General features: G+C 58.8%; 38 protein-coding genes and 1 pseudogene. 24 read left to right on the plus strand and 15 right to left on the minus strand.

Annotated features, from left to right (window positions below; translation table 11 throughout):
- Positions 1-141 precede the first annotated feature (141 nt).
- Positions 142-447, minus strand: coding sequence for a hypothetical protein (locus tag V3W49_RS17465; protein ID WP_500147199.1), 306 nt, complete (start codon positions 445-447; stop codon positions 142-144).
- A 33-nt stretch (positions 448-480) separates the two neighbouring features.
- On the opposite strand from V3W49_RS17465, the gene V3W49_RS17470 reads away from it, so the two are divergent.
- Positions 481-576 (plus strand): hypothetical protein, encoded by a 96-nt coding sequence (locus V3W49_RS17470; RefSeq protein ID WP_500147248.1) that lies wholly within the window; start codon positions 481-483, stop codon positions 574-576.
- A 78-nt stretch (positions 577-654) separates the two neighbouring features.
- On the opposite strand, the gene V3W49_RS17475 is transcribed toward V3W49_RS17470, so the two are convergent.
- From V3W49_RS17475 to hypA, 7 genes are all read right to left on the minus strand, one after another.
- Positions 655-1,263 (minus strand): class I SAM-dependent DNA methyltransferase, encoded by a 609-nt coding sequence (locus V3W49_RS17475; RefSeq protein ID WP_500147200.1) that lies wholly within the window; start codon positions 1,261-1,263, stop codon positions 655-657.
- 95 nt (positions 1,264-1,358) lie between these two features.
- A complete protein-coding gene (gene flhA, locus V3W49_RS17480; protein WP_500147201.1) occupies positions 1,359-3,452 on the minus strand; it encodes a formate hydrogenlyase transcriptional activator FlhA in 2,094 nt (697 codons plus the stop codon).
- Between the two features lie 219 nt (positions 3,453-3,671).
- Positions 3,672-4,682, minus strand: a complete 1,011-nt coding sequence (hypE, locus tag V3W49_RS17485; protein WP_500147203.1) for a hydrogenase expression/formation protein HypE — start codon at positions 4,680-4,682, stop codon at positions 3,672-3,674.
- On the minus strand, positions 4,679-5,800 hold the full coding sequence (gene hypD / locus V3W49_RS17490; RefSeq protein ID WP_500147204.1) for a hydrogenase formation protein HypD: 1,122 nt from the start codon (positions 5,798-5,800) through the stop codon (positions 4,679-4,681). Before hypD ends, hypE begins: the two co-directional genes overlap by 4 nt.
- Positions 5,800-6,078: a HypC/HybG/HupF family hydrogenase formation chaperone gene (locus V3W49_RS17495; protein ID WP_500147206.1), complete on the minus strand. Its 279-nt coding sequence runs from the start codon at positions 6,076-6,078 to the stop codon at positions 5,800-5,802. Before V3W49_RS17495 ends, hypD begins: the two co-directional genes overlap by 1 nt.
- Positions 6,069-6,929 (minus strand): hydrogenase nickel incorporation protein HypB, encoded by an 861-nt coding sequence (gene hypB / locus V3W49_RS17500; protein ID WP_500147208.1) that lies wholly within the window; start codon positions 6,927-6,929, stop codon positions 6,069-6,071. The genes V3W49_RS17495 and hypB overlap by 10 nt, the downstream gene beginning before the upstream one ends.
- A 9-nt stretch (positions 6,930-6,938) precedes the next feature.
- A complete protein-coding gene (gene hypA, locus V3W49_RS17505; protein ID WP_500147209.1) occupies positions 6,939-7,283 on the minus strand; it encodes a hydrogenase maturation nickel metallochaperone HypA in 345 nt (114 codons plus the stop codon).
- Between the two features lie 227 nt (positions 7,284-7,510).
- Here hypA and V3W49_RS17510 point away from each other — a divergent pair, with 227 nt between their 5' ends.
- From V3W49_RS17510 to fdhF (V3W49_RS17575), 14 genes are all read left to right on the plus strand, one after another.
- Positions 7,511-7,978: a formate hydrogenlyase regulator HycA gene (locus V3W49_RS17510; RefSeq protein ID WP_500147210.1), complete on the plus strand. Its 468-nt coding sequence runs from the start codon at positions 7,511-7,513 to the stop codon at positions 7,976-7,978.
- Positions 7,979-8,058: 80 nt separating this feature from the next.
- A complete protein-coding gene (locus tag V3W49_RS17515; protein WP_500147211.1) occupies positions 8,059-8,667 on the plus strand; it encodes a 4Fe-4S dicluster domain-containing protein in 609 nt (202 codons plus the stop codon).
- A complete protein-coding gene (gene hycC, locus V3W49_RS17520) occupies positions 8,664-10,487 on the plus strand; it encodes a formate hydrogenlyase subunit 3 (protein WP_500147212.1) in 1,824 nt (607 codons plus the stop codon). Before V3W49_RS17515 ends, hycC begins: the two co-directional genes overlap by 4 nt.
- 1 nt (position 10,488) lies before the next feature.
- Complete coding sequence (locus V3W49_RS17525) at positions 10,489-11,415, plus strand: respiratory chain complex I subunit 1 family protein (protein WP_500147213.1); 927 nt, start codon at positions 10,489-10,491, stop codon at positions 11,413-11,415.
- Positions 11,416-11,433: 18 nt separating this feature from the next.
- Complete coding sequence (locus V3W49_RS17530) at positions 11,434-13,143, plus strand: hydrogenase large subunit (RefSeq protein ID WP_500147215.1); 1,710 nt, start codon at positions 11,434-11,436, stop codon at positions 13,141-13,143.
- 38 nt (positions 13,144-13,181) lie between these two features.
- Positions 13,182-13,724 carry a formate hydrogenlyase complex iron-sulfur subunit gene (locus V3W49_RS17535; RefSeq protein ID WP_500147216.1) on the plus strand — a complete coding sequence of 181 codons (543 nt, stop codon included), beginning with the start codon at positions 13,182-13,184 and terminating at the stop codon, positions 13,722-13,724.
- Entirely contained in the window at positions 13,724-14,491 is a 768-nt protein-coding gene (locus tag V3W49_RS17540) for an NADH-quinone oxidoreductase subunit B family protein (protein WP_500147218.1), read from the plus strand. The genes V3W49_RS17535 and V3W49_RS17540 overlap by 1 nt, the downstream gene beginning before the upstream one ends.
- Positions 14,488-14,895 (plus strand): formate hydrogenlyase maturation HycH family protein, encoded by a 408-nt coding sequence (locus V3W49_RS17545; RefSeq protein ID WP_500147219.1) that lies wholly within the window; start codon positions 14,488-14,490, stop codon positions 14,893-14,895. The genes V3W49_RS17540 and V3W49_RS17545 overlap by 4 nt, the downstream gene beginning before the upstream one ends.
- Positions 14,888-15,343: a hydrogenase maturation peptidase HycI gene (gene hycI, locus V3W49_RS17550; RefSeq protein ID WP_500147220.1), complete on the plus strand. Its 456-nt coding sequence runs from the start codon at positions 14,888-14,890 to the stop codon at positions 15,341-15,343. Before V3W49_RS17545 ends, hycI begins: the two co-directional genes overlap by 8 nt.
- A 347-nt stretch (positions 15,344-15,690) precedes the next feature.
- The gene (hydN, locus tag V3W49_RS17555) at positions 15,691-16,236 is read left to right on the plus strand and encodes an electron transport protein HydN (RefSeq protein ID WP_500147222.1); all 546 of its coding nucleotides are present in this window, start codon (positions 15,691-15,693) and stop codon (positions 16,234-16,236) included.
- Positions 16,237-16,273: 37 nt separating this feature from the next.
- Positions 16,274-18,436: a formate dehydrogenase subunit alpha gene (fdhF, locus tag V3W49_RS17560; protein ID WP_500147224.1), complete on the plus strand. Its 2,163-nt coding sequence runs from the start codon at positions 16,274-16,276 to the stop codon at positions 18,434-18,436.
- Between the two features lie 13 nt (positions 18,437-18,449).
- Positions 18,450-20,690 (plus strand): carbamoyltransferase HypF, encoded by a 2,241-nt coding sequence (hypF, locus tag V3W49_RS17565; RefSeq protein WP_500147225.1) that lies wholly within the window; start codon positions 18,450-18,452, stop codon positions 20,688-20,690.
- On the plus strand, positions 20,690-21,712 hold the full coding sequence (locus V3W49_RS17570; protein ID WP_500147250.1) for a HoxN/HupN/NixA family nickel/cobalt transporter: 1,023 nt from the start codon (positions 20,690-20,692) through the stop codon (positions 21,710-21,712). Before hypF ends, V3W49_RS17570 begins: the two co-directional genes overlap by 1 nt.
- A 195-nt stretch (positions 21,713-21,907) precedes the next feature.
- Positions 21,908-24,055 carry a formate dehydrogenase subunit alpha gene (gene fdhF, locus V3W49_RS17575; RefSeq protein ID WP_500147227.1) on the plus strand — a complete coding sequence of 716 codons (2,148 nt, stop codon included), beginning with the start codon at positions 21,908-21,910 and terminating at the stop codon, positions 24,053-24,055.
- A gap of 43 nt (positions 24,056-24,098) precedes the next feature.
- On the opposite strand, the gene V3W49_RS17580 is transcribed toward fdhF (V3W49_RS17575), so the two are convergent.
- Positions 24,099-25,424 carry an NAD(P)/FAD-dependent oxidoreductase gene (locus V3W49_RS17580; protein WP_500147228.1) on the minus strand — a complete coding sequence of 442 codons (1,326 nt, stop codon included), beginning with the start codon at positions 25,422-25,424 and terminating at the stop codon, positions 24,099-24,101.
- A 350-nt stretch (positions 25,425-25,774) separates the two neighbouring features.
- Here V3W49_RS17580 and V3W49_RS17585 point away from each other — a divergent pair, with 350 nt between their 5' ends.
- The 5 genes from V3W49_RS17585 to V3W49_RS17605 all read left to right on the plus strand — a co-directional run bounded on the left by V3W49_RS17585 (position 25,775) and on the right by V3W49_RS17605 (position 33,525).
- Complete coding sequence (locus V3W49_RS17585) at positions 25,775-26,620, plus strand: sulfite exporter TauE/SafE family protein (RefSeq protein ID WP_500147229.1); 846 nt, start codon at positions 25,775-25,777, stop codon at positions 26,618-26,620.
- A complete protein-coding gene (locus V3W49_RS17590) occupies positions 26,617-26,901 on the plus strand; it encodes a DUF1634 domain-containing protein (protein ID WP_500147231.1) in 285 nt (94 codons plus the stop codon). The genes V3W49_RS17585 and V3W49_RS17590 overlap by 4 nt, the downstream gene beginning before the upstream one ends.
- A 544-nt stretch (positions 26,902-27,445) precedes the next feature.
- Positions 27,446-29,674: a cyclic di-3',5'-guanylate-activated glycosyltransferase NfrB gene (gene nfrB, locus V3W49_RS17595; RefSeq protein ID WP_500147232.1), complete on the plus strand. Its 2,229-nt coding sequence runs from the start codon at positions 27,446-27,448 to the stop codon at positions 29,672-29,674.
- Positions 29,671-32,625: an NfrA family protein gene (locus V3W49_RS17600; RefSeq protein WP_500147233.1), complete on the plus strand. Its 2,955-nt coding sequence runs from the start codon at positions 29,671-29,673 to the stop codon at positions 32,623-32,625. The genes nfrB and V3W49_RS17600 overlap by 4 nt, the downstream gene beginning before the upstream one ends.
- On the plus strand, positions 32,626-33,525 hold the full coding sequence (locus tag V3W49_RS17605) for a DUF4434 domain-containing protein (protein WP_500147234.1): 900 nt from the start codon (positions 32,626-32,628) through the stop codon (positions 33,523-33,525). It abuts the gene before it with no gap.
- A 572-nt stretch (positions 33,526-34,097) separates the two neighbouring features.
- Here V3W49_RS17605 and malQ read toward each other — a convergent pair.
- Together malQ and malP are read right to left on the minus strand one after the other, a co-directional pair.
- On the minus strand, positions 34,098-36,221 hold the full coding sequence (malQ, locus tag V3W49_RS17610) for a 4-alpha-glucanotransferase (RefSeq protein ID WP_500147236.1): 2,124 nt from the start codon (positions 36,219-36,221) through the stop codon (positions 34,098-34,100).
- Positions 36,222-36,241: 20 nt separating this feature from the next.
- Entirely contained in the window at positions 36,242-38,641 is a 2,400-nt protein-coding gene (gene malP, locus V3W49_RS17615; RefSeq protein WP_500147237.1) for a maltodextrin phosphorylase, read from the minus strand.
- Positions 38,642-39,302: 661 nt separating this feature from the next.
- Between malP and malT the strand changes: the two genes are divergently transcribed.
- Entirely contained in the window at positions 39,303-42,011 is a 2,709-nt protein-coding gene (malT, locus tag V3W49_RS17620; protein ID WP_500147252.1) for an HTH-type transcriptional regulator MalT, read from the plus strand.
- Positions 42,012-42,062: 51 nt separating this feature from the next.
- Here malT and V3W49_RS17625 read toward each other — a convergent pair.
- From V3W49_RS17625 to malK, 4 genes and pseudogenes are all read right to left on the minus strand, one after another.
- Positions 42,063-42,988 (minus strand): annotated as a pseudogene (locus V3W49_RS17625) (Rpn family recombination-promoting nuclease/putative transposase).
- 172 nt (positions 42,989-43,160) lie between these two features.
- Positions 43,161-44,099 carry a maltose operon protein MalM gene (gene malM, locus V3W49_RS17630; protein ID WP_500147238.1) on the minus strand — a complete coding sequence of 313 codons (939 nt, stop codon included), beginning with the start codon at positions 44,097-44,099 and terminating at the stop codon, positions 43,161-43,163.
- Positions 44,100-44,205: 106 nt separating this feature from the next.
- On the minus strand, positions 44,206-45,504 hold the full coding sequence (locus V3W49_RS17635; protein ID WP_500147240.1) for a maltoporin: 1,299 nt from the start codon (positions 45,502-45,504) through the stop codon (positions 44,206-44,208).
- 42 nt (positions 45,505-45,546) lie between these two features.
- Positions 45,547-46,656, minus strand: coding sequence for a maltose/maltodextrin ABC transporter ATP-binding protein MalK (gene malK, locus V3W49_RS17640; RefSeq protein ID WP_500147241.1), 1,110 nt, complete (start codon positions 46,654-46,656; stop codon positions 45,547-45,549).
- 351 nt (positions 46,657-47,007) lie between these two features.
- On the opposite strand from malK, the gene malE reads away from it, so the two are divergent.
- From malE to malG, 3 genes are all read left to right on the plus strand, one after another.
- Entirely contained in the window at positions 47,008-48,198 is a 1,191-nt protein-coding gene (gene malE, locus V3W49_RS17645; protein ID WP_500147243.1) for a maltose/maltodextrin ABC transporter substrate-binding protein MalE, read from the plus strand.
- Between the two features lie 65 nt (positions 48,199-48,263).
- Positions 48,264-49,799 (plus strand): maltose ABC transporter permease MalF, encoded by a 1,536-nt coding sequence (gene malF, locus V3W49_RS17650; protein ID WP_500147245.1) that lies wholly within the window; start codon positions 48,264-48,266, stop codon positions 49,797-49,799.
- A gap of 153 nt (positions 49,800-49,952) precedes the next feature.
- Positions 49,953-50,843, plus strand: coding sequence for a maltose ABC transporter permease MalG (malG, locus tag V3W49_RS17655; protein ID WP_500147247.1), 891 nt, complete (start codon positions 49,953-49,955; stop codon positions 50,841-50,843).
- The last annotated feature ends 648 nt before the right edge of the window (positions 50,844-51,491 follow it).

Raw genomic sequence — 51,491 nt, forward strand, 5'->3', positions numbered from 1 at the left:
GGCTGAGGGCGTGCGGCACAGGGAGGTGACGTCACGCCCGACCCGTCCGGCGGACGGGAAAAGCGGAGGGGCCCGCGTCAGCGGCGATTTTCACGCCGGAAAGCGGGGTTGTCAGGGGCGGCATTTGAGCCCCTGACCCGTTCACCGGTTCCGCAACCGGCATATAAAAATACCCTTAAGGTGAACGGAACCTTCGCCAACGTAACATATTTCTCCAGAACACGGCTCTGGCGCAAAAATAGCGCAACCGGCATGACCACGTACTACAACCGCCGCCCCGGGCTTCATCTGAAAAGCAACCGGGCAGAATATGATGATGCGGTGGGCTGTTCCGTTCACTTCAGGCAACTGCTTCTCTGTTAATCCACCGCGGGTGAACGGAACCTTCGCCAGCGCGGCATATTCTTTCAGAACACGGCACCGTCGCAAAAACAGAGCAACCGACATAACCACATCCTACAACCGCCCCCCGGCCTGCATCTGAAAGGCCACCGGCTGGGCGAAGCCGGATTTCAGACCGGCTGTTCCGTCAGAGTGATAATTAACCCGGGCAAAAGAGCGATCTATCCGGGGTAAACGCAATAGCCGAATTCAGGAGCGGTAAAACCTGAAAAAGGCGGTCAACAGGCAGCCCCGCTCCTGCACAATAAAAATTCAATCGCCATAACGTGCCAGCCAGACGGTTCGCCCGCCGCAATCGACGTCGCTAATCACAAAATCCACCAGCGTAAAGCCATTCTGGCTTAACAACGTCTGATACTCATAAGCCGACAGGCTGGCGTGATACAGCGGATCGCCCAGGAAGTCCCCGACAACCTCGCCCTCTTCCGGGCCAGAATTAAAAATCAACATCGCACCCGGCAGGGCATGCGCCTTAAAGCGAGGAAACATTTCACGCTGCTCCCGGGGCGTCAGGTGGAAAAAACTGTCCCAGGCGATAATGCCGTGAAAACGCCTGTCCAGCGCCAGTTCGCGCATATCGGCCAGTTGCCAGTTGTGATCGCGATAGTGAGCTCGGCACAGTCGCAGCAGCGGCTCAGAAGTGTCGATACCGGTTATCCGATAGCCGCGTTTGATAAAATAGCCACCCAGCGGACTGCCGGAGCCACAGCCCAGATCCAGCAGTTCGCCACCCGGAGAAAGCGCCCCGGAAAACCGTTCAAGCCAGCCACGCTCCGGAAACTGACGCTGCCGGATCCGATCCCACTCAATGGCATGACGCCGGTAAAATTCAATAACGGATTCTGCCGCCGGATGATGCATATGTGCCTCCTGATTCAGAACAACAAAAAGCCGATGCATTTTTTATAAAATCGTCCCACCCAAAACACAATGAGGAAACATGCTATCGACCGGCATTACCCCGCCAGCACCTTCTCTTTATCGATACCAAGCCGCTTCATACGTGAAATCAGCGTAGTGCGCTTCAGCCCCAGGCGCTGAGCCGCTCCTCTGGGCCCGGCGATAACGCCGTTAGTCTCGTTTAGCACCCGGACAATACGCTGATATTCATCCTCGCCTTCGCGCAGCGGTTCTTCTTCTGGCAGCGCCTCATGACGCCCCTGGAACGGCAGCATCATCTCCGGCAGCGAAAGTTGTAGCACATTGCCCCGGGTCAGCAGTACCGCCCGCTCAATCACGTTTTCCAGTTCGCGCACGTTACCCGGCCACTCCATCCTGCTTAACGTACGCAGGGTCTCCGCCGGAATACTGTCGATAGTGCGCTCCAGCCGCCGGGCTATTTTAAAGGTGAACGCCTTCACCAGCAGAGGGATATCCTGGGGACGTTCACGCAGCGGCGGCAAATGAATGGGGAAGACATTCAGCCGGTAATAGAGATCGCTACGAAATTCCCGGTCGGCCACCATCTGCTGCAAATCGCGATTGGTGGCGGCGATCAGCCGTACATCGGTGCAGATCACCTTATTACTGCCCAACCGCTCGAACTCCTGCTCCTGCAGCACCCGCAGCAGTTTGGGCTGTAGCTCCAGCGGCATATCGCCGACTTCATCCAGAAACAGCGAACTTTTATCCGCCAGCTCGAAGCGCCCGATATGCTGGGCGCTGGCGCCGGTAAAAGCACCGCGCTCATGGCCGAACAGATCGCTTTCCAGCAGACCGGCCGGCATGGCGGCGCAGTTTAGCTTCACCATCCGCCGCCCGTTGCGTGCGCTCTGATTATGAATGGCCCTTGCTATTAGCTCCTTGCCGGTACCGGTTTCCCCCAGAATCAGCACGGTGCTGTTGCTCTGAGCCACCATTTCTACCTGACGCATCACGTCGCGCATTACCTGGCTTTGACCGATGATTTCGCCAAAGTCGGCGGCGACGTTGTTGATCTGCTCGGTCAGCGCCAGGTTTTCATCGATTAACCGCTCTTTCAGGCGGCGGATCTCCTGATAAGCCAGCGCGTTATCCACCGCAATGGCGATACGCTCGGCAATCTGATGCAGCAGCTTCAGATTGCCGGTAGTGAAAATATGCTCCTGGCACTGGGCCAGCTTCAGCACGCCAAGGATATTGTCGCCAGACATCAGCGGCAGCAGGCACAGGGTCTGAATTTGATTGCCCCACATATCAAACAGCATACGTTCATAGGGAGCCAGGCTGTCGCGCTGATGCAAATTCAGCAGCAGCATCTTTTTGCTGTTGAACACCCGTTCCGACAGCGTACCCTGCTCATTCACCTCGCTCTGGTCGTGAACCGGGGCATCGCGATCGATATAGTGGGTGGAGTAAACCGTCAGCCGATGACGCTGGTTGGCGCGCAGCACAATGCTGATGGAATCGATACCAAAATTATTGTGAATTTCATGGGCGATTTCGCTAATCAACTCATCGAGATCCAGCTTCGACAGTACGGCGTTGGTAATGGCCACCAGCAGGCGAAAGTCATTACGTTCCCGGCACAGCAATTCATGATGCTGATTATCGCTCAAGCGGCTCTGGATCTGCTCCACCGCCAGCGCCACCACCTGAGCCAGCGATCGCAGCCGCGAACGCTCTTTTTCGCTCCAGGGGCGATCATCAGGTCGTAATATCTCGCAGCCGCCGACAATTTTTCCGCTTAAAGCCAGCGGCAACATGCCATAATAGCCAAAATCCGGATACAGGCCGCTGGCGGCCAGGGTCGGCCAGACGTCGTGAAACTCTGCGGCCGCGCAGTGTAACATTTCGGGGCGCGCCTGAATGTGGCTGACAGGGCCGCCTGCCAGCGCCAGCTCATCCACTTTAATCACGGACTCGCCGTTATCATCCACGCTGAAATAGCGCACCTGAGGGTGTTGCTCATCGGCCGCCAGAACAATGGCGGCATGGCAGGCCAGATCGGTCTGCCGCAAATGCAACATCAGCGCCTGAACGAGCGCGCAGAGATCCGGCTGCTGCAACAGCGTGCGCGTCAGATTAAAAAGCTGCTGCTCCTGGGGGTCGCCCATTGATGTAAGAGACATTGCGTTATCCAGACCTTATTGAGTGCAAAGAGCCACAGGATCCTCTATACCCTAAATCATTCGCGTTGCAGGACATATCTGCCGCAGACAGATATGAACGCGCTTTAGCTCGCCCCGAAGGGACGACGGAATATCCCCGGGAGCTATCGCCGTATTATATGAGCGAGGTGCACAAGTACCACCAACGCACATGCCGCTTGAAGTATGACGGGTATAAGTCTAACAAATTCGGGGTAGGGGTTCGGAATGCGGTAGATCAAGCGTACGCTGAACACCGTAAAATCCGGATAATCTGACCCCCCGCCGCGCCACGACCTCGCCGACAATCGCGGCGTCGCGCCCCAGCGGATGCGCCCGCAGCCGTTCCAGCAGCCTCTGCGCCTGATTGGCCGCCACGCCAATGACCAGCTTGCCTTCATTGGCAAAATTCAGCGCATCCAGCCCCAGCAATTCGCAAACGCCGCGCACTGCCGGTTTCAGGGGCAGCGCCCGTTCTTCCAGCTCAATGCCGCAGCCGCTGGCGGCGGCAAATTCGTGGGCCACGGCGTTCACGCCGCCCCGGGTGGCATCGCGCATGGCCCTGATGCCCGGCATGTCGCGCAGCGAGGAAATCAGCGGCGCCAGCAGCGCACAGTCGCTGACCAGTTCCCCTTCCAGGCCCAGTTGCTCGCGCAGATTCAAAATGGTGGCGCCGTGATCGCCCAGCGTACCGCTAACCAACAACCGGTCTCCGGGCTGGAGTCGGGCGGCGCCCCACTCCAGTCCTGCCGGAATCACGCCGATGCCGGCGGTATTGATAAACAGCTTATCGGCGGCTCCGCGGGGCACCACTTTGGTGTCACCAGTGACGATGGCAATGCCCGCCTCCCGGGCGGTGGCGGCCATGCTGCGCACCACCGACTCCAGCGTCGCCATCTCCAGCCCCTCTTCCAGAATAAAGCCGCACGAAAGCCAGCGCGGGGTGGCGCCCCCCACGGCGATATCGTTGGCCGTGCCGCACACCGCCAGTTTGCCGATATCGCCTCCCGGAAAGCTCAGCGGATCAATCACATAACTGTCGGTGGAAAAGGCCAGTCGATCACCACTTTCGTTCAGCAAATGCAGCGGAATCCGCGCCTGATCTTCCTGGGTCGCCAGCAGCGGATTATCGAAAGCCGCCATAAACAGCGTAGCGATAAGCTTCTGCATCGCCCGGCCGCCGCTACCCTGGGCCAGAGTCACTGTACTCATGCTTCCTCCTCCTGAAAGCGATACTGATACCAGGCGCTACAGGCGCCTTCCGAAGAAACCATCAGCGCGCCGAAGGCGTTATTGGGATTGCAGCGCCGTCCCAGCAGCGGACAGTCTGCGGGCTTGCAGCGCCCAGTCAGTACATCGCCGCAGCGCGCTTCGGGGGAATCGCACACCCGGCGCCTGCGCGGCTGAAAATGACGTTCGGCATCGAAGGCCTGATAGGGCGCAGTGAGATGCACTCCGGAGTCGGCGATAGTGCCCAGCCCACGCCATTCGCTTTCGCCGTTGATGGCGAACACCTCCGCCATCGCCTGGCGGGCCAGGGAATTACCGGCATCCGGTACCACCCGCCGGTACTGATTTTCCACCCGGCTGGCGCCTGCGCCGACCTGTTCCACCAGCATCATCACGCCCTGCAACAGATCGAGCGGCTCAAAGCCCGCCACCACCAGCGGTCGCCGGTACGTTTCGGCAATGAAATCATAGGCGCCGGTGCCGATAACCATGCTGACGTGCCCCGGCGCCAGGAAAGCGTCAATGCCGTTTTCCGGCCGATCCAGCAGGCTTTTTAGGGTGGGTAACAGCGTGATGTGCTGGCAGAACATAAAGAAGTTATTCACTCCCTGAAGCCGCGCCTGGCGTAGAGTGACCGCGGTGGCGGGCATAGTGGTTTCGAACCCCAGACCGAAAAACACCACCTCGCGCTGCGGATTGTCCCGGGCAAGCGCAAGGGCGTCCATCGGCGAATAGACCACCCGCACGTCGGCGCCGCGAGCTTTGGCGTCCAGCAGCGATCCCTCTTTCCCCGGCACCCGCATCGCGTCACCGAAGGTGCAAAAAATAACGCCGTCACGGCTGGCGATTTCAATGCAGGCATCAATGCGCCCCATCGGCAGCACGCAGACCGGACAGCCAGGCCCGTGGATAAATTCAATGTTGTCCGGCAGCAGCCTGTCCAGCCCAAACTTGAAGATGGCGTGAGTATGGCCGCCGCACACCTCCATAATGCGCAGTGGCCGCCGGGCGTCATGCGGCAGATGCCGGGCACGCGCGTTAAGCTGCTCAATCAGTTGCATCACCCGCTCCGGGGCGCGATATTCATCGACAAAACGCATCAGCGCACCTCCTCGCCATACAGCAACGGGCCGACATCCGGCTCCACCTCAAACATATTTTGTAGCGCTTCCAGAGTGTCGAGCGCCTCACGTTCGTCAATGACGCTCATGGCGAACCCGACGTGCACCAGTACCCACTGCCCTACCCGGGACTGGCCCGCTTCGTCCTGCGCCCCCACCAAAGTTAGATCCACCTGGCGCTGAATGCCGCAGACCTCGACCAGTGCGCCCTGGGGCGACGGAATAGCGCGAATTTGCCCCGGAACCCCTATGCACATCGCTGCGCCTCCAGCCAGGCGAGCCAGGCATCCATTCCTTCGCCGGTGGTAGCCGAGATCGGCAGAATCTCGATCTCCGGATTCACCTGACGAGCGCTGGCGATACAGGCCGCCATATCGAAGTTGAGCCAGGGCAGCAGATCGACCTTATTCAGCAGCATCAGCGAAGCGGCGGCAAACATATGCGGATATTTAAGCGGTTTGTCTTCCCCTTCAGTCACTGACAGCACCGCTACCTTATGGCGCTCGCCCAGATCAAAACTGGCGGGGCAGACCAGATTACCCACATTCTCAATAAACAGAATGCCGCCAGACAGAAGGGGCAGACGGCGACTGGCGGTCTGAATCATCTGCGCATCCAGATGGCACCCCTTACCGGTATTGACCTGAATTGCCGGAGTGCCCGTAGCGCGAATGCGTTCAGCGTCATTCAGGGTCTGCTGATCGCCTTCAATCACAGCGCAGGGAACCTGGCCCTTCAGGCGTTTAAGGGTTTCGCTAAGCAGCGTGGTTTTACCGGAGCCAGGGCTGGAAACCAGATTCAGCGCCAGCAGGCCGCTGGCGGCAAAGGCGGCGCGGTTTTCCCGGGCCAGCCGGTTGTTTTTATCCAGCACATCGAGCTCCAGCTCCAGCATACGGCGCTGCCCCATGCCCGGCGCGTGGGCACCCGCTTCACCGCAGCCATAATGCAGGTCGCCATTTTGCGCCTGGTAAGGCTGAAACGACGTCGAAGTGACGCCCGTTATTCGCATTTCCTGGCGCGGCGTCGCCGCAAAGGGCGCACGGGAATGGTGATGGCTATCGCCTTCAATATGGAGATTGCCTTCTCCACAGCCACAGGTGGTACACATAGTTAACTCCTACTCTATTTCCAGGCGCTTAATCTGCAGGCCGTCATCCGCCACGATGCGTAATTCATCGCTCAGGCAGTCAGGACAGCGCCTTACCCGGCTACTTAGCAGGGTGACGTAACGCTGGCAGCGTTGACACCAGCATTCCGCTTCCTGCTGCTCAATATTGAGCCGGCAGCCTTCGGCCAGGGTTTGGCGGCAGACCAGTTCAAAGCAGAACTCCAGCGCGCTGCGTTCCACACAGGAAAAAGCCCCAATCGACAGCCAGACGCCGGTCACCCGACGGGCACCATGGCTGCGGGCCTGCTGTTCAATCAGCTCAAGCGCGCGCTGACAAAGCGTGATTTCGTGCATAGTGCGCCTCCGGATTCGTCACTCTATCGCGTGACAAACCAGTTAATGCAACAACCATGCCACCAGGAGATCCAGACCGAATCTCCGGTGACGAAAGCTGTCGAAATGACATGTCACCAGACGGCATCAACGCGGAAAAATAAAATAAAATCATTATTTTTCAAAGTGATAAAAACTGGCACAAAAAGTGCTAATGGAAAGATATCCGTATCAGCAGGAAATCATCCATGACCCTTTCTGAATTAAGTCATAAGGCGGCGTTTATTGCCGAGCGTAACCGCCAGCTCCATAAGCAGTGGCACACCTACTGCAATACCCTGATTCAGGCCATCACCACTACCCGGCAGACGCTGCATCTGGAAATTCAGAGTTCCCCCGATGAGGGGCTGAATTTCTCGCTTTTCAACCACTTTATTCTGCAGGTGACGCGCGATACCGGCTTTAACGATCGCGAAATCCGTTACCTCCTGAGCACCCGCGACGGCGAGCATCATATCCCGCTCGCCAGCAGCCACCTGGACTGCAACGGCCTGCTCGACGGCCAGGTTCGCAACACCGATCGCCAGGCGGTGCTGGAACACTATCTGAGTCGGATTAGCTGCATTTACGACCATCTGTATCGGGCCATGCAGCAAGACGTTCCGCTGACGGTAGAGGCGCTGGCCCCGGCCCTGTCACGTCCGTCTCAGGCCTGAATCACGTCGTGTCGATGAGTGTCGAAAAATGACGCCCGCGACACCCTTTCGTCAAAAATGACTACTTCGAGGATGCTCGGGTGAACCGTTTTGTTATCGCCGATCCCAAACTCTGCATTGGCTGCCATACCTGTGAGGCCGCCTGTTCAGAGAATCATCGCCATCAGGGGCTGCAATCTATGCCGCGCCTGAAGGTAATGCTGAACCAAAAAGAGTCCGCTCCCCAACTGTGCCATCAGTGTGAGGATGCCCCCTGCGCCCAGGTGTGTCCGGTTAACGCCATCAACCGGGAGAACGGCGCAGTACAACTTAATGAAAGCCTGTGCGTAAGCTGCAAGCTGTGCGGTATCGCCTGTCCGTTCGGCGCTATTGAGTTTTCCGGCAGCCGCCCGCTGGATATACCGGCCAACGCTAACAGCCCCAAAGCGCCTCCGGCGCCGCCTATGCCCCCCAAAGTCAGTTCATTTCTGGACTGGGTGCCCGGCATTCGTGCCATCGCCGTGAAGTGCGATCTCTGCGACTTCGACCAACAGGGGCCCGCCTGTATCCGTACCTGTCCGACCAAAGCGCTGCGCATCGTCAGCAACGACGACATCGCCGACGCCAGCCGCCGTAAGCGCGAGCGGGCTATCAGCATGGATTTCGGCGCGCTGTCGGCTTTTTCCAGCCATGGGAGAAACACACAATGACGCTGGTGACTCTGATGAATAACGCGCTGCTGCTGTCCGGAGCCGGCGCCATTCTTTCCACCGCGCTGGCTTTTCATCGCACCCTGAGCGGCCTGGTCGCGGGCATCGCCGGCGCGCTGGCCTGCCTTTGCGCGCTGATCGGCGGTGTGCTCACACTGACCGGTCTGCCGCTAACGGTCGCCCTGCTTCACGGCCGCCATACGCTGATGCTGACGCCGCTAAACGCGGTCTGGCTTATCACCATCGGCCTGTGCGGCCTGTTTATCTGCCTGTATCACATTAGCTGGCAGCGCCATCCCACTACCCGTGTCACCGGGCCGCTGCTGCTTCTGGTGCTGGCGGGTGCTCTGCTGGCGGTAACGGCGGACAACCTTGTCACCCTGGTGGTCGGCGCGGAGATCGCAGCCCTTAGTGCCGTCTTCCTGACCGGTAATGCGCAGCAGGGAAAGCCGTGGTTCGTTCTGGGACGCCTGGGTACGCTACTGCTGGTACTCTGCTGCCTGCTGCTGTGGCGGCAATACGGCACGCTGAATCTGGCCGCGCTGCACCGCCTGGCGACGCTCGACGCGCCCGGTGTCTTTTCACTGCTGACAGGACTGGCAGGTTTCGGTCTGCTGGCGGGGATTATTCCTCTGCACGGCTGGGTTCCTCAGGCCCACGCCAGCGCATCCGCACCTGCCGCCGCGCTGTTTTCCGCCGTGGTGCTAAAAATCGGTATCTGGGGCGTGCTGACCCTGGCTCTGCTTGGCCCGGTTCCGCCGCTGTGGTACGCCATTGCGGTAATGGTGCTGGGGATGATCACCGCCTTTATCGGCGGACTTTACGCGCTGATGGAACACAATATTAACCGCCTGCTGGCTTACCACTCGCTGGAAAACATCGGCATTATTCTGCTGGGGCTGGGGGCAGGTCTGACCGGCTACGCCCTGCAGGCGCCCGCGCTGGCGGCGCTGGGCATCGTGGGCGGGCTCTACCACCTGTTCAACCACAGTCTGTTTAAAACCACCCTGTTTCTGGGAGCGGGCGCCATCTGGTTTCGCACCGGACACCGGGACATTGAAAAGCTGGGCGGCATCGGTAAACGAATGCCGGCTATTTCGCTGGCCATGCTGACAGGGCTGATGGCAATGGCCGCCCTGCCACCGCTAAACGGCTTTGCCGGTGAATGGGTAATCTACCAGTCCTTCTTCCGGCTCGGGGAACAGTCGCTGTGGCTGGCGCGTCTGCTCGGCCCGCTGCTGGCAGTAGGGCTGGCGATCACCGGCGCGCTGGCGGTGATGTGTATGGCGAAGGTCTACGGCGTGACCTTTCTGGGCGCGCCGCGCACCCCAGAGGCGGAACGGGCCGTCCCGGCTCCCTGGCTGATAACGCTGTGCGTCGTCACGCTGGCGCTGTGCTGCGTAGCGAGCGGCGTAGCGGCTCCCTGGCTGCTGCCGCTGCTGGGTTCCGTCATCGCCATTCCAGGCAGTGCCGCCAGCAGCGTGGTTTCCCAGCCGCTGATCGCCCTGTTGCTTATCGCCGCCCCCCTGCTGCCGTTTATCATCATGTTGCTGCTGCGGGGCGATCGCCTGCCCGCACGGCGCCGCGGCAGTGCCTGGGTATGTGGCTACGATCACGAACCCGCCATGGTGATTACCGCCCACGGCTTCGCGGCGCCGCTGAAAAGCGTCTTTGGGCCAGTCTTCGCCCTGCGCCGTACGCTCAACCCGGCCCCTCTGCTACCGCTCTGGCAACACCAGGCGCTGCCGGGTCTGTTCCGACGCCTGGCGGTGATTGAGCTGGGCATTCTGCTGGCCGTTGTGATTACCCGGAGTCTGTAACATGAATACCCTGATTTTTGCCCTGATTCAGGCGCTGGCGCTGTTCGCGCTGGCGCCGCTGTTCGCCGGGCTGAGCCGCGTTGCCCGCGCACGTCTGCACTGCCGCCGCGGCCCTGGCCTGCTCCAGGAATACCGGGATCTGTTCAAACTACTGGGGCGCCAGAGCGTGGCACCTGCCGACTCGGGCTGGGTCTTTCGCCTGACCCCCTTTGTGCTGACCGGCGTAATGCTGGCTATCGCCGCGACTCTGCCGCTGATTACGCCATACGCGCCGCTGGCCGGGACGGGGGATCTGATAACCCTGATCTACCTGTTCGCCATCGCCCGCTTCTTCTTCGCCATCGCCGGGCTGGATACCGGCAGCCCTTTCACCGGCATCGGCGCCAGCCGTGAAGCCCTGCTGGGCGTACTGGTGGAGCCCATTCTGCTGCTTGGGCTGTGGGTGGTGGCGCAGGTCGCCGGCTCCACCCATATCGACGCACTGGTCGCCACCGTGCACGCCTGGCCCGTAGCTCACAGCCTGACGTTGATGCTGGCGTGGCTTGCCTGCGCCTTCGCCACCTTTATCGAAATGGGCAAACTGCCCTTCGACCTGGCCGAAGCGGAACAGGAGCTTCAGGAAGGGCCGCTCTCGGAATACAGCGGTAGCGGCTTCGCGGTGCTGAAATGGGGCATCAGCCTGAAGCAACTGGTGGTGCTGCAAATGTTTATCAGCGTGTTTATTCCCTGGGGTCAGATGACCCATTTTACGGCTGGCGCACTCGCCGTCGCCGTTGTGCTGGCGCTCGTAAAACTGGCTCTTGGCATTCTGGTCATCGCGCTGTTTGAAAACAGCATGGCGCGCCTGCGTTTTCTGGCGACCTCCCGCATTACCTGGACCGGCTTCGGCCTGGCATTTTTAGCATTCGTCACCCTGCTGGCGGCGTGACAGAAAGAGAGCATCAATATGTCTGAACAAAAATTAGGCCAGCACTATCTGGCCGCGCTGCGCCAGGCTATGCCCGGCGCCGTACTGGACGAAGCCTGGCAGACCCGGGACCAGCTTACCCTTACCGTGCGGCTCGACCGCCTGCCCGACGTTGTGGAGTATCTCTATTATCAGCAGGGCGGCTGGCTGTCGGTGCTGTTCGGTAACGATGAACGCAAGCTGTGCGGCAATTACGCCATCTACTATGTGCTGTCGATGGAAAAAGGCGTTCGCTGCTGGATAACAGTGCGCGCCGAAGTGGACGCAAACAACCCCGAATTCCCTTCCGTCACCCCAAAAGTGCCCGCAGCGGTCTGGGGTGAGCGCGAGGTGCGCGATATGTATGGCCTGCGCCCGGTGGGGCTACCGGATGAACGCCGCCTGGTATTACCGGATGACTGGCCGGATGAACTATGGCCAATGCGCAAAGACAGCATGGACTACCGTCAGCGCCCTGCCCCTACCAGCGACCGGGAAACCTATGAGTTCATTAATGAACTGGGGGATAACAGTAATAACGTAGTGCCGATCGGCCCGCTGCACGTCACCTCCGACGAACCGGGCCACTTCCGGCTGTTCGTCGACGGCGAAACTATTATCGACGCCGACTACCGTCTGTTTTACGTCCATCGCGGCATGGAAAAGCTGGCGGAAACCCGTATGGGCTATAACGAAGTCACCTTTCTTTCCGACCGGGTCTGCGGTATCTGCGGCTTCGCCCACAGCACGGCCTATACCACCTCGGTGGAGAACGCGATGGGCATTGTGGTACCGGAACGGGCCCAGATGATCCGCGCCATTCTGCTGGAGGTGGAGCGCCTGCACAGCCACCTGCTGAATCTGGGACTGGCCTGCCACTTCGTTGGCTTCGATTCCGGCTTTATGCAGTTTTTCCGGGTGCGCGAACAGTCCATGAAAATGGCGGAGATCCTGACCGGCGCCCGTAAAACCTACGGCCTGAACCTGATAGGCGGCATCCGCCGCGACATGCTGAAGGACGATATGATCCAGACCCGCCAGTTGGCGCAGCAGATGCGGCGCGAGGTTCAGGATCTGGTGGATATCCTGCTCAGTACCCCCAATATCGAGCAGCGCACCGTTGGCATTGGTCGTCTCGACCCTCAGATAGCTCGCGACTACAGCAACGTCGGCCCGATGGTGCGCGCCAGCGGACACACCCGCGACACCCGCGCCGACCATCCATTTGTCGGCTACGGTCTGCTGCCGCTCGAAGTGTTCAGTGAACAGGACTGCGACGTGATCTCACGCCTGAAGGTGCGCATCAACGAGGTGTTCTGTTCCCTCAACATGATCGATTACGGACTGGATAACCTGCCCGCCGGGCCGCTGATGACCGAAGGCTTCACCTATATTCCCGGTCGTTTCGCCCTGGGCTTCTCTGAGGCGCCGCGCGGCGACGATATCCACTGGAGCATGACCGGCGACAACCAGAAGCTCTACCGCTGGCGCTGCCGCGCCGCCACCTACGCCAACTGGCCGACGCTGCGCTATATGCTGCGCGGCAATACGGTTTCCGATGCGCCGCTGATTATCGGCAGCCTCGATCCCTGCTACTCCTGTACTGACCGCATGACGGTGGTGGATGTCCGCAAGCGTAAGAGCCAGGTCGTGCCCTATAAGGAGATTGAGCGCTACGCCATCGAGCGTAAGAACTCGCCGCTGAAATAACACCGCGGCCCCGCCGTCGCGGGGCCTCTGGAGCAACCATGATTCCGTTTATTAAAAAAGTTCTGAAAACCGGCACCGCCACCACGCCTTATCCGCTGCAACCGGTAGAGGTGGATAAAAATTTCCGCGGCAAACCGCAGCACAATCCGGCCCAGTGCATCGGCTGCGCCGCCTGCGTAAACGCCTGTCCGTCCAACGCCCTGAGCGTGAACCTTAACGACGCTCAAAGCCAGCTCGACTGGCAGTTCAATCTTGGGCGCTGCATCTTCTGCGGCCGCTGCGAAGAGGTCTGCCCCACCGCCGCCATCGCGCTGACCACCGAATACGAGCTGGCGGTCTGGCGCAAAGCGGATTTTCTGCAACAGGCCAGCTTTGAGGTTTGCCGCTGCCGCAGCTGCCAGCGCCCCTGGGCGGTACAGAAGGAGATCGACTACGCCATCGCGCTGCTGAAACAGGGCGGCGACCAGCGCGCCGAACGGCATCGCGAAAGCTTCGAAACCTGCCCTGAATGCAAGCGCCAGCAGGGGCTTGCCCCTTGCGCGCTTATCGATTTAACCCGTGAAATGAAGGAGGCTATCTGATGAGCCAGCTCCTGGGCCCGCGTTCGGCTTCTGGTCAGCCACTCCCCATGACGGTGGACGAATCTATTGCCCGCATGAAGCAGTCGCTGCTAAAGAAAATTAAGCGTTCGGCTTATGTCTACCGGGTGGACTGCGGCGGCTGTAACGGCTGTGAAATTGAAATTTTCGCCACCCTTTCGCCGGTGTTCGATGCCGAACGTTTCGGCATTAAGGTGGTGCCGTCACCGCGCCATGCCGATATTCTGCTGTTTACCGGCGCCGTGACCCGCGCGATGCGCTCCCCGGCCCTGCGCGCGTGGGAATCGGCACCAGACCCAAAAATCTGCATCTCCTATGGCGCCTGCGGCAATAGCGGCGGCATCTTCCACGATCTCTACTGCGTATGGGGCGGCACCGATCAGATCGTACCGGTCGACGTCTATATTCCTGGCTGCCCGCCATCGCCCGCCGCCACGCTCTATGGTTTTGCCATGGCGTTAGGACTGCTGGAACAAAAAATCCACGCCCGGGAACCGGGCGAGTGCGACAATCAACCAGCCAGCTTGCTGCACCCGGAAATGGTACAGCCGCTGCGGGTGCGTATCGACCGGGCCGCGCGGCGCATGGCGGGCTACCGCTACGGCCGCCAGATAGCTAACGACTATATGCAGCGTCTGGCGGAGGGTGACGGCGCGCTGGCGGGCTGGCTGAATGAACAACAGGATCCGCGCCTTAATGAGATAGTCGCTGCGCTGAACGAGGTGGTCGAACGGGAGCGTATCCGATGAGCGGACGCGTTATCTTCAGCCAGCTAAATCGCAAATTCGTCGATGAAAGCGAAAATACGCCAGACCAGGCCCAGCAGGTTATCTACTACAGCCTGGCTATCGGCCATCATCTGGGCATTATCGACTGCCTGCAGGCGGCACTGACCTGCCCGCTGGAAGCGTATCCGGCATGGGTAGCCACGCTGCCCGCAGGCGAAGCACAGCGAAAAATGGCGGGCGTGACGCGCTTCGGTGAAATCGTTATCGACCAGAGCCACGTCGCGCTGCTGGCGCCCGCCTTCGACGCAGCGCTGGCCCGGCAAACCCCACAGCAGCAGGAATGGAGCCGCTCACTGCTGCGTCTGCTTAAGGCTATTCAACAGGAACCAGCGGTCTATCTGATGGTGAGGAGACAAAATGACTGATGTACTGCTGTGCGTGGGCAACTGCATGATGGGCGACGACGGCGCCGGCCCGCTGCTGGCGGAAATGTGCCAGACCAGCCCGCGCGGCGAATGGGTGGTCATTGACGGCGGCAGCGCACCGGAAAACGACATCGTCGCCATTCGTGAACTGCACCCGGAGCGGCTGCTGATAGTCGATGCCACCGATATGGGTCTGAATCCCGGCGAGATGCGCATTATCGACCCTGAGGATATCGCCGAGCTGTTTCTGATGACCACCCACAATATGCCGCTCAACTACCTGGTAGAGCAGCTACAGGGCGATGTGAAACAGGTTATCTTCGTGGGTATCCAGCCTGATATTGTGGGCTTCTGCTACCCGATGACCGAGCCGGTGCGCCACGCCGTGGAAGAGCTGCACCGCCGCCTGGAAAACTGGCAGGAACTGGGGGGCATCGCGCAACTTTAACCCGCAAGGCTACTCGCTTACGCTTTACTGGTATCACTGTTTTGCCGCCGCTGACTGCACGGCGGCCATTTCATTCAGCATGAAAATGGAGGCAATGATGCCCCGCGCCCCATTCCCACTCAATGACCCGCTCGCCGATACCATTAAGCCAGTCTGATATCGGCGTTATCTATCCGCCCTCCTGACGACTTGCCTCCCGTGACGATATCTCTTCGTCAAAAGTGTCAATGCCGCTCTCCCCTCAACAGCGGAATCAATAAAAAACCTTTAAATTCATGAAATTAAATAAATGGCACGCTTTATGCTTAAACAGGCCACGCATTGAGAAACCAGAGCCGGAGAATAAGATGAACCGCTTCATCATTGCCGATTCAGGCAAGTGTATTGGCTGCCACACCTGCGAGGTCGCCTGCGTGGTCGCTCACCAGCAGGATCAGGACTGCGCCGCCCTGACGCCGCAAACCTTCCTGCCCCGCATTCACGTAATCAAAGGGGTCAATATCTCTACGGCGACCCTGTGCCGCCAGTGTGAAGACGCCCCCTGCGCCCGGGTATGCCCCAACGGCGCCATCAGTCGGGACAACGATTTTGTCCACGTCCATCAGGAACGCTGCATTGGCTGCAAAACCTGCGTCGTGGCCTGCCCCTACGGCGCTATGGAAGTGGTGGTTCGCCCGGTGGTACGCAACAGCGGCAGCGGCCTGAATATTATGGCGGACAAGGCCGAGGCCAATAAGTGCGACCTGTGCCACCATCGTGCTGAAGGCCCCGCCTGTCTTGAAGCCTGTCCGACCAACGCCATTGTCTGTATCGATCGCAATCGCCTTGAGCAGCTTAATCTGGAAAAACGCCGCCGTGCGGCACTTGACGATATCAGCGCGCTGACGCGCTGATATTCCCTGCTTTCAACTCTTAACAGGTCTGTTATTGATGAAAAAAATCACCAGCGTTTGTCCGTACTGCGGTGCGGGCTGCAAACTGAAACTGGTTGTGGAAAACAACCGCATCACCCGCGTTGAATCGGCCAATGGCGTCACCAATCAGAATGAACTCTGTCTGAAGGGCTATTACGGCTGGGACTTCCTTAACGATACCCGGTTGCTGACCCCGCGCCTGAAACAGCCGATGATCCGCTACCGTAAAGGGGGGCCGCTGGAGCCGGTCACCTGGGACGAAGCCATCCGCTATACCGCAGAGCGCCTGAGCGACATTAAGGCGCGCTACGGCGGTCGGGCCATTATGACCACTGGATCGTCCCGGGGAACCGGCAACGAAACCAACTACGTGATGCAAAAGTTTGCCCGCGCGGTGCTTAACACCAATAACGTCGATTGCTGCGCCAGAGTTTGCCACGGCCCCTCGGTAGCCGGTCTTCAGCAGACCCTGGGCAACGGAGCGATGAGCAACGCCATCGCCGATATCGAAAATTCCCGATGCCTGCTGATTTTCGGCTATAACTGCGCCGACTCTCACCCCATCGTGGCGCGTCGGGTGCTGAAAGCTAAACAGCGCGGCGCCCGGATTATCGTCTGCGATCCACGCAAAATTGAAACGGCACGTATTGCCGATCTGCACCTGCAGCTCAACAACGGCAGCAATATGGCGCTGGTTAACGCCTTTATCCACGTACTGCTGGAAGAGGAGCTTTATGACAGCGCATGGGTGGCGCGCCATACCGAAGGGCTGGAGGCGCTGCGCGAAACGGTGAAAAACTACGCGCCGGAATCGGTGGAAGGGATTACCGGCGTGCCCGCTACGGCGATACGCCAGGCGATGCGCCTCTATTCCGCAGTCCCTTCCGCCACCGTAATGTGGGGGATGGGCGTCACCCAGTTCGCTCAGGCGGTGGATGTGGTCAAAGGGCTTTCCAGCCTGGCGCTGCTCACCGGCAACCTCGGCCGCGAACACGTGGGCGTTGGCCCGGTGCGTGGCCAGAACAACGTTCAGGGCGCCTGCGATATGGGCGTTTTGCCAGACAACTTCCCGGGTTATCAGCGGGTGGACAATCCCCGGGTACGAGAAAAATTCGCCGCCGCATGGGGAATCGATCCGGCCGTGATGGATGACAAAATCGGGGTACGTATTACCGAGGTTCCTCACCTGGCGCTGGAAGGAAAAATTAAGGCGTACTACATCATGGGGGAAGATCCGCTCCAGACCGAAGCCGATCTGGGCCTGGTGCGACGCGGCATCGAGGCCCTGGACCTGCTAATCGTGCAGGATATCTTTATGACCAAAACCGCCGAAAAAGCCGATGTGCTGCTACCCGCGACTTCCTGGGGCGAGCACGGCGGTATCTTTACCTGTGCCGATAGGGGCTTCCAGCGCTTTGAACAGGCGATAACCCCGCGCGACAACGTCCGCCGCGACTGGCAGATCATCAGCCAGATAGCCAGCGCTATGGGCTACCCGATGCGCTACGACAGTAATCAGCAGATCTGGGATGAAATGCGCGAACTCTGCCCGCTGTTCTACGGCGCCACCTGGGAGAAAATCGGCGAAATGGGGCATCTGCAGTGGCCCTGCCCGACCATGGAGCATCCCGGGACTCCGTGGCTGTACCAGGGCGGACGCTTCGATACCCCCAGCGGTAAAGGACAGCTTTATGCTGCGCCATGGCGGCCGCCCGCAGAGCAGCCCGATGCCGACTATCCGCTGGTGCTCTGTACCGTACGGGAGGTAGGGCACTACTCCTGTCGCTCCATGACCGGAAACTGCGCGGCTCTACAAGCCCTGGCGGACGAACCCGGCTTTGTCGCGATCCATCCTCAGGATGCCGCCCCACTGGGCATTAAAGATGGCCATCTGGTGCGGGTCGCATCAAGGCGTGGCGTAGTCTTTTCCCGGGCCCGTCTGAGCGAACGCGTCAACGTCGGCGCGGTATATATGACTTATCAGTGGTGGATAGGCGCCTGCAACGAGCTGACCCAGGACAAGCTGGATCCGGTCTCCTGTACCCCAGAAACCAAATACTGCGCCGTCAGGCTTTTGCCCATCGCCGACCAGGCGCAGGCGGAAAGCGACGTGCTTACCGCCTGGAGCGAAATGAAAGCGCGACTGCGCGCGGCGGCGGAACCGGCGACGCAGCCATAACAGACGCAAGGTTATGACTCTGACAGGAACGGAAATCCGCATACGCGGAAAAGTACAGGGGGTGGGTTTCCGCCCCTTCGTCTGGCAACTGGCCCGCCAGCTTGGCCTGCGCGGCAACGTCTGCAATGACGGCGCCGGCGTCGCTATTCGCCTGGCGGATAATCCGGCGCTGCTGCTGGCTCGTCTGCGCTGCAACTGTCCGCCGCTGGCCCGTATCGACAGCGTGGAAAGCCGCCCCTACCGCTGGCGACGGCTTCCCGGCGACTTTCAAATCATTGAGAGCGACGACGGCGCCATGACCACCCATATCGCCCCGGATGCCGCCACCTGTCCCGACTGTTTGCGCGAAATGAACGATCCCGCCGATCGCCGCTATCGCTACCCCTTCATTAACTGCACCCACTGCGGCCCGCGGCTGACCATTATCCAGGCCATGCCCTACGACCGCGCCGCCACGGCGATGGCCGGTTTTCCCCTGTGTCCCGACTGCGCCCGCGAATATCGGGATCCCGCTGACAGGCGCTTTCACGCTCAGCCGGTGGCCTGCCCCCATTGCGGCCCGCAAATACGCTGGCGCGGCGCCGACGGCAGTCATGCCGGGCGAGAAGCGGCGCTCCAGGCGGCGCTTCGCGCGCTACGAGCCGGGCTTATCGTAGCGATTAAGGGGCTGGGGGGCTTTCATCTGGCCTGCGACGCCACCAGCGAGGCGGCGGTACAGCGCCTGCGTCTGCGCAAAGGTCGCCCGGCCAAACCCCTTGCCGTGATGCTGCCCGACGCCCTGTCCGTTAGCGAACCGGTCGCAGCCCTGCTCGCCACCCCAGTAGCGCCCATCGTTCTGGAAGAAAAGCGCTTGCTGCCGACGCTGTGCGACGGCATCGCGCCCGGCCTGAATCAGGTGGGCGTCATGTTGCCCCCCACGCCGCTGCATCATCTGCTGATGCAGGAGATAAAGCGCCCGCTGGTGATGACCTCCGGTAACGCCAGTGGCCGACCGCCCGCGCTGGACAATGACCAGGCGTTAGCCGAACTGGCCGATATCGCCGACGGCTGGCTGCTGCACGACCGCGCCGTACTGCTGCGCATGGATGATTCGCTACTCCAGCGCGACGGACGAATAGTTCGCCGGGCCAGAGGCTTTGTACCGGACGCTATCGAACTGCCGCCGGGTTTCTCTGATGCGCCCCCCACCCTGTGCGTCGGCGCCGATCAAAAGAACACCCTGTGCCTGCTGCGCGATCGCCAGGCGGTACTCAGTCAGCATCTTGGCGATCTCAATGACGATACGGCGCTGTCGCAGTGGCGCCAGGCCCGGGATCGACTGTGTCAGCTTTACGACTTTACGCCTGGCTACGTGGCGGCGGACGCCCATCCTGACTATCTTAGCGTCCGGCTGGCGCAGGAGAGCGAACTGCCGCTGCTGCGGGTGGGGCATCACCATGCCCATGTCGCCGCCTGCCTGGCGGAACACCGCTGGCCGCTGGAAAGCGGCCCGGTTATCGCGCTGGCGCTGGATGGCACCGGCTGGGGCGATGGCCGCCTGTGGGGCGGCGAATGCCTGAAGGTGGATTACCGCCGCTGCCAGCATCTGGGCGGTCTGCCCGCGGTGGCGCTGCCCGGCGGCGAGCTGGCATCACGCCAGCCGTGGCGTAACCTGCTGGCGCAACTCCAGAACTGGATACCTGACTGGCAGCATCTACCAGAGGCGCGCGCGCTACTCTCTCAGCCCTGGCAACCGCTGTTGCGGGCCTGCGAACGCGGCATTAACGCGCCGCTGGCGTCGTCCGCCGGTCGGCTGTTCGATGCCGTCGCCGCCGCGCTGGGATGCGCCCCTGAACGGCTGAGTTACGAAAGCGAAGCCGCCTGCCTGCTCCAGGCGCTGGCGGAACGTCACGGCCCGGTGGCGCATCCGATCACCCTGCCCCATCGCGGTAACCAACTGGATCTGGCGACTTTCTGGCGGCAGTGGCTGAACTGGCGTGCCGCCCCCGGCGCCCGGGCCTGGGCTTTCCACGACGCGCTGGCTCGCGGACTGGCGATGCTTGCGCGCCATCACGCCCATCAGGCAGGCCTCGACACCGTGGTCTGCGTCGGTGGCGTCATCCATAACGCGCTTCTGCGCACGCGCCTGGCTTACTGGCTGGGCAGTCTGCGCTGCCTGTTTCCGGCGCAATTGCCTGCTGGCGATGGCGCCATTGCTTTTGGCCAGGCGGTAATTGCCGCCGCTCATTTTTCTTTACCACAGGATAAATCATGATGTTGACCCGACTACTGCGTCTTCCCCTTCGCGCCCGTCTGCTGCTGACGGTATTAGTGACGGCGAATCTGGCCGCCTGGGCCTGGGCTATCCAGGCCTTTCACCACAACGGCGCGCTGATGGCGGCCAGCCTGCTGGCCTGGTGTTACGGGTTACGCCACGCGGTAGACGCCGACCATATCGCCGCTATCGATAGCGCCACCCGTAAGATGATGCAGCAGGGCAGTCAGCCATGGGGCACCGGTGCCTGGTTCTCGCTGGGGCACTCCAGTATCGTGGTGCTGGCGACCCTGGCTATCGCGATTACCGCCACGGCCTTCCAGCACAATATGGTCTGGCTCCATGAGGTGGGCGGCACCATCGGCACCGCCGTGTCAGCGCTATTTTTGCTGGCCATGGCGCTGGTTAACCTGGTGATTCTGCGCAGCGTGTGGCGCGACTTCCGACGCCTGAAACGCGGCGAGTCGCTGGCCGCGAAAGGCGAAACTGACCTGCACGGCGGCGCCATGCACTGGCTGTTCCGCCCGGCCTTCCGCCTGGTGAACAAAAGCTGGCATATGTATCTGGTGGGCTTCCTGTTTGGGCTGGGCTTTGATACCGCGACGGAAATCGGCGTGCTGGGCATCTCCGCCGCTGGCGCCTCTGGCGGCATGTCCGTATGGTCAATCCTGGTCTTCCCGGCGCTGTTCACCAGCGGTATGGCCCTGGTGGATACCCTGGACAACATGATTATGGTGGGCGCCTACGGCTGGGCCTTCCATAAGCCCCAGCGCAAGCTTTACTACAACATGACCATCACCGGCAGCTCCGTGGCCGTGGCGCTGTTTATCGGCGGTCTGGAAGCGCTGGGACTGCTGATGGATAAACTGTCGCTGAGCGGCGGCGTCTGGGATCTGGTGGCAGCGCTCAACGAGCGTCTCGCCAATGCCGGATTCGTGGTCGTAGGGCTGTTCATCGTCTGGTGGCTGGTATCGGTGCTGAACTACCGCCGTAAGGGCTACGACGCCCTGATCGCACATTAATTTTCCTTGCGGCGCGCGCCCGCGCGCCGTTTTTGCTCGTCACTTCCCCCCTTTTCCGACATGTCATTTTTGTCGACGGCGGACAAAACCCCAATTTACTCATTAAATATCAATAAGTTAAAAAATGGCACAGCTTATGCATTACGAGGGGGAGACGGTGTCTGCGACACCAGGACTGTTGACCGGAGCAAAACGATGAAAAAAGTCATCACGGTTTGCCCCTACTGCGCATCGGGTTGCAAAATCAACCTGTGCGTCGATAAGGGCAAAGTCGTTAAAGCCGAGGCCGCCATGGGAGTAACCAACCAGGGCGATCTCTGTCTGAAAGGCTATTACGGCTGGGATTTTATTAACGATACCCAGATCCTGACCCCGCGCCTGAAAAGCCCAATGATTCGCCGCAGCCGCGGCGGCAAGCTGGAGGCGGTAAGCTGGGAAGAGGCACTGGACTACGTGGCGGATAAGCTCAGCGCCATTAAAGCCAAATATGGCCCGGACGCGATTATGACCACGGGCTCATCGCGCGGTACCGGCAACGAAACCAACTATGTCATGCAGAAGTTCGCGCGGGCCGTTATCGGCACCAATAACGTGGACTGCTGCGCTCGCGTCTGACACGGCCCTTCGGTTGCAGGTCTGCACCAGTCGGTCGGTAACGGCGCTATGAGCAACTCCATTGTTGGTATCGAAAATGCCAGTCTGATCTTCGTTTTCGGCTATAACCCGGCGGATTCCCACCCTATCGTGGCGAACCGCGTGATTAAAGCGAAGCAGAAAGGGGCTAAAATTATCGTCTGTGATCCGCGCAAGATCGAAACGGCGCGTATTGCCGATCTCCATCTTCAGCTGCATAACGGATCTAATATCGCGCTGCTGAACGCTATCGGCCATGTGATCCTGGAAGAGGATCTCTATGACCATGCCTTTGTGGCGTCCAGGACGGAGGGACTTGAGGAATACCGTAAGATCGTCGAGGGCTATACCCCCGAATCGGTCGAACAAATCACCGGCGTATCGGCTGCCGATATCCGTAAAGCGGCACGCATGTACGCCGCCGCAGAAAACGCCGCCATTTTGTGGGGGATGGGCGTTACCCAGTTCTACCAGGGGGTGGAAACTGTGCGTTCGCTCACAAGCCTGGCGCTGCTGACCGGCAACCTCGGCAAACCCAGCGCTGGCGTGAACCCGGTTCGTGGTCAGAATAATGTGCAGGGCGCCTGCGATATGGGGGCGCTGCCCGACACCTATCCAGGCTATCAGTACATTAACGATCCGGCCAATCGCGAGAAGTTCGCCAGGGCCTGGGGCGTGGATTCCCTGCCCGCTCATACCGGCTACCGCATCAGCGAGTTGCCGCACCGGGTCGCCCACGGCGAAGTTCGCGCCGCTTACATTATGGGGGAAGATCCGCTCCAGACCGATGCCGAGCTGTCGGCGGTACGTCAGGCGTTCGATGATCTGGAGCTGGTGATAGTTCAGGACATCTTTATGACCAAGACCGCCTCCCGGGCCGACGTGATCCTGCCGTCCACCTCCTGGGGCGAACATGAGGGGGTCTACACCGCGGCGGATCGCGGCTTCCAGCGCTTCTTTAAGGCCGTGGAGCCTAAGTGGGACCTGAAAACCGACTGGCAGATCATCAGTGAAATCGCGACCCGAATGGGTTACCCGATGCACTATGAAAACACCAGGGCTATCTGGGATGAACTGCGTCACCTGTGCCCGGATTTCTACGGCGCCACCTACGAAAAAATGGGCGAGCTGGGCTTTATTCAGTGGCCATGCGTGGATGAGTCCGAAACCGACCAGGGCACCGACTTCCTGTTTGAGGAACGTTTCAGTACTCCGAACGGCCTGGGACAGTTCTTCACCTGCGACTGGGTGCCGCCCATCGACCGTCTGACCGACGAGTACCCGATGGTACTGTCGACGGTGCGCGAAGTGGGTCACTACTCCTGTCGCTCGATGACCGGCAACTGCGCCGCGCTGGCGGCGCTGGCCGACGAGCCAGGCTATGCCCAAATCAACGCCGACGATGCCGCACGTCTTGGCATCCGCGACGAAGATCTGATCTGGGTCTGTTCACGCAAAGGCAAGGTCATCACCCGGGCCCAGGTCAGCGAACGTCCCAATAAGGGCGCGGTCTATATGACCTACCAGTGGTGGATCGGCGCCTGTAACGAACTGGTCAGCGAAAATCTGAGCCCGGTAACCAAAACGCCGGAATTCAAATACTGCGCCGTACGCGTGGAGCCCATCGCCGATCAGCGCAGCGCCGAACAGTACGTAATTGAGGAGTACAACAAGCTAAAAGCCCATCTGCGGGAATCCGCACTGGGTTAATCCCTCCTGCCGCGGTCTGCTTCTGCCAGACCGCGGTTCTTCCCTAAAACGAATTCATTTTCTGCGGATGGAGCGCGCTGAGCGCGCTGCTCAGAGCGATGCCGCCCCCCGCCAGCCAGCTATCGGGCAGAAACGAGAGCGGGAAGCGACTGTGGCGAAAGCGCATCAGACGCGCGAAGTCATGATTACGCGCCAGAAGATCGTCGCAGATAGCCTTGCCTATCCGAACGCTCTGCCCTACGCCATGTCCGTTCCATCCATGTACCGCATACAGGGGAATGGAGCCGGAGGTTCGGCTGCAAACCGGCATCCCCGAACGGGTGATATCAAACCTGCCGCTCCAGCACAGCGCGGCCCGTAGTTGCGGACTCTGGGGAAACACCGCAGTCAGGCGTCGACGAATCCGCTCAGCGGCAGCGTCGCTCCTCAACCTCCGCCCGGTTCCCAGCCCGCCAAACAGCAGGCGATCGCTACCATATGATCGGTAATAATCAATCTGCGTCCGGGTATCGTATACCGCCAGGCCACCGGGCAGCAGCGCGTGGGAGCCTTCCGGAATCGGCGTGGTTAGGGCCAGATAGGTATAGAGTGGCAGCGTGACGGCCCGGTGGGCCGGCAGTAGCGTTGGGGTGTCGGCATGAACCGCCAGTACTACCGCCCGCCGGGCCAGCAGCCGTCCGGAAGGGGTGGTGATGATATAGCCGCGCCTTTCAGGCTCAATCGACAGCGCCGGCGTATGCTCATAGGTTCTGCCACCCTGCGCCTGATAGCCCTGCCATAGCCCGTACAGCAGCTTCAGCGGCTGAATCTGTCCGCCCAGGGTATCCAGCAACGCGCCATGATAGCCATGGCCATTGATATAGCGCCTACACTCCCGGGCGTCGATTAACCGCGTGGAATCATCCCCCAGAGCGGCGCGTGCCGCGCTTTCCTGACCAAGCGCCCGCATATGACCCGGATGCACCGCCGCAGTCAGGTGCCCCGGGCGGTATTCGGCATCAATGCGATATTGTTCCATGAGCGACGCCAGCAGCCCCATGGTTTCCATGGCGGCAAAGGACCACAGCCAGCGCGCTTCATCGGCAGGAAAGGTCTGCCGAATATCCTTTGCCTTCCAGCGCGCCAGCCCCGGCACCAGTTGGCCGCCGTTGCGCCCGGATGCGCCCGCCCCCAGGGTCGCTTTTTCCAGCAGCGCGCAGTCGACACCAGACTGCGCCAGATGCAGGGCGGTGGATACGCCCAGCAGGCCTCCCCCAATAATCGCCACTTCCGTTTCTGTCTCTTCCTCCAGCGGCGCATTGCCGCAACCGGGCAGCAGATCGCAGGCGTAAACGCTGAAATCTGGCGCTGACGGCGGACGGTACGGCATTAATCCCCCTTAATCCGGAAATCATCAGGAATACTGATAAAAAAATACTAACTGACGGGCACCTGAACGGTAATGAATGGATTAAGAATAGTAAAAATGCCGGTTCGCTGCTGGAAAGCCACCAATAACCGGCACCGAGAATGATAAATAATATTGATTTATTCAAAGCCTGCCAGGTTTCAGAACGTTACGGCGCGGGTCGTTGCCAGCGCCCGGTAGCCTGGTTGGCGCTGACCGTTTCCTGTATAATAGATAGCTTGCTAACGAGCCTGATAACGAGGTGATATGCCCCTGAATAATCCCGTTTATTCTGCAACAACCCGCCCCTGTTTTTATCCCGGAAAACGCTGATGGAAATCCTCTGGCTTTTCGGCGCGGCCTTTATCGCCAGCGCCCTTGGCGGCGTTCTGGGTATGGCCAGCGGAATCTTTATCGTACCTATTCTGACGCTCTTCTTTCATACCAGCATTCATGCGGCAATTGGTGCCAGCATTGTGTCGGTCATCGCCTGCTCATGCGCCAGCGCCGCCCCCTTTATCCGCAGCCGACTGACCAATATTCGGCTCGCCATTCTGCTGGAAACCGCCACCACCCTTGGCGCCCTGAGTGGCGTCTTTCTGGCAGGTCTGATTTCCACCCGCTTTCTTTACGGCCTGTTTACCGCAGTGCTGCTCATTTCCGCCCGCCAGATGCTGGCCCGGCGTAAAGAGGCCGTTGTGGATACAGAACTTTCTTCGGGCAGTCTGGCCAGTCGACTGCGGCTGCATGCCAGCTATCCAGATAGTGCGGGCGCGGAGCACCGGTATCAGGTGGGCAACGTGCCGCTGGGAATGTCGCTGATGTACGGCGCCGGGCTGATTTCCGCACTGCTCGGTATTGGTTCCGGGGTACTGAAAATTCCCGCGATGGATACGGCGCTCCGGCTGCCGATTAAGGTATCGTCCGCCACCTCGAACTTTATGATTGGCGTCACGGCGGCGGCCAGCGCGGTCGCCTGGTACAGCCGCGGCGAAATAGAAGTCAATCTGGCGGGCCCGGTGGCGCTGGGATCGGTGGTTGGCGCGCTACTCGGCGCCCGGTTGTTGATGTGGCTGCCCGCTGAAAAACTGCGGCTGTTCTTTGTGGCGGTGCTGATACTGCTTGCCTTCCAGATGCTGATGAGCACCTTCGGGATTCACTTTCCGGGAGATTTATGATGAAACATGCCGAAAATCACCGGGCGATAGCGCTGTTGCTCTCCTGGGGCAGCACCCTCTCTATGCTACTGATTGCCGCAGGAATAGCGCTTACGCTCTGGCCACTACCGCCCTTTAGCGGCAGCGATATCGTCAGAGCGGGCATTCTGGTATTGATCCTGCTGCCGGTAGCCCGGGTAATGCTGATGCTGGCAGGATTTATCGGTCAGCGCGACAGGCTGTATGCATTGATTGCAGTGCTGGTTCTGATGATTATCGCGACTGGAGCGTGGCTGGGATAACGAGACAGCCTGAATACGCAGCGACAATATTGAGGCTGTTTTTACTGCGATGCCCGGCGCTGGTACCGGAAACATCGGATATCGGCGCTGAAAATGAAAAAAAACCACCAGGGTAATTCACAAGATACCAATTAAAGAAGACAAAACCAGAAATGAAAAAGCATTCATAAAAAAGACATAAAAATTCGCCAGAAATATAACCAAAAAATCTTGCGAGAAAAAAACCAACGATAAGAAAAAGCCATAAAAACATTAAAAAACAGGCTTTATCTGTAATAAACGAGGCTAAAACCACCAGCAGAAATAAAAATATGATTTAATATACATAAAGTTAGATTCAATGCTAACATATCAAGGGCAGCATTTTTTCACTGTAAAAAACAAAAATCACCTCCACAAAACCCAGAAAAACCATAAAGATAATAATATTCATATTGGTTCTTACATCCATCGGATGATTCAACCGACTGAACATCGATGATGTACGATCTCATGTAACATAAAACAGGATAGCAATACCTGTACTTATATTCAGGATATTAATATGAGCTGGTTTGTCGATGCCTTTGCCACCTATCTGTATGGGCTTAAGGTGATAGCTATTGGTCTGGCCTGCCTGATGTTTATTAGCGGTCTGGACGATCTTTTTATCGATATCGTTTACTGGTTGCGACGGATCAAACGCGCTTTTACGGTATATCGTAAACATAAGCCAATGGACTATCGGGAGCTGTACAAACCCGATGAAAAGCCACTGGCCATCATGATTCCGGCATGGAACGAAACCGGCGTTATCGGCAATATGGCCGAACTGGCGGCCACCACCCTGGACTATGAAAATTACCATATTTTCGTCGGTACCTACCCTAACGATCCAGACACCCAACGCGACGTCGACGAAGTATGCGCGCGTTTTCCCAACGTGCATAAGGTGGTGTGCGCCCGCCCCGGCCCCACCAGTAAAGCCGACTGCCTGAACAACGTACTGGATGCCATTACCCAGTTTGAACGCAGCGCCAGCTTTACCTTCGCGGGTTTTATTCTCCATGACGCAGAAGATGTTATCTCCCCTATGGAGCTGCGGCTGTTTAACCATCTGGTCGATCGTAAAGATCTGATTCAGGTGCCGGTTTACCCGTTTGAGCGTCAGTGGAACCACTTCACCAGCATGTCCTATATCGATGAGTTCGCGGAACTGCATGGTAAGGACGTTCCAGTACGCGAAGCAATTGCCGGCCAGGTGCCCAGCGCAGGCGTCGGCACCTGTTTTAGCCGGCGTGCCGTTATGGCGCTGCTGGCGGACGGTGACGGTATTGCCTTCGACGTACAGAGTCTGACTGAGGATTACGACATCGGATTCCGCCTGAAGGCCAAAGGAATGAAAGAGATCTTCGTGCGCTTCCCGGTGGTGCGCGAAGAAGATCGCCAGCCCCGACGCTTTTTACAGAGTCGCCGCACCTCTAACGTCATCTGCGTGCGGGAGTATTTCCCGGACACCTTTACCACCGCGATGCGCCAGAAATCGCGCTGGATTATCGGCATCGTCTTTCAGGGGTTCAAAATCCATAAATGGAGCAGCAGCTGGACGCTGAACTACTTCCTGTGGCGCGATCGCAAAGGGCTAATCAGTAACTTCATCAGCTTTATCGCCATGATCATCATGATTCAGTTGCTGTTACTGCTGGCTTATCAGCGGCTGGTGCCGGATGCCTGGCAGTTCCTTTCCATCTTCTGGGGCAGCGCCTGGCTGGTTACGCTGCTGTGGATTAACGCCATTCTGATGACCAACCGCATTCTGCAGCGCATCATCTTCGTTACCATCTATTACGGTCTGGGCCAGGGGCTGCTGTCGCTTCCCCGCCTGTTATGGGGTAACCTTATTAACTTTATGGCCAACTGGCGGGCGCTGGTACAGGTACTACAGCATGGCGATCCGCGCCGGGTCGCCTGGGACAAAACCACTCATGATTTCCCAAGCGTTACCGGACAGAACCGCGCTCTGCGACCACTGGGCCAGATCCTTCTCGAACAGGGTGTCCTGACCGAACAGCAACTGGAAGAGAGCCTGATCAATCGCATTCCCGGCCTGCGACTCGGCGGTACTCTGGTCAAACGCCGGCTGGTTAGCCCCTTGCAACTGGCCCAGGCGCTGGCGGAACAGAACCAGGTTCCCTGGGAAGCGTTCGACGCCCGAACCCTGCCTGACTCGCTGATATCCCTTATGCCGGCCCGCGTTGCCCTGCGTTACGCCGTACTACCGCTACGTATGGAGGGCGATACGCTGACCCTTGCCAGTGAAAACGGCATCGATCCGGTCTCTCTGGCCGCGCTGGCGCGCAAACTCGATAAGAAAATCGACTATGTCATCGTCCCCAGAGGATGCGTCGTGACCGGCCTGCGCTACTGGTATCTTTCCGGGCGTAAAAACCGCGAACAAGACATGTTAAATAGCGCCGTAGCGCACGGCTGGCTGACGCCCGCACAGTCGGAACAGATCTGGCAGCACTACCAGGCTGACCAGTTCCTGTTTGCTGAAATACTAACCGGGCTTGGCGAAATCAACAGCGCGGCGATGAACGCCCTGCTGCTGCGCCATGAACGCAGCGACATGCAGCTTGGCGCCTTCCTGGTCGGCGAAGGGGTTATCAGTCAGCACACGCTGGACCGGGCGCTGGCGTTACAAAACGAGCTGCAAACCGCGATTGAACCCCTGCTTACGGAAGCGGGACTGTCCCGGGAACAGGTGGACACATTACAGCAGGAGGCCGCATGAAAATCTATTCGTCCAGACGACTGGCGGCGGCCAGCTTGCTGGTTATCTCTGCCCTTTATAGCGCCACATCGCTGGCGGAAGACGCCGCTTCACTGGAGCTCAGCGAATATCGTTACTTCGTCATTTATCCCCATTTCGAAAAGGCGCTAAAGGCGCAAAAGAGTAACGATGAACAGACCGCGCTGCGTGAATTCCGGCATATCCACAAGCAGGCCCCGGACAACATTCCCCTCACCCTCTATCTGGCCGAAGCGCAACGCCACTTCGGCCATAACGAGCAGGCCCGGGCGCTGCTTGAAGCGCAGCTGAAAAAATTCCCCAACGATGCAAGGCTTACCCGCGCGCTGAACGCCATTCCACGCAAAGTGACACCAGTCACAAACAAGGAACAGCTGCTGGCGCAGCTTCAGCGCTGCGAACAGTCGCCCTCTCCCCAGTGCCGCAGCGAAGTGGGCCAGAATGCCCTGCGTCTGAATGAACTGGATATCGCCGTACAGCAATTAAACGATGCACGCTTTGCCGCCAGCGCACCGGGAAAACAGCTGCGCCAGGATATTATCGGCCGCGCGATTCACCTGCAGGCCTGGGAACAGGCAGACGCCATGTTCAGCGCCCTGGCCCGGGAAAAATCGCTGACGCCCGCCCAGGAGCAGCAGTGGTTTAACGTATTGATTGCCGGAAAACGGGACGACAGGCTACAGCAGCTACAGGCGCAGGGCCTGATGAATAGCACCGAACAGCGTATCAATTACGCTACAGCCCTGGCGGAGCGGGGCGAACGGCAGCGCCTTGCCCGCTACCTGGCGCAACCTCAGCCCCGCTTCCAGAACGCCGGAGATGAAAAGCGCTGGCTCTATCTGCTTTCCCGCTACAGCGAAAATCCCCGGGCGGCCCTGGCCGGATTCCAGCCGCGGTTTGCGGAAAACCAGCGCTATCTGGCGGGCATCGAGCTGCCCCAGTTGCTGCGCGAACGCCGCTATCAGGAAGCACAACAGCGCCTTAACGCGCTACCGGCCAACGAATGGCTGAACGAGCGCTTCGCCCTGAGCGTGGCGCTGGGCGATAGCCAGAACGCCGTCACCCTGGCACAACGCCTGCGGGCGCAGTCCCCGGGAAATCTGGCGCTGCTGGACAGCCTCAGCTACCAGCTTATCAGCATCGGACAGCAGCGGGCGGCGACAGATATGCTGCTGGGCGCCTGGCCCTGGCGCGATAACGGTGCGCAATCAGAACGCCTGCTGCAGCGGCTTATCGGCCTGATTCAACAGCATCCGGACTGGGCCACCCCTACCCAAATGGCCAGCCTGCTGCGCCCGCATGCTTCACCCGACAGGCGTAACCTGCAGGCCAGATTACTCACCGCTAACAGCGACTGCGCACAGGTGAGCGCGCTGCTCGGCGATCTTTCGCCGCGCTATGACGCCGCCAGCTGGCAACTGCTTGCCACCTGCTACCAGAAAAAACTGCCGGGCATGGCGCTGTATGCGTTCGAACAGAGCGAACAGCGCCAGCCCGATAAGTTCACCCACAGCGCCGTCGCTTTACAGGCGTGGGAGGTTCAGGACTACCGACGCGCCGTTCAGGCCTGGTCGACCATTCCGACCCCGGAGCTGGATAACCCGGCGCTGTTTGCGGCGGCCAATAGCGCCCAGGCCGCCGCCGACCCCGTGGCCAGAGATCGCTGGCTGGATGAGCTCCAGCGGCGGGGCGCCACCGAAAACGAAGCCTGGTGGTGGCTACATTCCCGCCGCTATCTGCCCGACCAGCCGGAGCGGGCGCTGGCCGATATCAACAAAGCGCTGTCCATTGAGCCAACGACCCGGGCGCTGCTTTCCCGTGCGGAAATCTACCGCCAGCTTGATGAACCGCGTAAGGCGCTCTCCGATCTCCAGGCGGCGGAACAGCGCGAACCAGACAATAGCGCCGTCCAGGCGGCACTTGGCTATTCGCTGTGGGACAATAACCAAATGGCCCCCGCCCGCGAGGCGCTGGAAAAGGCGCTGACTGGTATGCCGGACGATCCGGCGCTGGTTAAACAGCTGGCCTATGTTAACCAGCGGCTGGACGACGAAAAACAGACGCGCCATTACGCGCAACGCGTGGTTGACAATATCGATTACGCAGCTGCCGCCGGGACACTCACCGACGATCGGCGCCAGGAACGCTACAACTTCCGCCGCCTGCATGAAGACGCCGGGCGCCGCTGGAGCTTCTCTCTCGATTCCACCGTCGGCCTGCGTTCTGGTGCTATGAGCTCCGCCAACAATAACCTGGGCGGCCAGCCGGGTCAGTCATACCGAAGCTACGGGCAGATGGAGGCGGAATACCGCGTTGGCCGCAATATGCTGCTCGACGGCGATCTGCTTTCAGTTTACGGGCGTCTCTACGCCGACACCGGCTCCAGCAGCGTGGTGATGCCGGTAAAAAATCCGTTCCTCGGCACCGGCGTGCGCTGGAAACCGCTGCGTGACTACATCTTTTTCCTGGCGCTGGAACAGCAGATCCCACTGGGAAATGGCGCCGAATCCGATACCATGCTGCGCGCCAGCGCCTCGTTCTTCAACGGCGGTAAATACAGCGACGAATGGCACCCCAACGGACGCGGCTGGCTGGCGCAGAACCTCTATCTGGATGCCGCCCACTATATTCGCCAGAACAACCAGGCCTATACCGCCGACTACCGCATCAGTTGGCACCATAAGGTGGCTTACGGGCAGACGGTAGAGCCCTATACCCACGTTCAGGCTTCGGCCTGGCGCGACGGCGATACCCGCACCACATACCTGGGGGGCGTGGGGGTACGCTGGAACGTCTGGAGTGGCGAAACCCACTACGACGCCTGGCCGCATAAAGCCAGCGTCGGAGTGGAATATCAGCGCACCTTCCATACCGTCAATCAAAGCGCCGGCGAGCGCAATAATGTCTTCCTGACTCTGGGAGTACACTGGTAAATGAAACGATTTCTCTCACTGTTACTCTACGCCACGCTGGCGTTCAGCGCGGGTGTTCAGGCCATGACCGCGGTGATTTATCAGCCGCAGCTCCGGGATCGCAGCATCGCCCTGCCCCGGTGGCAGCAGCTCATGGGCCAACTCCACCAGCAGGGCTTCGACACCCTGGTATTGCAGTGGACTCGCTACGGCGACGCCTTTAACGACAAACAGGGCCAGGAATGGCTGATGCAGCGGGCCGATGCCGCCCGCCATGCGGGACTGAAGCTAATTGTGGGCCTGCATGCCGATCCTGACTTTTTTACCCGCCAGATCCAGCCGCCTGCGGCTCAGGAAAATTATCTTAATCAGTTGCTGTACCGGGATCTGGAACAGGCTCGTCAGTGGCGGGCTGCTGGCGCTCATATCGATGGCTGGTACCTGAGCGCCGAGGTGGACGATCTGCACTGGCGCACCGATGAATCACGCGCCCGGCTGCTTGCCTGGCTCGCCAGTTCACGCCGCCAGCTGACGACCATTGCCGATAAGCCGGTCGCCATTAGTAGCTTCTTCGCCGGAAATATGACGCCGGACGGCTACCGGCAGTTGGTGAGTGAGATGGCGGCGACCGGCGTTAAAATCTGGGTTCAGGATGGCGCCGGCGTCGGTAAACTCAGCGCTACCGAGCGCCAGCTCTACCTCAATCGCAGCCTGTTTGAAGGCGCCGCACCTGGCGCGGGGGCTGTTTATGAAATTTTTCGCCAGACCTCCGGGACCGATGCGAACTTCAGCGCACAACCCGTCTCTGAACAGGCGTTTCGCCAGATCCAGAACCGTAGCCGCAGTGAGTCCCACGGTAAAGACCGACTGTTCTTCTCGTTGCGCTATTTGCCGCTGGCCCGGGGGATTCTGGAGCATTAACCTTAACGTGAAGTTTGGGTAAGGAAACTCTCTCTCCCTTCCAGGGTGTACGTTCCAGGGTGAGGGTGACAGGCGGCTTCGGCGCCCTGTTTCAGAACAGAAGCGGCAGAATATGATGATGCGGTGGGCTGTTCCGTTCATTGCCGGGAAACTCCCTCTCCCGTTTCGGGAGAGGGCCGGGGTGAGGGTGACAGGCAGCTCTGGTGCCCGGTTTCAGCATAAAAGCGGTAGAATATGACGATGCAGCGGGTGTTCCGTTCACTTCAGGCAACAGCTTCTCTGTTAATCCACCACCGGTGAACGGAACCCTCGCCAGCACAACATATTCCTTCAGAACACAGCATTGTCGCAAAAACAGAGCAACCGGTATGACCACATACTACACCGCCGCCCCGGCCTGCATCTGAAAGACCACTGACCAGGTAAAACCTGAATTCAGTGCCACCTCAACCATTAACTCTCCGGCAGTAAAAAAAACTGCGCCTTACTCAGTTGGCATTCAACTTTTAGGGTGCAGTCCGGTATACAAACAATTAAGGTCATCGCCCCATAACGAGCACCGAAGCAACCCGTTACTCTCTCCCTGAAAGAGAGCCGTTACGCCCTCTGCGCGTCGCAGCCCGGCGCCGCTTATCCAGATCCTTAATCAGCCGGTTAACCTCGGGCGCGGCAAACATGGCTTCCAGAGTCTGGCTCAGCTTACGGCGCCAGTTGGGATACTGGTCGCTGGTGCCGGGCACGTTAACCGGCGTCGCCATACCCAGCCAGTCCTCCGGTTGCAACCCCAGTAATCCGCTATTACTGTCGGCAACATAACGCTGCATCGCCCGGTTCAGCACCGGTGACATCGCCATACGTCGCGCCTGATGCCCGGAACGCTTCGCCAGACAGCCGTGGCGATGCAGGGCATCAAGCAGAGTCTGCTTCGCCGCTTCGCGATCCTCATACAGCCCTTCCAGCACCTCCGCATCCGGATAAAGCCCCAGCCGCTGACCAAGGCTCAGATCGCCACTTTCCCAGTAGCCACGCAGGGTTGGCATATCATGGGTGGTCACTACCGCCATTGCCTGCTCGGGCCACGTTTCAGGAGCCCGTACCTGATTTTCGCTATCGCGCTCGAACCACAGCACTTTATAGGAATAAACCCCGCCTTCGCGTAGCTTACCGACAATCTCCGCAGGCACGGTGCCCAGATCTTCACCGATCACCATGCAGCGGTGACGGTGGCTTTCCAGCGCCAGGATAGCCAGCAGGGAGTCTACCGGATAGTGCACATAGGCGCCGCGATCCGCGGTTTCCCCGTAGGGGATCCACCACAGACGCAGCAGCGACATCACGTGATCGATACGCAGCGCCCCGCAGTTTTCCATATTAGCGCGCAGCAGCTCGATAAAGGGCTCATACGCCCGTTCCACCATGACATGGGGATTCATGGGCGGCAGCCCCCAGTTCTGACCGAGCGGCCCCAGAATATCCGGCGGCGCGCCGACGGAGGCCTTCAGGCAGTACAGTTCGCGATCGCTCCAGGTTTCGGCGCCGCCTTCCGCCACCCCTACCGCCAGATCGCGATATAGTCCGATAGGCATTTCCAGCTCGCCGCACTGGCGCCAGCAATCAGCAAACTGAGACCAGGCCAGCCACTGCAACCACTGCCAGAATGCCACTTCATCGGCATGCTGCTGGCAAAACTCCGTCACGGCGGGACAATGGGCTTCACGATACGCTTGTGGCCATACCGGCCAGCCCCAGCGCCCGGCGTCTTCCGCCATCTGATGCGCGTGCAGTGCATCGAAGGCCGCCTGCCAGTAAAGGCTGTCGCCGCGTTCGCGCACAAAGCGCTGCCAGGCGAGCATAGATTCATCCTGCTCATCGCGCAGTGCGAATCGTCGCCAGGCCAGACGCAGAGCGGCAATCTTCAGGCGAGTCACCGCCGCATAGTCCACCCATTCGGCATCGCGCGCCGCTTTCAGGCTGGCGTGAGTACCTTCAGCCTGGCGCCAGCGCTGCGCTTCTTCACTCAGCCGGAAGTCCTCCACCGCCTCAACGTCGATATAGATAACGTTCAGCCAGCGACGTGATGAAGGGCTGTACGGGCTGGCGCTTTCCGGATTCGCCGGATACAGCGCATGAATGGGGTTCAGGCCGATAAAACTGGCGCCGCGCTGCGCCACTTCAACCAGCATTCGCTTCAGATCGCCGAAGTCACCGATTCCCCAGTTGCGCTCTGAGCGCAGGGTATAAAGCTGCACGCAGGCGCCCCACAGCTTATCACCGGCGTTTAACGCTGGCGGGGTATAACAGCGCCGGGGAGCGATGATTATCCGACAGTGCCAGCGCGCCTCCTGCTGCACCAGCGTCAGGTTGTGGTAGCCCAGGGGCAACCCCTCCGTCAGTTTAAGGCTATGACCGGCCCGTACCTGACCGCCGTCATGATGGTCGCCCTCTTCCGTCGTGAGATGCCAGAGGTATTCCCCTTTTCCCGCCACCGGCAACACCATAGGATCACCTGCGATAAAGACCTTTACGCCAGGCACCGGCGCAGTCGCCCCGCACAGCGGAACGGCCGCGCCATCCATGGCTTCCAGCAAACGCTGTCGGGTCTGGTCCGCAATGGCCTGCGGCTTACCGTGAGCATTAATGTAGCTTGCCGCGATCCCCGCAGCGGCGGCTGCCTGTTCAAGACGTTTGCTTTCCATGGCGTTTCCTTCTTTCACAATTAGCGCTTTGCCTGCCAGATACGCGCCTGGTAGTCGCGGATCGAACGGTCAGAGCTGAACATACCGCAGCGGGCGGTGTTGAGGATCGCCGCGCGAGTCCAGGCTTGTGGGTCGCGATACAGCGTCTCCGCCTGCTTCTGGGCAGCGGCGTAGGCGCTGAAGTCAGCCATCACCAGGTAGGGATCGCCCCCTTCTTTGCCCAGGCTGTGCAGCATCTGGTCGAACGCATGCTGGTCGCCATCGCTGTATACGCCTTGCTCCAGCTCTTTCATCACCGCGTCCAGCACCTTATCGCCCTTACGCCATTTCAGCGGATCGTAGCCCTGCGCTTTAAGGGTTTTCACCTGCTCGACGGTATGACCAAAGATAAAGATATTTTCTTCGCCAACCTGCTGGGCTATCTCTACGTTAGCGCCGTCCAGAGTGCCAACCGTCAGCGCACCGTTTAGCGCCAGCTTCATATTGCCGGTACCGGAAGCCTCTTTACCGGCAGTTGAGATCTGCTCGGAAATATCCGCTGCCGGAATCAGCCGTTCCGCCACCGACACGCAATAGTCCGGCAGGAATACCACCTTCAGCTTATCGCCCACTCGCGGATCGTTATTGATAATCGTGGCCGCCCTATTTATCGCGTAGATAATGTTCTTCGCAAGGTAATACCCTGGTGCCGCCTTGGCACCAAACAGGAAGACGCGCGGTACCCGATCGGCCTGCGGGTTTTCGCGAATCTCCTTATACAGCGCCAGAATATGCAGCAGATTAAGGTGCTGACGCTTGTACTCATGCAGACGCTTAATCTGCACGTCGAACATCGCCTGCGGGTTAATCACAATGCCGGTACGCGCCTTCACAAATTCGGCCAGACGCGCTTTGTTGCGCTGTTTAATCGCCTGGTAGCGCTCGCGGAATGCCGCATCGTCGGCGAAGGCTTCCAGTCCGCTCAGGGCATCCAGATCGTTGGCCCACTCGCGCTTAAGCGTTTCATCCAGCAACGTCGCCAGTTCCGGGTTGCACTGCTTGATCCAACGGCGCGGCGTAATGCCATTGGTGACGTTATGGAATTTACCCGGCCACAGCAGGTGATATTCGGGGAACAGATCCTTTACTACCAGTTCGGAGTGTAGCGCCGCCACGCCGTTAACCGCAAAACAGCTCACCACACACAGATTCGCCATTCGCAGCTGACCGTCGTGCAGTACCGCAAGCTTCGCCCAGACCGCGTCATCCCCCGGCCACTGTTTCGCCACCAGCTTCTTAAAGCGGGTGTTGATTTCCCGGACTATCTGCATATGACGCGGCAGCAGAGTGCGTACCAGACGCTCATCCCAGCACTCCAGCGCTTCCGGCATCAGGGTATGGTTGGTATAAGCGAAAGTACGGCTGGTTATGGACCAGGCGTCATCCCAGCCCAGTTGATGTTCATCCAGCAGCACCCGCATCAACTCCGGAATAGCGATGGTCGGATGAGTGTCATTCAGTTGAATCACTTCGTAGTCCGGCAGTTCCGCCAGTTTACGCCCCGCCTGATGATGGCGGCGCAAAATATCGGCCACCGAGCAGGCGCACTGGAAATACTGTTGCATCAGGCGCAGCTTTTTACCGGCCTGATGATTATCATTCGGGTAGAGCACTTTGGTCAGTTTTTCAGCATCAATCCCCTGCTGTTCCGCCCTCAGGAAATCGCCGTCATTAAAGCGGGTCAGATCAAAAGGATGAGCATGTTTCGCCTGCCACAGGCGCAGCGGCTGAGATACGCCGTTACGGTAGCCGAGAACTGGCAGATCCCAGGCTTCTCCCTTCAGCACGAAAGCCGGCTCCCAGCGCTGTTTCCCGTCCTCTTTTAGAACCTTACCGCCGATACCTACCTGAACGTCCAGCGCTTCGTTATGGCGAAACCAGGGATAACTGGCGCGCTGCCAGTCGTCCGGCGCTTCCCTCTGCTGGCCGTCGTGAAAGGACTGACGGAACAGGCCGTACTGGTAGTTCAGACCGTAACCCATCGCCGACTGCCCGACCGTCGCCATAGAATCCAGGAAGCAGGCCGCCAGACGCCCCAGCCCACCGTTGCCCAGCGCCGGATCGGTCTCCTGCTCCAGCAGATCGCTCAGTTCAATGCCATATTCGTTCAGCGTTTCCGCCACCCCACCATACCAGCCCAGGTTCAACAGGTTATTCCCGGTCAGACGGCCAATCAGGAACTCCATTGAGATGTAGTTTACGTGGCGCTGGCCCGCTTTGATCTGTTTCTCCGGGCGGGCGGACAGAAGCTCCGCCACGGCGCCGCTTACCGCGTGCCACCACTGATGTTGCGTCATCTCCTGTGCGGCATGAAGGCCGTAACGCTGCCACTGACGCGCCAGGGCCGCCTGAAACTGCGCTTTATTAAATGACATAGACATAGGTAATCGGATTCCTGTAATGATTGAAATTATGTTTTCGCTAGTGTGCCAGGCTGCCCCCAGTACTTCCTCATCCTGGGGGGGATTAGGCAGGGAGGAGGGTCGGGGATGAGAAAAAAGTGTGATCGATGCCACTCAAAACGCCTGCCTCTTTTGCCATTTTCTCTTTTTCATTCAGATTTATCGCATCCAAAGCAGAATAAAAATAAGCGTTTATCACTTCAGGCAAGAACAAACTAACTCATTGAAAAATAATAAATTAAAATATTCTCATTATCAGGGTTTAATTCCATAAAAATAGTTTTCAGGCCCGGTTAATAAATATCTTTCTTTATAATTACAGGAAATAGCTTATTTCATGCTGGCTATACACTTCTTTAATCAGGTTTAATTTGCTATACATGACAGCTGCCAGCCCGGCCTGGAGCCTCAGTCAGGAAAAGTCTCGGGTGGTCCCCTGTCTAATGTAAATAACGCGGAAAACTGTGATAAGGCGCAACTTTGCCGGGGGAAAAAGCGCACCATGCTTGCATTGAAGGATAATCTGATCGAAGTTATGTAATAATTAATTTCGAGGTGTAAAAAAAATCAGGTTTGCGATGGCCAGCCACTGACCCATCCCTGATTTATCACCCTTTCCTGTACGGTAACGTCATTGAGTATGCTGATTCCTTCCAAATTAAGTCGTCCGGTTCGACTCGAGAACATGGTAGTTCGCGATCGTCTGCTGTCCAGACTTGGCGGCGCAGGGAATTATCGCCTGGTGCTGGTGACCAGCCCGGCAGGCTATGGCAAAACCACGCTAATCTCTCAGTGGGCGGCGGATAAAAGCGATATCGGCTGGTTTTCGCTGGACGAAGGCGATAATCAGACCGAGCGGTTTGCCAGCTACCTGGTGGCCGCGCTGCAGCAGGCTACCGGCGGCCACTGCCCACGCAGCGAAGCGATGGCGCAAAAGCGCCAGTACGCCAGCCTGAGCTCACTCTTTTCGCAGCTTTTTATCGAACTGGCCGAATGGCAGCGGCCGCTGTGGCTTATCATCGATGATTATCATCTGATCTCCAGCCCGGTGATTCACGACGCCATGCGCTTCTTCCTGCGCCACCAGCCGGATAATCTGACGCTGGTGGTGCTGTCACGCAATCTGCCGCAGTTGGGGATTGCCAATCTGCGAGTGCGCGAGCAACTGCTGGAAATTGGCAGCCAACAGCTGGCCTTTACCCATCAGGAAGCCAAACAGTTTTTCGACCACCGCCTGAGCGCCCCCATCGAAACGCTTGAATGCCAGCGCCTGTGCGACGACGTCGCCGGCTGGGCCACCGCGCTCCAGCTCATCGCCCTTTCCGCCCGCCAGAACAGCGGCGCGGCACACCACTCCGCCCGTCGGCTATCAGGTATTAACGCCAGCCATTTAACCGACTATCTGGTGGACGAAGTGCTGAATAACGTCGATGGTGATACCCGCCGCTTCCTGCTGGCCAGTTCCCTGCTGCACTCGATGAACGATGCGCTTATCGTTCGGGTTACCGGCGCGGAGAATGGCCAGATGCGGCTGGAGGAAATTGAGCGTCAGGGCCTGTTCCTGCAGCGTATGGACGACAGTGGCGAATGGTTTAGCTACCATCCCCTGTTTGGCAGTTTCCTTCGCCAGCGCTGTCAGTGGGAGATGGCGACCGAACTGCCGATGCTGCACCGCGCCGCCGCCGAAAGCTGGATGGCGCAAGGTTTCCCCGGCGAGGCGATTCACCATGCGCTGGCGGCGGGCGATGATAAGATGCTGCGCGATATCCTGCTACATCACGCCTGGGAACTGTTCCATCAGAGCGAGCTGTCGCTGCTGGAAAACTCCCTGAAGGCGCTGCCCTGGGAAACGCAGCTGGAAAATCCGCGCCTGGTACTGCTTCAGGCCTGGCTGATGCAAAGCCAGCATCGCTATGGCGAGGTGAATACCCTGCTGGCGCGCGCCGAACAGGAGATGAAGCAGGAGATCGACGCCGCCCTGCATGGCGAATTCGACGCCCTGCGCGCCCAGGTGGCAATCAACAACGGCGATCCCGACGAGGCCAATCGCCTGGCGCGCTCCGCGCTGGACGCGCTGCCGCTGGCAAGCTATTACGGGCAGATCGTCGCCACCTCGGTACTTGGCGAAGTACACCACTGCGCCGGGAACCTGCAGCAGTCGCTGGCGATGATGCAGGAAACCGAAGCCATGGCACGGCGCCATGAGGTCTGGCACTATGCGCTGTGGAGCCTGATCCAGCAAAGCGAAATTCTGTTCGCCCGCGGCTTTCTGCAGGCGGCCTGGGATATTCAGGAGAAGGCCTTCGCGCTGATTCACGAACAGCATCTGGAACAGTTGCCGCTGCACGAATTCCTGCTGCGCATCCGCGCCCAACTACTGTGGGCCTGGGGACGGCTGGACGAGTCGGAAGCCTCGGCGCGCAGCGGCATGGAGGTGCTGTCCGGCTACCAGCCTCAACAGCAGCTACAGTGCCTGACGCTGTTGGTGCAAAACTCCCTGGCGCGCGGCGATATCGATAACGCCCGCAGCCATCTGAACCGTCTTGAGAATCTGCTCGGTAATGGCGCTTACCACAGCGACTGGGTTTCTAACGCCGATAAAGTTCGGGTTATCTACTGGCAGATGACCGGCGATCGTGCTGCGGCCGCAGCCTGGCTGCGTCAGACGCCGAAGCCGGACTTCGCTCGTAATCACTTCCTGCAGGGGCAGTGGCGCAATATCGCCCGGGCGCAGATTCTGCTGGGAGAATTCGACGAAGCGCATCGAGTGCTGGAAGAGCTTAACGCCAACGCTCGCGCTCTGGAGTTGATGAGCGATCTGAACCGTAACCTGCTGCTGCTCAACCAGCTTTACTGGCAGCAGGACAACAAAAGCGAAGCCCAGCGCATTCTGATTGAAGCCCTGAGCCTGGCCGGACGCACCGGCTTTCTGAGCCACTTCGTGATTGAAGGTGAGACCATGGCCCAGCAGTTGCGCCAGCTGATTCAGCTGAATATGCTGCCAGAGCTGGATCAGCATCGCGCCCAGCGCATCCTGCGGGAAATCAATCAGCATCACCGCCACAAGTTCGCCCACTTCGACGAAAACTTCGTCAGCCGCCTGCTAAACCATCCGCAGGTGCCGGAGCTTATCCGCACCAGTCCGCTGACCCAGCGCGAATGGCAGGTGCTGGGGCTTATCTATTCGGGCTACAGCAACGATCAGATCGCCGGTGAACTAGTTGTTGCACCCACCACCATTAAAACCCATATCCGCAATCTTTATCAAAAGCTCGGGGTCGCCCACCGCCAGGAGGCCGTCGCTCAGGCCCGCCAGCTGTTGCAGATGATGGGCTATAACGCGCTGTAATAACAAAGCCACCGTCGCTCATCACGGTGGCTTATCTGATACATGCATCCATTATAAGGCCAGCTCTGCCAGCTCGCGCTCAGAAAGGCCTGTCACCTCAATAATGGACTGTACCGGGAGCCCCATCTTCAGCAGGCTGCGGGCAACCTCCTGTTTGGCTTTTTGCTCACCCAGCCTGATGCCTTCCTGGCGCCCCGTTTTAATACCCTTTTTGATACCTTGCTGTTCCAGTCTTTGTGCGGCAGTCATAAAAAGTTCCTTATAGTGCGGCGCCTGCTGGGCCATCTCCCTCAGAAACGCTGTGGCCGGGCCGTATCGCCGGTCTGCAACATCCATTGATTAACGTAGCCAGTTGGCCTTCCGTAGTGTATCCCGCCATCACGAGTCTGACCAGCGGCTCCATCAACACCATCAGATCCCGGGTACGGATATGTTTTAAGACCAGTTCCAGCATTGCCATACGGCGATGCCGCATAATATCGTCATCCTCCAGCGCACCGACATCAATTAACGGAAAGGGGCGGGTATAAAGTTGATGCGCCATTTCCGAATCGCTAAACAACGCCAGCCAGTTCAAAGGACAGGGCCAGGGGCTGGCGCGCCCGTGGCAAAACAGAAACGGAACCACCAGCGGCAGTTGCGCATACCCTTTATCCAGATGGCGCTGCATCACGGCGATCGCATACCTCATTAATCGAAAAGCCATATGGCGATCCGGGCTGCTTTGGTGTTCAAGCAGGATGTAAATGTAGGCTCCTCCGGTTGTCGTCTGCATAGACCAGAGTACATCCGCAAAATAAGTACGCAGATCTTCCTCAATAAAGGAGCCTGACTCCAGCTGTAACGTATTCTAGATCGCCCCCCTTTCGTATTTCCGGCGGCAGATAGATCTCCAGAAAATCCCGGGCGGTATCCGGATGAGCCAGAAAGGTTTTAAACAGACCATCATGAGGAACAGGCGTATCCGATTTTTTCATGGTGCTTCCCTGCCATGTCACGTTCACAGAGCCATGGATGTAACACAGGGTCTGTTTCATGGCCAGGGCCAGAGACTGATTTTCCGAGCCCGCTCGTAAAGCCCCCTTAACCATAAAAAAAGGTGCGCCGTAGCGCACCAGTTACTGCAAAATCAGCACCGTGGGGCAGCGATTACCCCTTGCCTTTTACACTGCTGATAAAGGTGGTTCGGGCGGAGGAGGATCCCAGTCGCTCGGCTTCATTCAGCAGTTTTAGCGCCTTATCAATATCGCCCTGCGCCACGGCCTGTTTAATGGCCTGGTTGAAATAGTCTTCGGTATCCGACAGTACTGGCCCGCTCTTCGCAGCAGGCGCAGGGGCTGCGGCTGGCGTCGGTGTGCTGGCCGGTGCGCTGTATACCGGTGCGGTATTGCCGACTGTGACCGGCGCCGGGCCTGATGAGCCGAACAGCGGCCCGACCAGTACGCTGGAGCCAGTATTGGTGCGCACTTTTAGCTTCAGACGACCGTCGGTGACGTGACGAGCGACAGGATCCGGAATATCCGGCACGGCGTTACCGGCCCCTTTCGCGTAAGCCTTGGCCGGATCGATCTGAACGGTAGTCTGCTGCAGATCCCGGGCGGTGGTAAAGACCAGCACATAGAGCTGCTGCTGGCCCAGCGCCGGGGTGAGCTTAAGGGTGCCCTCCAGGCGATCGGCGGACATCACGCCCGGCGCCTGGTAAGTAAAGTAACTGCTGGGAAAAAAGGCCGAAGGCGTCATGTTCTGGTCAAGTATCAGTACGTTCGGCGCGAAAACCTGGTTTTTATTGACCTCGCTGGCAAGGGTAATAGTCAGCTCGCCAATATTAGCCGGTACGCTGTATGCCGCAACCGGCCCGCGAATATCGCCCACGTTCAGGCTCTGACCACTGCTGGCAAGGTCGGTAGTCTGGGTTTTGGACTGGTTAACCGGCGTCCAGTGTAGCTGGCGTAGCTGTTCGGCGGAGATACGCGGCGCCGCGGAAGTATCCTGGGGAACGATATTCACCTCAGCCAGACTCACCGCTGGCAGAGAGGCGAACAGACCTGCGCTCAGGCACAGGGCGACGAGACTTTTCTTCATTTTCATTGTTGTCACCTGAAGTTAGGGAGAGCGGCGCAAAGGTGGCCAGGCAAAAGCGCTTTACGCCCGCGCGATCAAAACAGAGGGGAGCATTGCTCCCCTCACCAGGCAGTTACCACCAGATTTCCATCTGGGCGCCGAAGGTAAACTCATCGTCGTTACCGCGGCTGTTGGTGAAGATGCCGTTGCCGGAGGTGTCACGCAGCGCGGCGGTGGTCAGGTTGTCGCCGTCTTTTACGTAACCCCATTTTTCATCCCACTTCGCATAGGTGGCAAAGACGCGGATAGCCGGACGGGACCAGATGCTGTCGCCCGCCTGCCACTGCTGAGCCAGGGTGATTTTATACTGTCCGTTACGGTCACCGGTCTGCTGGGACTTCACGTTATCGTAACCCACTTCCAGCAGGGTGCTCATAACTGGGGTCCACTTGTACATCGGGCGCACGCCCACGGTCCACCAGTCGGTACCGCGGTTATTATCGAGATCGGTTTTCTGGAACATGCCGACGTACATCAGATCCCAGTCGTCGGCCAGGGTCACCGCACCGTGATCCAGCACGCGCCACATCTTGCCGTCGTTATTAATACTGGAGCCGTTAGCCAGGCCTTTACCGTGAGAGGTCATGGCGTCGGTGGCATACTGCAGTACAAACTTGTTGTAGCCTTTCAGCACGCTCTGGGTATGCTCGGCGGTAAACATCCAGCCGTCTTTCGAAGCGCCGTGTTCCATGCGATAGCCGTCGCGTGGGTTAGCGCGGCCATAGTCCACGCCCAGCTCCAGCATACCGCCCGGATTGGTTTCGATGCTCGACAGGCGCGCGTCGAAGGTGTCGTTAGCGGTACGTTCGGCGTAATCGCGCTGGCGCTCGCTGGTGTAGTTGTAAGAACCGCCGGCTTCAGAAGCGCGAGTGGCGGCCAGAGAAAGCTTACCGAAACCCAGATCGACGTTCTCAAGACCGGCGCCCGGGCCGGAGATATCCCAGTAGTAGAAGTCGATCATATGAACGTCGTGACGCTGATAGAAGCGTTTACCGGCCCAGATGGTGGAGCCTGGCAGCCATTCGATCAGGTTTTTACCCTGCACGTTTACTTCACGGAAGGCCGGGCTGGTATCTTCCCAGTCATTTTGCTGGTTGATGGAATAAGCCACGTTGGTGTCGAAATAGAAGCTCTTGTCGCCCTCTTTCCACACTTCCTGGCCCAGTTTTAATTCAGCGTAGGTTTCACATTCGTTACCCAGACGGTACTTACTCTGTGCCCCGGTTGCCTGGAAGCACTGCTGTTCGCCGCCGCTGCCAGTCCAGCCAATGCCGGAACGGGCGTAGCCGTGGAAGTCGACTGCCAGCGCCTGGGCGGACAGCATGCCGGCGGCGACAGCCATGGCCAGCGGAAGTTTGCGCAGTGTTATCATCGTTATTTCTCCTGAAATTGCTTTTATTGTGTAGGCGTACCCTTAAACGCCAGGCTCCTGATGCAACCGACGACAGGCAGTACCATCCTCACGGAATAAATGGCAGCGCTCCGGCGGCAGGCCGATGGCGAATGTCGCCCCCTCCTCGGCCAGCACCACATCGTTCTGGCGATACACCAGGTTTTGCTGGATGGCGGGGATCTGAATATGAATCTGGGTTTCGTAACCGAGCTGCTCCACCACCTGAATCTCCCCTTCCAGGGTGACATCGGCGATTTCGCTGGGCAGAAGATGTTCGGGACGGATGCCTAAAGACATTCTGGCGCCAACCTGAACGCCCGCACTTTCGACCGGCAGCCAAATCTGCTGGCGGTTCGGCAGTTCCACCTGCACCTGATCGATGGCGATGGCGGTGACTTTCACCGGCAGGAAGTTCATCTTCGGCGAGCCGATAAAGCCCGCCACAAAGCGATCCGCCGGATAGTGATAAAGCTCCAGCGGCTTGCCCACCTGAGCGACGCGTCCGGCGTCCAGCACCACGATTTTGTCGGCCAAAGTCATGGCTTCGACCTGGTCGTGGGTGACGTAAATCATGGTGCGCTTCAGGCGCTTGTGCAGGCGGGAGATCTCAATGCGCATCTGCACGCGCAGGGCGGCGTCCAGGTTGGAGAGCGGTTCGTCGAGCAGAAACACGTCTGGCTCGGCCACCAGGGTACGGCCAATGGCCACGCGCTGGCGCTGACCGCCGGAAAGCGCCTTCGGGCGTCGGTCCAGCAGGTGGGCCAGTTGCAGCACTTCGGCCACCTGGGTCACGCGCTGATTCATCACCGCTTTCTTCACCCCGGCCAGCTTCAGACCGAACGACATATTTTCCGCCACGCTCAAATGCGGGTAGAGCGCATAGGACTGAAAGACCATTCCCACGCCGCGCTGGGCGGGCGGCACATCATTCATCCGGGTTTCACCGATAAACAGATCGCCGCTGGTAATGGTTTCCAGCCCGGCAATCATACGCAGCAGCGTCGATTTACCGCAGCCTGACGGCCCGACAAAGACCACGAACTCCCCTTCGGTGATATCGAGGTTAATGTCTTTCGACACCACCACATCCCCCCAGGCTTTGGTGACATTCCGTAGCTGTACGCTCGCCATGCACTTCTCCCTCATTACAACGGACCGTCCGCAGACGGATATTTTCGATGTCGGGACTATGGCGGATTGCCGCAAACGGGGAATCCTCCACCCTGATGCTTTTTTGTGGGGGAGGAGGCGGGAGGATGAGGGAATGAAGCACCGACACCAATGCGCCGCGGCGTCGCTATTTTCGTGATCCAGTGACCATTCCTGGTCGCCTTTTTATGTGCGCCAGCACACATTAATGGCATTTATGCTACCGGGATCACACCTGGAGGGGGTGGGGCGTAGGCTCCGGGAGGATGAGAAGCGCTTGCCCGCAACGCAGACTGGGAACCGTACTCTATATACCATCAAAAGGACGGGACTATGAAAATCAAAACCGGCGCTCGCCTCCTCGCGCTATCCGCGCTAACGACGGTGATGTTCTCCGCCTCCGCGTTTGCCAAAATTGAAGAAGGCAAACTGGTTATCTGGATTAACGGTGATAAAGGCTATAACGGCCTGGCCGAGGTGGGAAAGAAGTTCGAGCAGGATACCGGTATTAAGGTAAGCGTTGAACACCCGGACAAGCTGGAAGAGAAATACCCCCAGGTCGCCGCCACCGGCGATGGCCCGGATATCATTTTCTGGGCTCATGACCGCTTCGGCGGCTACGCTCAGTCTGGCCTGCTGGCTGAAATCACCCCGGATAAAGCCTTCCAGGATAAAGTTTACGACTTCACCTGGGACGCGGTGCGCTACAACGGCAAGCTGATCGCCTATCCCATTGCGGTAGAAGCCCTGTCGCTGATTTACAACAAAGATCTGGTTCCGAATCCGCCGAAGAGCTGGGAAGAGATCCCGGCGCTGGATAAAAAACTGCGCGCCAACGGCAAGAGCGCCATCATGTTCAACCTGCAGGAGCCCTACTTCACCTGGCCGCTGATCGCCGCCGACGGCGGATACGCTTTCAAAATGGAAAAAGGCCACTATGACGTGAAGGACGTTGGTGTCAACAACGCCGGTTCCAAAGCGGGTCTGAGCTTCCTGGTCGATATGATCAAGAATAAACAGATGAACGCCGACACCGACTACTCCATCGCCGAAGCGGCTTTTAACAAAGGCAATACTGCCATGACCATTAACGGTCCCTGGGCGTGGGCCAATATCGATAAGAGCAAGGTGAATTACGGCGTCACCACGCTGCCGACCTTTAACGGCAAGCCGTCTAAACCTTTTGCCGGGGTACTGAGCGCCGGTATCAACGCCGCCAGTCCGAATAAAGAGCTGGCGAAGGAGTTTCTGGAAAACTACCTGATGACCGACGACGGTCTGGACGCCGTGAACAAAGATAAGCCGCTGGGCGCCGTGGCGCTGAAATCCTACCAGGAAAAGCTGGAGAAGGATCCGCGTATCGCCGCCACCATGCAGAACGCTCGTAACGGCGAAATCATGCCGAATATCCCGCAGATGTCCGCTTTCTGGTACGCCACGCGTACCGCAGTCATCAATGCCATTACCGGCCGTCAGAGCGTCGATACTGCCCTGAATGACGCCCAGGAGCGAATCACTAAGTAAACCAGGAGCGGCCCTGTTGCGCGAATGCAGGGCCGCAGAGCATCCCGTTACAGAGGAATGACCCCATGGATGTCGTTAAAAAGTCTTTCTGGCAGAGCGATGCTATCAGGTGGCTGGCCATTACCGGGCTGGGCCTGCTGTCAGGTTATCTTGTGGTTTTGATGTACGCCCAGGGGGAGTACCTGTTCGCCATACTGACGCTGGTGCTTTGCTCAGTTGGCCTCTATATTTTCGCTAACCGCCGCGCCTACGCCTGGCGTTACGTCTACCCGGGACTGGCCGGTATGGGGCTGTTCGTCCTGTTCCCGCTGGTCGCCACCATCGCCATCGCCTTTACCAACTACAGCAGTACCAACCAGCTCACCTTTGAGCGCGCCCAACAGGTATTGATGGATCGTACCTATCAGGCAGGTAAGGCACTCAATTTTGGTCTTTATCCTCAGCAGGATAAATGGCGCCTGGCCCTGAGCGACGGCGATCGGCATTATCTTTCCGAGCCGTTCTCCTTTGGCGGCAAGCAGACGCTTGAGATGCACGCGACAGGGGCCCTGCCGGAAAGCGAACGCGCCACCCTGCGCGTGATTACCCAAAACCGCCAGGCGCTAAGCGCCATCACCGCCAGACTGCCGGATGAAAGCAAACTGGTGATGAGCTCCCTGCGTCAGTTTTCCGGTACCCGGCCACTCTATACCCTGGCCGATGACGGTACCCTGCTCAATAATCAGAGCGGCGTGAGCTACCGCCCAAACGACCATATCGGTTTCTATGAGTCGGTCAATGCCGACGGCAGCTGGGCCGGCAAGCGGCTCAGCCCGGGCTATACCGTGACCATCGGCTGGGATAACTTCACCCGGGTCTTCACCGATGAGGGGATCCAAAAACCCTTCTTCGCCATCTTTGTCTGGACCGTGGTCTTCTCAGTGTTGACGGTAATTCTGACCGTCGCCGTCGGTATGGTGCTGGCCTGCGTGGTACAGTGGGAATCCCTGAAGGGCAAGGCTATCTACCGGGTCCTGCTGATTTTGCCCTACGCCGTTCCGTCGTTTATCTCCATTCTGATCTTCAAGGGTCTGTTCAACCAGAGCTTTGGTGAGATCAACATGATGCTTAACGCGCTGTTCGGCATTAATCCTGCCTGGTTCACCGACCCGAATACGGCGCGCGCCATGCTGATTATCGTCAATACCTGGCTGGGCTACCCCTACATGATGATTTTGTGCATGGGGCTTTTGAAAGCGATTCCCGACGATCTCTATGAAGCCTCGGCCATGGACGGTGCCGGCCCGTTCCAAAACTTCTTCCGCATCACGCTGCCGCTGCTGCTTAAGCCACTAACGCCGCTGATGATTGCCAGCTTCGCCTTTAACTTTAACAACTTCGTGCTGATTCAACTACTGACCAACGGCGGCCCGGACAGGCTGGGCACCACCACGCCAGCAGGCTATACCGACCTGCTGGTGAGCTACACCTATCGTATCGCTTTCGAAGGAGGCGGCGGTCAGGACTTCGGTCTGGCAGCGGCTATCGCTACGCTTATCTTCCTGCTGGTGGGGGCGCTCGCCATCGTGAATCTGAAAGCCACGCGCATGAAGTTTGACTAGAAATGATTTCCAGGCGTATCTGGCGCAGTCAGTTTGGATACGGACAGCGTACAGGAACCGGAGCGTACATAAAGTACGTGAGGATTCCGAGCACTGCCCGGGTTCAAAATGACAAGTAAAGTAGCCTGATAGCAGACTAAAGGAGTACATACCATGGCTATGGTCCAACCCAAATCTCAACAATGGCGGCTGTTCGGTACTCACCTGCTGCTGCTGCTGTTTATCGCGGCAATTATGTTCCCGCTGCTGATGGTTATTACCATTTCACTGCGCCCGGGCAACTTCGCCACCGGTAGCCTGATTCCCGATCAGATCTCCTGGGAACACTGGCGACTGGCGCTGGGCTTTAGCGTGGAGCACGCCGATGGCCGCGTGACCCCGCCGCCCTTCCCGGTGCTGCTGTGGCTGTGGAACTCGGTCAAGGTGGCAGGAATTACCGCACTGGGTATTGTGTCGCTGTCTACCACCTGCGCTTACGCCTTTGCCCGTATGCGTTTCCCGGGTAAGGCGACGCTGCTGAAAGGGATGCTGATTTTCCAGATGTTCCCGGCGGTACTGTCGCTGGTGGCGTTATACGCCCTGTTCGACAGGCTGGGCCAGTATATTCCGATGATTGGTCTGAATACCCACGGCGGGGTGATCTTCGCTTACCTGGGCGGCATCGCGCTGCACGTCTGGACCATCAAGGGCTACTTTGAAACCATTGACAGTTCGCTGGAAGAAGCGGCGGCGCTGGACGGCGCCACGCCGTGGCAGGCCTTCCGTCTGGTGCTGTTGCCGCTGTCGGTGCCGATTCTGGCGGTGGTCTTTATTCTGTCATTTATCGCCGCCATTACCGAAGTTCCGGTAGCCTCACTGCTGCTGCGCGATGTGAATAGCTACACCCTGGCGGTGGGTATGCAGCAGTATCTGAACCCGCAGAACTATCTGTGGGGCGATTTTGCGGCGGCGGCGGTGCTGTCGGCGATTCCTATCACCGTGGTCTTCCTGCTGGCCCAGCGTTGGCTGGTCAGCGGCCTGACGGCGGGCGGGGTTAAAGGGTAACGCCTCATCATTTTTATACACAAAATAATTCAAGTTGCATCGCGGCGGCAACTGAACGAATCCCCGGGAGCATAGCACTCCTGTGTAACCGGGGGGAGTAAAGGCAGCCAACAAAGAGGCAGCTTGAAGTATGAAGTGTATACCTGTGGCTCTCCCGGTGTTTTTTACCCTGTGCTGCGCCGGGCAGAGAAAAAAGACAATGTCACTGCCACCCTCGTTTCAATGTGCTGTTAGCGGCCCACAGGCCGCTTTTTTTTATTTATCCTGAGCAGATGATTAATCCTGCCTGGTTTAATAATCACCTTCACCGGATAAGCGATGAAGAATCGGGCTTGGTCCGGCCGGTTTGAAATCCGGCCTGGCCCGCCTGTGGCCTTTCAGATGCCGGTTGCGCTATTTTTGCGACTATGCCGTGTTCTGGAGGAATATGTCACGCTGGCGAAGGTTCCGTTCACCTTAAGGGGATTTTTATATGTCGGTTGCGGAACCGGTAAATCTACATTGAAGAGCCGTATTCCGGGAAATATGTCACGTTGGCGAAGGTTCCGTTCACCTTAAGGGGATTTTTATATGTCGGTTGCGGAACCGGTGAATCTACAGTGAAGAGCCGTATTCCGGGAAATATGTCACGTTGGCGAAGGTTCCGTT

The organism is Rosenbergiella sp. YN46, assembly GCF_036620675.1.
Classification (GTDB): domain Bacteria; phylum Pseudomonadota; class Gammaproteobacteria; order Enterobacterales; family Enterobacteriaceae; genus Jejubacter.

Coding starts and splice junctions, on each gene's coding strand:
- V3W49_RS17465 (WP_500147199.1), bottom strand. CDS start 447: ATGTCGGTTGCTCTGTTTTTGCGACGGTGCCGTGTTCTGAAAGAATAT.
- V3W49_RS17475 (WP_500147200.1), bottom strand. CDS start 1,263: ATGCATCATCCGGCGGCAGAATCCGTTATTGAATTTTACCGGCGTCAT.
- flhA (WP_500147201.1), bottom strand. CDS start 3,452: ATGTCTCTTACATCAATGGGCGACCCCCAGGAGCAGCAGCTTTTTAAT.
- hypE (WP_500147203.1), bottom strand. CDS start 4,682: ATGAGTACAGTGACTCTGGCCCAGGGTAGCGGCGGCCGGGCGATGCAG.
- hypD (WP_500147204.1), bottom strand. CDS start 5,800: ATGCGTTTTGTCGATGAATATCGCGCCCCGGAGCGGGTGATGCAACTG.
- V3W49_RS17495 (WP_500147206.1), bottom strand. CDS start 6,078: ATGTGCATAGGGGTTCCGGGGCAAATTCGCGCTATTCCGTCGCCCCAG.
- hypB (WP_500147208.1), bottom strand. CDS start 6,929: ATGTGTACCACCTGTGGCTGTGGAGAAGGCAATCTCCATATTGAAGGC.
- hypA (WP_500147209.1), bottom strand. CDS start 7,283: ATGCACGAAATCACGCTTTGTCAGCGCGCGCTTGAGCTGATTGAACAG.
- V3W49_RS17510 (WP_500147210.1), top strand. CDS start 7,511: ATGACCCTTTCTGAATTAAGTCATAAGGCGGCGTTTATTGCCGAGCGT.
- hycC (WP_500147212.1), top strand. CDS start 8,664: ATGACGCTGGTGACTCTGATGAATAACGCGCTGCTGCTGTCCGGAGCC.
- V3W49_RS17525 (WP_500147213.1), top strand. CDS start 10,489: ATGAATACCCTGATTTTTGCCCTGATTCAGGCGCTGGCGCTGTTCGCG.
- V3W49_RS17530 (WP_500147215.1), top strand. CDS start 11,434: ATGTCTGAACAAAAATTAGGCCAGCACTATCTGGCCGCGCTGCGCCAG.
- V3W49_RS17535 (WP_500147216.1), top strand. CDS start 13,182: ATGATTCCGTTTATTAAAAAAGTTCTGAAAACCGGCACCGCCACCACG.
- V3W49_RS17540 (WP_500147218.1), top strand. CDS start 13,724: ATGAGCCAGCTCCTGGGCCCGCGTTCGGCTTCTGGTCAGCCACTCCCC.
- V3W49_RS17545 (WP_500147219.1), top strand. CDS start 14,488: ATGAGCGGACGCGTTATCTTCAGCCAGCTAAATCGCAAATTCGTCGAT.
- hycI (WP_500147220.1), top strand. CDS start 14,888: ATGACTGATGTACTGCTGTGCGTGGGCAACTGCATGATGGGCGACGAC.
- hydN (WP_500147222.1), top strand. CDS start 15,691: ATGAACCGCTTCATCATTGCCGATTCAGGCAAGTGTATTGGCTGCCAC.
- fdhF (WP_500147224.1), top strand. CDS start 16,274: ATGAAAAAAATCACCAGCGTTTGTCCGTACTGCGGTGCGGGCTGCAAA.
- hypF (WP_500147225.1), top strand. CDS start 18,450: ATGACTCTGACAGGAACGGAAATCCGCATACGCGGAAAAGTACAGGGG.
- V3W49_RS17570 (WP_500147250.1), top strand. CDS start 20,690: ATGTTGACCCGACTACTGCGTCTTCCCCTTCGCGCCCGTCTGCTGCTG.
- V3W49_RS17580 (WP_500147228.1), bottom strand. CDS start 25,424: ATGCCGTACCGTCCGCCGTCAGCGCCAGATTTCAGCGTTTACGCCTGC.
- V3W49_RS17585 (WP_500147229.1), top strand. CDS start 25,775: ATGGAAATCCTCTGGCTTTTCGGCGCGGCCTTTATCGCCAGCGCCCTT.
- V3W49_RS17590 (WP_500147231.1), top strand. CDS start 26,617: ATGATGAAACATGCCGAAAATCACCGGGCGATAGCGCTGTTGCTCTCC.
- nfrB (WP_500147232.1), top strand. CDS start 27,446: ATGAGCTGGTTTGTCGATGCCTTTGCCACCTATCTGTATGGGCTTAAG.
- V3W49_RS17600 (WP_500147233.1), top strand. CDS start 29,671: ATGAAAATCTATTCGTCCAGACGACTGGCGGCGGCCAGCTTGCTGGTT.
- V3W49_RS17605 (WP_500147234.1), top strand. CDS start 32,626: ATGAAACGATTTCTCTCACTGTTACTCTACGCCACGCTGGCGTTCAGC.
- malQ (WP_500147236.1), bottom strand. CDS start 36,221: ATGGAAAGCAAACGTCTTGAACAGGCAGCCGCCGCTGCGGGGATCGCG.
- malP (WP_500147237.1), bottom strand. CDS start 38,641: ATGTCTATGTCATTTAATAAAGCGCAGTTTCAGGCGGCCCTGGCGCGT.
- malT (WP_500147252.1), top strand. CDS start 39,303: ATGCTGATTCCTTCCAAATTAAGTCGTCCGGTTCGACTCGAGAACATG.
- malM (WP_500147238.1), bottom strand. CDS start 44,099: ATGAAAATGAAGAAAAGTCTCGTCGCCCTGTGCCTGAGCGCAGGTCTG.
- V3W49_RS17635 (WP_500147240.1), bottom strand. CDS start 45,504: ATGATAACACTGCGCAAACTTCCGCTGGCCATGGCTGTCGCCGCCGGC.
- malK (WP_500147241.1), bottom strand. CDS start 46,656: ATGGCGAGCGTACAGCTACGGAATGTCACCAAAGCCTGGGGGGATGTG.
- malE (WP_500147243.1), top strand. CDS start 47,008: ATGAAAATCAAAACCGGCGCTCGCCTCCTCGCGCTATCCGCGCTAACG.
- malF (WP_500147245.1), top strand. CDS start 48,264: ATGGATGTCGTTAAAAAGTCTTTCTGGCAGAGCGATGCTATCAGGTGG.
- malG (WP_500147247.1), top strand. CDS start 49,953: ATGGCTATGGTCCAACCCAAATCTCAACAATGGCGGCTGTTCGGTACT.